The organism is Nocardioides caeni, assembly GCF_004912195.1.
Lineage (GTDB): Bacteria > Actinomycetota > Actinomycetes > Propionibacteriales > Nocardioidaceae > Nocardioides > Nocardioides caeni.
This window is the reverse complement of record NZ_STGW01000010.1, coordinates 1-55,879: the sequence shown is the minus strand read 5'-3', so window position 1 is coordinate 55,879 and position 55,879 is coordinate 1. Positions and strand designations below refer to the sequence as shown.

Here is a 55,879-nt window from a genome sequence, read left to right as displayed (position 1 = left end):
TGGCGCCGCCCTCCGAGCTCCAGTCCGACGAGGCTCCCTCGTCGGTCTGCTCGTCGCCGTCCTCGTCACGCTGGTCGCGTGGGTCGTCGAGGTGCGGGTCGCTCTGCACGTCCTCGTCCGTCCCCGGGCGGCCCTGTGCGGTCTCCTGCGTCTCCGCTGCGTGCTGCTCCTGTGCGTCCATGGTGCTTCTCCTCTCGTGTCGGGCGTCGACCTGGAGGTACCCGTTGGCCACAGGGTCAGTCGAGCCGGCGCAGGGGCCGCACGGCGGGGCCCTCGATCACCCGGCCGTCGTCGGTGAACCGCGAGCCGTGCAGCGGACAGTCCCACGTGGACTCGGCGTCGTTCCAGCGCAGCGTCCCTCCGAGGTGGGTGCACACGGCGCGGACGGCACACTCGCCGGTCACGCCCACCGGGCGCGGGTCGAGGCCGTCGCGGCCGACCTGCCCCTCGACCTCTGCCGTGTCGTCGGGTGACACGGGGCGGATGGCTGCCCGGCCGAGGCGATCGGTCGCGACCACACCCGTGGCGAGATTGCGGCGCAGCAGGGACCAGGCAGCCGACGGACCGGCGACCCTTGTGACACCCCGCTCCAGCGGCCGCGCCCACTCGGGAGGAGCCCCGAGGATCGCGCCGGTGATGCGCAGGGACGCGGCCACCCCGTTGGCGAGCCCCCACTTGTCATAGCCGGTCGCCACGTGGATGCGGCCGAGGCCCCGCGGGAGGGCGCCGACGAAGGGGAGGCCGTCGTGCGACGAGTAGTCCTGAGCCGACCAGGCGTGGGTCTCGCGGGCGTCGGGGTACGTCGACCCGACCCACCCGCGCAGCTCGTCCAGCCCCTCGAGCTCGGAGCCGCCCCGTCCGACCACGTGGCCCGCACCGCCGACGAGCAGCACGCCGCCGGGAGCGTTGCGCAACGAGCGCGGGGTCGAGCCCGCGCTCAACATCATGCCCGGGACGGTCCCCGCGCCCTCGTGGGCCAGCAGGTAGGAGCGCTGCGCCTCGACCCGGGCGAAGTGCAGGCCGCGGTCGAGGATCGGCGTCCCCGTCGCGAGCACGACCTGTCGTCCCCGCAACCGCCGTCCGTCCTCGATCCGCACGGTCGGGCGCCGGGCCCACGACACGTCGACGACCCTGCTGTCCTCGGCGATGCGGCCCCCGCGCCTCTCGACCTCGACGGCGAGGGCCTCGACCAGTGCCATCGGGTCAAGCTGGAGCTGGTCCGCCAGCACCGCCGCCCCATGCACGTCGAACGGGACCTCGAGGCGGTCCTCCCACTCCAGCGGCAGACCGAGCTCGACACCGGCACGCAGCTCGGCCTCGACCCGCTCGACCTCGGCCGGCGTGGCGGCGTAGGTCATCGCGGGCGTGCGCTCGTGACGATCGACGGCGAGGTGCTCCTCGCAGAAGTCGGCGAGCCAGTCGAGCCCCTGCCGCTGCGCCTCCAGGTGCGCGCGGACGACGTCGCGGGGATGGCGCGCGAGCAGGCTCGAGAGCCGGGTGCCCTGCAGCAGCGACACCTTGCCGGTGTTGAGGCCGGAGGCCAGGGCGCCCACGCGACCCGCCTCGAGGACCAGGACCTGCTGCCCGGCCCGGGCCAGCAGCAAGGCGGTGCAGAGGCCCGTGATCCCCGCTCCGACGACGACCGTGTCGACACGGTCGGGCAGGTCGGTGCCGGGTCGCGGCGGTGCGGTCCGCTCCCAGGGCGTGCGGCTCATCGGTCGGCCTCCCACGGGTCGGCGAGGGGTACGTCGGAGGCGACCCGCACGCAGCGGCGCTCCCAGTCGAGCTCGACGCCCGGCCCGAGCTCGACGAAGCGCGAGCCCCGGTGCCACCACCGGATCACCGTGGCCACCAGCCACGGCCCACGCTCGGGGGAACGCTCGTAGCCGAGATAGGTGCCGGGCCGGCCGTGGCCGACGAGCAGCGCCGCGACGCGGGGCCGGTCGTCGGCGCCACGGTGCGACAGCCGGACGTCGAGGACGCGCAGGGTCCGGTCGGGCAGGAGCACGTCCATTTCGAGCAGGTCCCGCAACGTCCGACGGACGGGTTCGTGGGGACCGTCGGCGCGGGCGCGCACCAGTCCGTCGCGGGCGACCCCGAGCCGGATCTCGCTGGCGATCTCGTCGACGACGTCGATGTCGATCGCACTGGGTGTGGTGCGGCGCGCCTCCTGCGGCGCCATCCGCACCCACCGGTGGTGGAGCCAGGGGCTGACCCGCGGCAGCAGCGCCGCGAGACCGATCAGCAGCCCGGTCGGGACCAGCGCGCCGTCGGGATCCTCGGTCAGCTCGACGTCGTCGACCTTGCCAACGAGCAGACCGTCGGCGTCGACGATCTGTCGGTCGAGGAGGTGGAGCGCGGCGTCGTAGCCGCCGCGCGCGGTCATGCCGTGCCCATCTTCGTCACCACCATGAGGGGGATCGCGGCCAGCGACGCCACCACGACGAGCACGAGGTAGCCGCTGCCGAGTGCGTTGGCGAAGCGGCCGTTGGTGTGCTCGCCGAGGTAGTCGGGGTCGTTGGCCACGACCAGGATCGGAAAGTAGGTGAGCGGCAGCGCGACCGCCGAGAAGACCACCGACATCTCCGTCACCATGATCGGATCCACCGTGGTCATCAGCACTCCGGCCGCAAGGAGCACGAAGACCACGAGGCTGGCGTGGAACGAGCCCGCGACGGACGGTTTGACGTACTTGCCCCACTGCCAGCCGGCGTACTGCGCGAGGCTGTAGCCGGCCGACAGTCCCGTCTCGCACGCCGCGCCGAACGTGGCTGCGACGAAACCGACGATGGCGAGCGCGAGACCGACCTTGCCCAGGGCGACCGCGACCGGGAGACCCACCTGGCCCAGCGTCTCGACGGAGATGCCGAGCGGTCCGTAGACGACGGCCGCGGCACCGGCGATCGACAGGGAGAGGAGACCGCCGAGCGGGAAGCCGATCAACACGTTGGCGCGCATCGTGGGGATGTCCTTGACCGTCCAGCGCTCCTCGACGCCGCCGGAGGAGAAGAAGAACACCTCGTAGGGAGTCATCGCGGCACCGAAGAGCGCCACCGCGAAGAACGCGTACGTCGTCCACGCCTCCCCAGCCGGCTTGTCGGCCAGCGCGAGCTGGCGACCGAGGTCGCCCCAGTCGGGCTGGAGCTGCCAGAGCGCGACGCTGAACACGATGAGGGTGAGGCCGAGCAGTCCGAGGACGTTCTCCATCGCCGAGAACTTCGCGCGCCACAGGACCAGCCAGACCAGCACGGCGACGAGCGGCACCCAGGCGAGGTGGTGGATCGAGGTCACCAACTGCAGCGCCAGTGCCACGCCGCCGATCTCGGCGATGAAGGTCAGCAGCGTGACGGCCATGGAGCCGACGAGGTTGAGGAGACCGATCCGCGGGCCGAGTCGCTCCCGGACGAGGTCGAAGGTGGCGCGGTGGCTGACCGCAGCGATGCGTCCAGACATTTCGGCGAACACGCAGATCCCCAGCACGCCGATCACGACGATCCAGCCGAGGGACAGCCCGAAGCGCGCGCCGACCTGGGCGTTGGTGACCAGGTCGCCGATGTCGACGAAGCCGCCGATCGCGGTCAGGATGCCGAGCGCGACGGCCAGGTAGCGCTTCACAGCTGCCCCAGCATCGCGTCGAGCTGCCGCTGGACGTCCGCGAGGTCGGTGCGGACGATCGGGGCCGGCTCGGTGTCGCCGACGGCCGCCACCCGCGCGGCGCGGACGGCGTCGACGGCGCGGCCGAGCAGGGCCGTGACGTCGTCGGAAAGGCGACGGACCGGGGCGGGCGCCTGCACCGCGGCGAGGGACTCCTCGACCTTTCCCGCTGCCTCCTCGGCGTCGGCGAGCATCACCACGCCATAGGCCTGGGGCACCCGGTCGGCGGTGAGCTGCACCAGCACCAGCCGGGCCGCCTGGACCTCGCTCGACGCGTCCTCGACCGACTGGCGGGCCTGGTCGCGCCACGCCGACTCGTCGGGGGTGTCGACCACCGCGCAACCGGTCCAGGTGGTCAGGCCGACGGCGACCGCGAGAAGCGCGAGCAGGCCCCGGCCCGCCGCGCTCACCGGCGTCTCACCACCAGCGGGAGGCCGAGCCACAGGCTGCCGAAGAGCACGACCACGCTCGTGGCGGCGATGATCCCTGCCGTCGTACCGACCACGACGTCGAAGACGAGCAGGACGACCCCGGTGCTGACGATCGCGAGGCCGGCGAGCCCGACGCGGGCGCACTGGTGGGACGCGGCGACCAGCCAGTCGCGCTCACGCTGCCGGAACAGCACCCGGTGGAAGGACGCCGGCGCCACGATGACGCAGGTGGTGACGACCGAGCCGACCATCACGCACAGGTAGATGACACGCTGGGTGTCGTCGAGGTGCTCGAAGCGGTCGCTGAACGGCACGGTGAGCAGGAAGCCGGTCAGGATCTGCGCGCCGGTCTGCATCACCCGGAGCTCCTGGAGCAGCTCGTTCCAGTTGCGGGTCAGCCGCTCGGCCATCGACAGATCGCCCCGCGAGTCCTCCGTGTCGCCGTACTGCATCTCCACGGCGATGGAGGTACCCGCCCTGCCGCTCTCCACCCGCTGCGGGACGAGACCGATCGGGCACCCTCCACGGGGACTTCGCCCGACGGTCGGCGGGTACTGCCGTGGTCACCACGAACCCGATCAGAAGAGGAGCACGACCAGATGACCCAGTCCCGACAGATCGCCTTCCTCATCGCCCCCGAGGGCACCGAGCGGGTCGAGCTGACCGAGCCGTGGGACGCGGTGGCCGACGCCGGCCACCAGCCCGTGCTGCTGAGCACGCAGACCGGCTCGGCGCAGACCTTCGACCACCTCGACCGCGCCGAGGAGGTGGACATCGATGCGGTGGTCGCCGATGTCTCACCCGACGACTACGACGCGCTCGTCCTCCCCGGCGGGGTCGCCAACCCCGACGCGCTGCGGCTGGACGAGGACGCGGTGGCGTTCATCAAGGGCTTCGTCGAGTCCGGCAAGCCCGTCGCCGCGATCTGCCACGCCCCGTGGACGCTGGTCGAGGCCGACGTCGTCCGCGACCGGCGCCTCACCTCCTGGCCGAGCCTGCGCACCGACATCGAGAACGCCGGCGGCACCTGGGTCGACGAGCGCAGCGTCGTCGACGGCAACCTGATCACCAGCCGCAAGCCGGACGACCTGGCCGCCTTCACCGCCGCGTTGCTCGAGGCCGTCAACCACGGGGTCGACTCCGCGGAGGTCGCGACCGAGTGAGCTGACTGTGAGCTGACTCGGGCGCGGCCCGCTCAGCGCGGTGGCCCGATGTGGACGAGGACCCCGTCGGGCAGGTAGTCGCGGGTCTCGCGCACGACCAGTCCGGATCCGGACCCCCGACGGTCGAGTCGGTCGAGCAGGTCACGCACCTGCTCGACCTGCTCGTGGCTCCCGACCTGCGCGATCACATGGCCTCCGGGCAGCAGGTGGTCGAGGGCGACCTCCAGACCGGGGACCAGCTGCGTGGTGCCGTCCGGGCCGCCGTCGATCGCGCTCTCGGGGTCCTCGGGGAAGAGGTCCACGCGATCGGTCGGCACCCACGGCGGGTCCACCACGACCAGGGCCACCCGCTCCTCCGGGGCCAGGGCGTCCTCGACGCGGGCGGTCCGGACGTCGGCGGTGATCCCCGCTGCCTCGGCGTTGCGTCGGGCGTACGACGCCGCCACCTCGTCGCTGTCCACCTGGATCAGCGGCCGCGAGGTCAGGGCGGCAACCAGCAGCCCGATCTGCCCCGCGCCGCAGAACAGCTCGAGGACCGGACCGGCGGGACAGGCGGGCTCGACCGCGGCCGCCCAGTGGCTCTGTGCTGTCGTCCAGGGGCGCGGCTGCAGCACACGGCGGTCCCACGCGATCTCGAGACGCCCGAAGGTGGCGACCTCCTGCTGCGCGGGCTCCCCCGACTGCTTTGACTGCCCTGACTGCTCTGAGTGCTCGTGCTCGTCCGTGACCGTCGTCATGACGTGGGCGATACCCCGGACCGCGGTCACCATGACGGAGCATGGCGGTGGTTACATACGGTCGTGGCTGCCGCCAGGACCCGCAGGACGCGCGAGGGTGACGTCATCCCGCTGCGCGAGGCCACCCGCACGTGGTTCGCGATCTCGCTACAGACCTTCGGTGGTCCGGCCGGCCAGATCGCGGTGATGCAGAACAAGCTGGTCGACGAGAAGCGCTGGATCGGGCAGCAGCGGTTCCTCCACGCGCTCAACTACTGCATGCTCCTGCCGGGCCCCGAGGCCCAGCAGCTGGCCATCTATGTCGGCTGGCTCCTCAACGGCTCTCTCGGCGGGCTCATCGCGGGCATCCTGTTCGTCCTGCCCGGCGTCATCTCCCTGCTGGTGCTGTCGGCGTTGTACGTCGGCGCCGGCTCGACCGCCGTCGTCTCCGGCCTGTTCGCCGGACTCGCGCCGGCGGTGATCGCGATCGTCGTCCAGGCCGTGCAGCGGGTCGGCAAGCGGGCGCTGCACCATCCCGTCCTGGTCGCGATGGCGGTCGTCTCCTTCGTCGCGCTGACCGTCTTCCATGTCCCGTTCCCCGCGGTCGTGCTCGCCGCCGGGGTGCTCGGCTGGGTCGTCGGGACCCGCGTCCCGGCGTTCACCGCCAGCAAGGGTCACGGCGCCGACGACGACGGCCCTGCCCCGCTGATCAGTGACGACGCGCTGCACCATGACGCACCGTCGACCGCGCGGGGCCTGAAGATCCTGCTCCTCGGCCTGGTGCTGTGGTTCACGCCGGTGGCCGTCGCCGCGGCGGTCTTCAGCCGGGACAGCGTCTACGTCGACCAGGGCCTGTTCTTCTCCGGCGCCGCGGTGGTCACCTTCGGTGGCGCCTACGCCGTGCTGTCCTACGTCGCCCACCAGGCCGTCAACGTCTTCGGCTGGCTCAAGGCCGGGGAGATGGTGCGCGGTCTCGCCCTCGCCGAGACCACGCCCGGCCCGCTGATCATGGTGGTGCAGTTCGTCGCGTTCGTCGGCGCCTACCGCAACCCGGGACTGCTCGACCCCTGGGTCGCAGCGGTGGTCGCCTCGCTCCTGGTCACCTGGGTGACCTTCGTGCCCTGCTTCCTCTTCATCTTCCTCGGCGCGCCCTACGTCGAGCGGCTGCGCAGCAACCAGCACCTGACCGCCGCGCTGACCGGCATCACCGCGGCGGTCGTCGGCGTCATCGCCAACCTCGCGGTCTTCTTCGCGCTCCACAACCTCTTCGAGCGCTCCCGCACCCTCACCTGGGGCCCCGCGTCGCTCGACGTACCGGTCCTGTCGTCGTGGGACCCGGTCGCCTTCGCGATCACCGCCGTCGCGGTCGCACTGATCTTCGGACGCAAGTGGTCGACCCTGCGGACGCTGGGGGTGTGTGCGGTCCTCGGCCTCGCCTCGACGCTCGTCACCTGACGCCAGGGATCCCGATTCACGCTCAAACTGAGCGTGAGCGGCGCTCGGCAGCGCGTAGACTCCGACCATGACCGCCGCCGTCAGCCGTCTCGACCGGATCACCGTGGACCCGTCGATCTGCCATGGCGCGCCCACGATCCGAGGGATGCGCCTGCGCGTCCAGGACGTGCTTGGGCTTCTCGCCTCCGGCATGACGTACGACGAGATCCTCGCCGACTACGACGAGCTCGAGCGTGACGACATCCTCGCGGTGCTTGAGTTCGCCGCACTGGACTCCTCGGCCCGGCTGCAGCGCCTCGGGGCGTGACCTCTTTCCTGGTCGATCAGCAACTCCCCAAGGCGCTGGCGACCTTCCTGGCCGAGCATGGCCACGACGCGCGGCACATCAAGGACTATGAGCGCGGCACCACGATGCCGGATCCGGAGATCGCGCTCCTGGCCGACTCCGAGGATCGCTTCGTCGTCACCAAGGACGACGACTTCCGCATCACCCATCTCCTCGGCAAGCCGCCCGCGCAACTCCTCCACGTGACCTGCGGCAACATCTCGACCCGCGATCTTCTCGCCCTGTTCGACCAACAGTGGTCCGCGCTCGACGCCGCCTTCACGGCCTACCAGTACGTGGAGATCAACCGGGCGGGCGTGTTCGTCCACGACCGCCACTGACTGCGGCGACGTCCACGTCCGGTCACCGACTCAGTGGGTCGGGGCCGGGTCGATGTACGCCGGCGACGAGCCGTAGGCGAGGACTCCGACCGATCACGCCTCTTGGTTCGCCACCACTCGCCCCGCCCCATCCCCCGAGGCTTGGCGCACATTTCGACACATGAGCCGTTCGCGAATCCGCCCCAAACACAAAGCCCCAGGTCAGAGACCTGGGGCTGTTGTGCGCGAGGGGGGAGTTGAACCCCCACGTCCTTTCGGACACACGGACCTGAACCGTCTCGGGCTATGGCTGCGGGTGTTTCGCTGTCTGCCGCTCACTTGCTCTCAGTTGCCGTTTCCGCAGGTCAGGCGGCACCCGCGAGAGGTTCGGCGTTGCGGTCGGTCTCGATCGCTTCCCGACCGTTGCTCTCATTTCGTGTCCACGTCGTGTCCACCTCAGACCGCCGATTCGGCCACGACGTAGAGCGCGCTCTCGGTGGCCGCTGCCGCGAGGCTGTCGTCATCCGGGACCGCGTGGCTGTAGGTGCTCCACGTGATCGCCGGGTCCTCATGGCCGAGCACGCGGGCCACGGTCGAGACCGGGACCCCGCGCCGGAGCATCTGAGTTGCCGCGAAGTGGCGGCAGCCGTGGAGCCCCACGCGGGGCAGCCCGGCGCGCTCGCTCGCGGCGCTGAACCGCTTCGTGAGCCGGTCGGGGTGCACGGGCTGGCCGTCCGGCTCGGTGAACACGTGCCCCGTGTCGGTCCACGTGCCGGGCTCTGCCGCCAGCGCCGCCGCCCGCTGCTCGCGGCGGTGGGTGCGGAGCATGGCGACCGTGGACGGCCCTAGCGGCACCGAGCGAGCTGCCGCGTCCGTCTTGCCCGTGGTGCTGATCGCCGCGCCGCGAACGGCCGTCGTGGACCGCCGGACCTTGAGCGATGCGCCGTCAAGGTCCACGTCCCGCCAAAGCAACCCGGCCAGCTCGCCACGCCGGAGCCCCGTAGCCAGCGCGAGCGACCACAGCACCCTGAGCGGGTCCTCGGCGGCCGAGGCGAGGAAGGCACGAGCCTGCGCGTCGGTCCAGTAGTCGCCCTCCGACACGCGCCGTGTGTCCTTGGTCCGCTTGGGCAGTGCCTCGCGCGCCCGAGGGTCATCCGCCGGGTTGACCGTGAGCGCGCCGGAGGCGACGGCCCGGGCCAGCACCGCGCGCAACGCCCCGTGGACGTGCTGCACCGACTTGGGCGCGAGGCCGAGGTGATTCTCCGGGCGGCATCCGTGCTCGGCGCACGTGACCCCGGCCGTCCGGCACTTGCCCGCCCGCTTGCCGTGCCGCCGCAGGTCCAGATACAGGCGCTCGACGTGCTCGGGCCGGAGGTCGGAGACCTTGACCGAGCCGAGGTGCGGGTAGACGTGCGTCTCAAGCGCGGTGGTCCAGTTGTCCAGCGACGTGGCGCGCTTGTCCTGCGCCCGCTTGAGGTCCAGCCATGCGGCGCACGCGTCGCGGAGGCTCTGGCCCGACCGGACCGACACGCGGCCCCGGTCCTGCTCTGCGAGCACGTTGCGGAGGAACGCCGACGCCTCGCGCTTGGTCCGGAAACCCCGCTTGGACCGCTGGCGGCGCTGGCCGCTCGACCCTTCGGGCAGGTCCCACCTCACGCGCCACAGCGCGCCCGAGGCAGTCCGGTACTGCTCTACCGATCCGTTCACTTGCCTTCCTTCCCTCTGTTGGCCCGGCGGCCCTCGCCGCCGGATGCCTTGGTGGAGCGCCGTCGCCCGCTGGTGCGAGGCGGCACGTCGTCCGGGTACTCCTGCCGGGCTCGCCTGATCCACCCGTCTACGGTGCGAAGCGGACGCCCGAATCGTTCGGCGAGCGCGTGCCGGTCCAGCCCCTCGCGCATGAGGCGGGCGACCTCATCGAGCGGTGGAGGCGAGTAGCGACCGCCGTCCCCGCCCACGAGCCCGCCCGGGCGGACAAAGGTCAGCGCGTCGGGACCCCCTGCGGCCCGCGCTCGCCGGTCCTCCGCGACCTGGGCCAGCACCTCGCGACGTATCCGAGCGACCGGAACACGCTTGAGCACGTTGTCGTCAATCCAGCCCCGGACGACCACCTCAAGGTGGTCAAGGTCGCTGGTAGCGGGATCGACCGAAGCTCGGTAGGTCACGTCTCGGTCGTGGTCGTGGATCTGCGCGCCCGGCGAGCCGTGAGCCCCGGCGGTGGCAGCCGCCAATAGGTCGCGCACGACGCCGACGCTGAGCATCACGCGGGAGTCGTCCGGACGGCCCTCAAGGCGAGCAGATATCTCGCGGGCGACTGATCCGGGGAATGACGGAGGTTCGGCCGCTGGTCGAATCCAAGGACCTCGCGACCATCTGCTTTCAATCGGTGACATGTGCGCAGTCTATCGCACTAGATCATGCGCACTCTAGATGTCAGGGTGAACGCACTCGAGAGAAACCGAGCGCGACCGAGGACACGCCATGACTGCGACTGCACCAGTGACCGACCGGCCCGAGCTGCTGACTGCTGACGACGTGGCGGCCTACCTGCGCGTGCCGCTCCACACCGTCTACCGACTCCACCGGGAGAACCGTCTCCCTGGGCTCCGGGTCACGGCGAAGAACCTGCGTTGGCGACGCGCCGACGTAGACGCGTACCTGTCGGCCCTGGCCGACCACTGACCGCCGTCCGGGTCGGGCTTGCTGGTGATGCTCACCGGCCCGGACGGCGCACCACCGAAGGAAGCGGCCCCGCCCGTGAGATGGGCGAGGCCGCGAGAGCCGGAAAGGGGCTCGACGTGACGACAGTACAGACGTGGACCGCCCAGCGTCGCCAGACGTTCGGCGACTGGGGCAACGCCTGCATGACCGCGCTCGGTACACCGCTGTGGCCGCTGCACATCCAGCGCTGCGCCGAGTGCCGGGCGGTTCAGGCGCGCTGGGACCGTGAGACCGAGACTCGGGTCCGAGGTGGGGCATGACCGAGGCCGAGACGCTGGTGCGCGAGGCTCTGGCGGCGCTGCGGGCGGCCGACCTCGCGCACATGCGGGCCGCCGGGCTCGCGCCACACGAACAGGACGCCGCTGGCAATACGGCCGGGCTCTCCACCGAGAGGGCTCGGCCGTTCCCGTCTCCGGAGGTCGCCCGATGACCACCGCAGAGGACCGGCCGACCATGTACAAGCTCGATCCCACGGAGCATCCCGACCCGTTGTTGACGGCTGCCTCGGTGGCGGGCAACGGCTGGCCGGTGCTGGCGATCCGGCCCGGAACCAAGGCACCGCTTCACCACGGGGCAGGCGAGAACCACCGGAGCGCGTGGCTCACCACGGCCGCCGAGGTGGTCGCCTCGGCTGAGGACTACGCCGGTTCGTGCTGGGAGTGCTCGTGCCCGTCGTACGCGGCTCTCACGGGCCAGACCGGGCGCGGGTTGGCCGATGGGCTGGCGCTGGTCTGTCTCGACCTCGACGGCGAGCCGGGCGACCTCGCGGAGCTGCTGGCCGAGGCTGGGCCGGAGGCCGAGAACTGGGCGGCCGAGACTTTGCGGGTCCAGCGGTGCGACGAGCGCGCGCACCTGTGGGGCATCGCGCCCGCCGCCGACGTGCCGCCGACCGGCCGCCTCACCGAGGGACTGGAATGGCGCGGGACTGGCGGCTACGTCCTGCTGCCCGGGTCGCTGCACCCCTCGGGGATGCGTTACGCGATCACCGCCGGGCGGTTGGAGTTCACCGAGGGCCACGCGCCCGCCGGGGCGATCTACCGGGGAGTGACCGACCCCGACGACGACGGTTCGGCGTGCGTCGCCTGGGCATACCCGCTGCCCGTCCCGGAGTCGCTGCTCGCCGCTGTCGTGCGACGGCTCGACCGTCCCGACGAGCGGCCCGTGCTGCGGCTGCTGACTGGCGGCGCTGGCGACCTCGCTCCCGGAGCTGCCCGGATGCGTCTGGCCGGGGTGCTGTCCTGGCTCGGCTCGGCCGAGGTGGGTGAGCGAAACGACCGACTCAACAAGGCCGCCGGGCTGGCGGCCGGACTGCTGGCGCGGGTGCCCGAGCGCGAGCGTGTCGGCGACCTCGCGCCGGAGGTCTGGCGGCAGGCCGTTGCCGATGCCGGGGTGATGCTGGGACTCGACCGTCGGGAGGCCGAGCGGACGACCGCGAGCGGCTGGGACTGGGGAACTGACCACCCGACAGAGGACCGCGAGACCGAGCCGCCTGCCGTCGTGGTGCTCGACGACGCCGCCACAGTGCGCGAGCGCTTCCCGGTGCTCGACCTCGCGGCGCTGGTGGACCCTGACCGGCCGGTGCGGCGCTGGGTGTGGGCCGATGTGGTGCCCGAGGGCGATCACGTGTCGATCGTGGCTCCGGCCGGTGCGGGCAAGTCGCTGCTAGTGCTCGCCCTCGCCGTGGCCGCCGTGCGCGGCGCGGAGACGTTCGCGGGCCGCGCTCTCAGCCTCACGGGCCGCGTGTTCTACGTGGACATGGAGAACAGCGCCGATGACTGGTCCGAGCGGCTGACCGACCTCGGCGTGACGCCGGAGAACGTCGGCGAGCTGTCGCGGCTGCTGGTGTTCCACCTGCCCCGGCTGCGCGGACTCGACACCGAGGCCGGGGCGCGCGACCTGCTCGCCCTGCTCGACTCGTACGACGCCCGCGCCGGTGACGTGCTGGTGCTCGACTCGACCCAGCGCGTGACCGAGGGCGACGAGAACAGCAACGACACGTTGCGGCGGCTCTACGTCCACACCTCGGCGGAGGTGAAGCGGCGGGGGCTGACCGTGATCCGCACCGACAACACCGGATGGGACCGCACGCGCGAGCGCGGCGCGAGCAACAAGCGCGATGACGTGGGCTACTCCTGGCTGCTCACCCCCGACGAGCGCGAGCCCGGAGTGTTCACGCTGACCGAGGGCAAGCGCCGGGGCCGTCCGGGAGCCGTGGGCGGGCCGCTCACGATCCGGCGGCACATGGTGGGCGGGGTCCTGCGATTCGACCCGGCGCGCTCGACCTACGGCGAGACGCTGGCGCACGCCCGCGCGCTGCTCGCCGAACTGGGAGTGCCGGAGTCGGCCGGGATGAACAAGGCATGGACGAGCGTGCGCGAGGCCAAGGCCGAGCACGGGGACGGACCACGGTTCGCGGGCATGACCCGGGCCGTGGTCGAGCGAGCGCAGAGCGAGCGCGGGCGGTCGGTGGAGGTGGTCGCCGATGACTGCTGAGGCCATCCCAAGGGCTCGGGATGGGCTGCCCGGCGGGGCGGCCAGCTCGGCCTATCCGGGTCAGCTCGGGATGGGCCGGGATGGATCGCCCGGCCCGGCTGCGTCTGCGCTGGTCAGCGGCGGGTTTCGTCCATCCCGCCGCCTTCGGGATGGGTCGGGATGCCGACCGCCGGGGCGCACCCGAACAGCCCATCCCGCCATTCCCGCCCCCTTTAGGGGCGGGATGGGCTGGCAGTGCGGGCCGGAGGGGTGTCCCGCGCGGCCCGCGATCCGAGCACAGATCAACCGACCCGACGAACGCCGCGCGTGCGCGGCCGGAGGTGATGACCGATGAACGTTGCTGACTCGCGCGCCGCTCTGGTGCGGCTCTGGGAGGGCGTGCTCGCGCCGCCGGGTCACTGGCCCCAGCTCGACCGGCTGACCGACGCACCGGCCCCGCCGGGCTGGTCCGTCTGGCGGGCCGGAGGCGAGGGCGGCCCGTTGACTGCGCTCCCGGCGCTGCTGCCCTCGGCCCCGCTCGACGTACGCCGCCGCTACCTCGCGCGCGTCGTGAGCAACACGACCGGCCGGTGCCCGCTGTGCTCGGCGGTTCCGAGCATCACCCCGGACTCACCGACGCCGGAGCACCCCGGCCAGTGGCACGTCCTGCCGGTCAAGGTCGGCACCACGCACGCGCCCGACTGTCCGGCGATCTTCACCGACGACGACCGGCGGCACTTCGACCCCCGGGCGTTCGCGCCCGAGGACCCGCCATGACCGGCCCCGCGCACGGTTGCCGACCGTGCGCCCGTACCGCTGCGCGATCCACTGACCTGCGCAGACGCGCGAGCGTCCACCACTCCGGCCCGAAACGGACACGTGAACGGACACGTAGCCGTCCCGATTCAGCCCCCAGAGAGGACCCACGATGAGCCGCGAACCGACCTCACCCGCCCACCGTTACCGGGAGGCGCTGGGGCGCTCCGGTGCCCTGGACCCGCTGCCCCAGCCCGAGGCGCCTCCCGCTCGCGACCCGCTGCGCAAGCCGCAGCCGCCGAACCGCCGGCGCAAGCCGAAGTCGCCAACCCCGACGCGGGGCTACCACACGCAGCGCGAGCAGGCGCTCACCAAGTTGACCACCACGACCGAGGCACTGACCGCCGAGGAACGGCAGATCATCCGGGGCTATCGGCTGTCGATCGGTGGCGAGGCCGCCGAGGCCGCGCGCCGCGAGATTGAGCGGGAGGTGCGCCGCTCATGACGACCTCAGCACCCGCCGACCACCGAGAGGAACCCGCCATGACCGAGACGACGACGGCCGAGCCGCCGCTCACCGAGCACGCGTGCCCCGGCTGCGGGGTGCGGACCGAGCCCGACCGGGGTGAGCCCGTGGTCACTGTCCCGGTCTACGCGGCGCGGCCGGATGGGCGGATCGGGCGTCACATCGCGAGCGCGCCCCTGACCCGCTGCGCCGAGTGCCGCACGCTCCGGGACCGCGCTCGCGCGCTGCTCGACGCGCACCCCGCCGTGCGCGGGCGGCTCGGCAACATCGCCGACGACCGGACCGAGGCGGCGCTCTCCGCGCTCGTGCTGCTCGGCATGCCGCTGCCGGAGAAGGTGACCGAGGCGGATCTCTCGGCGCTGCTGCGCCACCTCGCCCACCCCGGCGGCGCGGCTCGCTGGGAAGTGGGCGCACGGCCGGGCAAGCACGCGCGCGAGGCCTGGTCGCACGTCAGTGAGAGTGCCCGGGCCGACCTCCGAGCCGCCTATGCGGCGCTGCTGCGCGAGCGGCTGACCGAGTGCTCGCCGGACGTGGCTCTTACCTCGCCCACGGTCCACTACTGGGAGCCCGACGTGCCCGCGCCCGGCGGCTGTCTGCTGTGCGGAGTCGGAGAGGTGACAGTGCCCGCCGCTCAGGTTGCCCGGGTCGGTGGTCGCGAGGCTGCTCAGCGGCTCGTGTGGCGGACCCTCTCCGCCTCGCCCGGCAACCTCGGCGGCCAGCGTGGCCCGGCGCGCGTCACGGGCCACGTGTGCCCGCCGTGCTCCGAGGCGCTGGACTCGGTGGGCGCGGTGGGACCGACCGCGCTTGAGCGTGCCCTCGCCGAGCACCTGACCGCGACAGGGCGTGAGGCTGCCGCCCAGCGGTTGCGCGCCGCGCTCGCCCACGCTGTTGGCCGCGTTCCCGGGCTGACCGGCTGGGGCGCTCTGGTCTACGCCGCTCGCGCTCGCCACGCGACGCCCCCGCGCCCGAACGCCCAGCCCTGGGCCCACCTCGACCTCTCGGAGTTGGTGGCATGACGTGGCCGAAGGGCTCCTTCACCCCGGCTGGTGGTCCGGGGCATGGGCCGCCGTCCGGCATCCCGGCGAAGGGCACCCGCCCTCCGTTCGCGCCCGGCAACCTCGCGCGCGCCACGTCGGGCGCTCGCTCGCCTCGGGTCTATGGCGACCTCGCCCAGCGGCTCGCGGCCGGGCTCACCGAGGACCGGCCCGACCTGGGCGCGTACCCCGAGGCGGTGGCCGCGTGGGCCACCGCCGAGGCTCAAGCTGCGCTAATGCGCCGTCACGTTGCCGAGGTGGGGCCGCTCGACCCCGACACCGGCAAGCCGCGCGAGGCCGTGCTCTCCTGGCTCACCCGGCTTGAGAACGCCGCCGCCCGGCACCGGGCCACGCTCGGGCTCGACCCTCGCTCGGAGGCCGCGCTCGCGCGAGAGCGCGCCGCCGCCTCGGTGCTCGCCGTGGACCTCGATGCCCTGGCCGAACGCGGGCGGCAGGCTCTCGCCCAACGCGAGACCGCCGCGCCAGATCTCGCGGCCGAGGTGCTCGGTCAGCACCTCGACGCCTACGCCCGCGAGCGCGAGGCGGCATCGTGACCGCGCCCGACCCGCTGGCACTGCTCTCGGGGCTGGTGTTGGACACGGGGCATACGTGGGGCAGCAGCGCGACCGACTGGCAGCGCGACGACGCCGCCGCGATGCTCGCCGACGACCCTCGACGGCACTACGCGCTCCGGGGCAGGGGCATGAGTAAGACGACCGACGCGGCGGCTGTTGCCCTGGCGCTGCTGCTCACCCGTGCCCCGGACCGCTCGCGCTCCCACGCGTACGCCGTGGACGCCGGGCAGTCGCGAATCCTGCTCGACACGATCGGCGGGCTCGTGGGCCGCTCCGGGCTCGGTGGCGCGGTTGAGGTGTCGGCACGCTCTGTGACGGTGCGGGCGACCGGCGCGAGCCTCGCGGTTGAGGCGAGCGACGGCGCATCGGCCTACGGGCTGCGGCCGTGGCTCACGGTGTGCGACGAGCTGGGCATGTGGCCCGCGACGACTAACCATCGCGCGCTGTGGGCCGCGATCAGCTCGGCCGTTCCCAAGGTGCCCGGCTCACGGTTGGTGGCGATCGGCACGGCGGGCTCGCCCAGCTCGCTCGGCGCGAAGGTCTGGCAGGACGCGACGGCCTCGCCCTACTGGCGGACCTCGCTCCGGCCAGGCCCCGCCCCGTGGTGGACGGCCGAGGACGTGGAGGCGACCCGGGCCGACCTGACTGCGAGCGAGTGGCGGCGGCTCATCCTCTGCGAGTGGGCCGAGGGCGACGACGCGTTGACCACGCCCGAGGACGTGGCCGCGTGCATCCGTGGCGGGTCGCTGACTCTGCCGCCCGTTCCAGGGGTGGAGTACGTCGCGGCGCTCGACGTGGGCACTCGACGCGATCTGACCGGGCTCGCCGTGGGTCACGCCGAGCGGCGGGCATCGGGCCGCGTCGTAGTGATTGACCGCGTGCTCTCATGGCGGCCAGGCGAGGGTACGGGCGGCCGGGTCGATCTGTCCGAGGTGGAGTCGGCAACGCTCCGGCTCTGCCGCGAGTACCGGGTGCGGCGGCTCCGGTTCGACCGGATGCAGGCCGAGCAGATGACCGGCAACCTCGCCCGCGCCGGGGTCCGACCGGTTGAGTACGTGTTCAGCTCGGCCGGGGCTGACAAGCTGGCGCGCTCGCTGTTCGTCGCGCTGCGCGACCGGGCCGTAGAGCTGCCAGACGACGACGAGCTACGCGCCGAGGCCTCGACCGTGCGGCTGGTGGAGACCGGTCCGGGCACGGTGAAGATGAGCAACCCGCCCGGCACGCATGACGACGTGCTGACCGCCGTGGGCATGGTCCTGGCCGACCTCACCGCCCAGCCGGACAGCGGCCCGGGCGCGATCTGGTCGCCGATCGGCCGCCCCGCCGTGGTCCGCACCCTGCACGACGCTCGCCCCACATTGCCCGCACGCCTTGCCGTCCGGCAGGCGGCCCGAGAGCGGACGCGCGCCCAGCGTCTCGCGGGGCTCGGCCTGCTTGTCCCCGGCTCCGCCAACGACCCGAAGCGGGTGAACGCCCGTCGTTGACGCGCAGCGCGTTGCTCGCCTACCGCTGTCCCCGCAGAGCGTTAGGGTTCAGACTGTGACGACGCCTACGCGCTCTGTGATCCGACACTTGAACGCTGCCAAAGGTGCGAAGCAAGACGAGTTCTACACAGAGTTGTCAGACATCGAGAAGGAGTTGCGGCACTACCGCAAACACTTCAAGGGCAAGGTCGTCTACCTCAACTGCGACGACCCTCGGGAGAGCAACTTCTTCCGCTACTTCAGCTATAACTTCGAGAAGCTCGGCCTCAAGAAACTGATCGCGTCCTGCTACAAGAGCCAGGATGCGGACCTGTTCAGTCAGTATGACTCTGAGCGAGCGATCTATCTGGAGTACGAGGGCGACAAGAACAACAACCGTGTTCCAGATCCCGACGAGATTGGGATAGAGCCTCTGCAAGGAGATGGCGACTTCCGCAGCGCCGAGAGCATAGAGCTGCTCAAGCAGGCCGACATCGTCGTCACCAATCCGCCCTTCAGTCTGTTCCGCGAATACGTCGCTCAGTTGATGCAGCACGAGAAGAAGTTCCTCATCGTTGGCAATCAAGGTGCGATCACCTACAAGGAGACGTTTCCGCTGATCGCGGCCAACAAGATGTGGTTGGGCGTCAACAACGGAGACATGAAGTTCCGAGTCCCGAACCACTATGAAGCTCGCGAGACGCGCTACTGGGTCGATGAGCACGGTCAGGCGTGGCGCAGCCTCGGCAACGCATGTTGGTTCACCAACCTCGACATCGCCAAACGTCACGAGGAGCTGCTCCTCTTCCGCAAGTATGACCCCAAGACATATCCGACGTATGACAACTACGACGCGATCGAGGTCAACAAGACAAGCGAGATACCCGAGGACTACGCGGGTGTCATGGGTGTGCCCGTCACGTTCCTCGACAAGCACAATCCCGACCAGTTCGAGATCCTCGGCACGACACAGCGCGGTTGCCATGATGCGGTCCCGGACACCAAGAAGTACGACGATTATCGGGAGATGCGACCCGACGGCACGCCTACAGGTTCCTCCGGCGGAAAGACCAACGAGAACGCCAATCTCGCGGGCAACGATGGCAAGAAGAACTACTTCATCAACGACGACGGTCACATCGTCCAGGCAACCTACAAGCGGATCTTCATCCGCCGGAAGGACGCTTGATGGAAATCGACCTGAAGCGCATCAAGATCCGCGATCTCGTCGAGGCCTACGAGGACAACGATGAGGCGGGCGTTACCGGCTATGACGGGAACCTCGACATCCGCCCGGCTTACCAACGTGAGTTCGTCTACAAAGACAAGCAGCGCGCCGCCGTTATCGAGACCGTACGGAAGAAGTTCCCGCTCAACGTCATGTACTGGGCAGTTAACGTTAAGGACGGCGAGCCGGACGGCACCTTCGAGGTCATCGACGGCCAGCAGCGCACCATCTCGATCTGCCAGTACGTCGAGGGGGACTTCTCCATCGAGATCGATGGTCACCAGATGGCCTTTCACAACCTCCAGGACGACCAGCAGGAACAGATCCTTGACTACGAGTTGATGGTCTACCTCTGTGAGGGCACCGACTCAGAGAAGCTCGACTGGTTCAAGACAATCAACATCGCTGGCGAGAAGCTCACCAACCAGGAGTTGCGAAACGCGGTCTACCACGGGCCGTGGGTCTCGGCGGCGAAGAGGTACTTCAGCAAGACGGGCTGTCCGGCCTACCAGATCGCCAGCGACTACATGTCCGGGTCGCCCATCCGCCAGGATTATCTGGAGACCGCCATCGAGTGGATCAACGACGGCAAGGTCGACGAGTACATGCGTGACCACCAGGACGACAGCAACGCCAACGAGCTGTGGCTGTACTTCAAGGGCGTCATCGACTGGGTCGAGACCACCTTTCCAAAGAAGCGCTCGGAGATGAAGTCGGTCAAGTGGGGTCCGCTGTACAACACCTACAAGGACGTCAAGCTGGACCCCGCCGAACTGGAGAAGCAGGTATCCGCGCTCATGGCTGATCCTGACGTCACCAGCAACCGGGGTGCCTACGAGTACGTCCTGACCGGCGACGAGAACAAACTCTCCATTCGCGCGTTCGATGACCGGATGCGCCGCACCGCCTACGAGCAGCAGAAGGGCATCTGCCCCGGCTGCGGTAAGCACTTCGAGATCGAGCAGATGCAGGCCGACCATAAGACGCCGTGGAGCAAGGGCGGCAAGACCGTCGCCGAGAACTGCGTGATGCTGTGCCAGCCGTGCAACCGCAAGAAGTGGGACGTCTGAGACGGAACAGGGTTCAGGACTTCTTCTGACGGAGCCTGACCGGTGGGACTGGGGTGGCAGACTTGCGGACTGAGGACCCCGACACCCGCACTGGGGTCACCGCCGATGCTGCCTTCCGCGGCGTGGACGTGCCGCTCTTGCCGGAGACCCGTACCCGCATCGCGTTCTGCTGGTCCATCACTCGCCTCCGTGGATCGTCGGGTTCAACTCTGGCGGGTAGTAGTGCTTGCGCTCGACCCACTTGAAGCCTTCGTGCTTAGTCAGGGCGGCGATCTCAACCGGTCCGCCCACTATGGCATCGCCAGGCATGAACCGGGTGAAGTTGATCTGGGTGTCCACCAAGAACTTCGCCATGTCAATCGTCTCACCCAAGGGCATGCCCGGCCACGCCCAGTCCATGCGTAGCCCGTCACGCACGGTCTCCGCGAAGGGTTCGCCTGCGCCAGGCGGGAGGGCACCCATCGCCTCTAGGACGTGCCCTAGACCTTGCCCAGCACCATCTACCAGCCGGGTGATCGCGTCCGTCATCCCTTGATGGACGATGCCCGTTTCGCCGGGCGGAAGAACTTGATTCATGTTCCTGCCTCCGAGGCCGTCGAGTAGAACATCCCAGACCTCGGGGGACTTCTCGGTGGCTCCGATCCCAGCGACTAAGAAGCCAAGCGTTCCGCCATTCGGCTCGGCGTCGCATCTTGGCTGGAAGTAATCCGCCATGGCTTGCGCGACTTGCTCGACCGTGAACGCGGCCGGATCGAGTACCGCCACGTCGGGGTCATCGACTGTGCCGGTCAGCCGACATCGCAGGTCTTTCGCGTGCGAGGCGATCGATAGCCCCTCTATGTCAGCCCTACCGAAGGTCAGAGCCGCGAGGGGCCACGTCTTGCGAAGGTTGAAGATCTTGTTCGCGCTGTTCCAGATGTTGTTTGTGCTGGTGACGCCATTCAGTGTCCGCGTCTGAGTAGTGGCGCTGTCACTCGCGAGCGCGATGCCGTCAGATGACACCACGGCGACGACTACTGTCATCGGTTCTCCCCTCGTTGCCCCGACTGTTGCATACGTGGGTGATAAGACGCCACGAGCGAGCGTTGATCTCGCGGCCGTGTCCACGCCGTGTCCATGAGGACCGGAACCGCAGAGAGCCCCAGCCCTCTCGGGCCGGGGCTCTCCGGTGTTTCAGCTGGTCAGCGGGTTACCGCCGCCACGTGCGCGAGGGGGGAGTTGAACCCCCACGTCCTTTCGGACACACGGACCTGAACCGTGCGCGTCTGCCTATTCCGCCACTCGCGCGTGAAGCGTCGCAAGGCTATCCCAGCCGGTCTCAGGGCCCAAAACCGCGCTGTCGGCCGCGAGGTGCGGGGGTCCGTGCGGCCCCACCGATACGATCGAGCGAATGGCTGGACCCTCATCCGCGAGGGCCGGTCGGTCCGGCGAGCGCGGAAGGAGGGGCCGGCGTGGGTGGACTGCAGCGCTTCGAGCAGCGACTCGAGCAGGCGATCTCCGGTGCGTTCGCGCGCACCTTCCGCAGCGCGGTCCAGCCGGTCGAGATCGCGGCGGCCCTGCAGCGTGAGCTCGACAACCAGTCGCAGGTGCTCTCACGGCAGCGGCGGCTGGTGCCCAACAGCTTCGTCGTCGAGCTCTCGGCGGGCGACCTGGAGCGGCTGGCGCCCTACGACTCGACGCTGGCGGCCGAGCTCGCCGAGCAGCTCACCGACCATGCCGAGCTCCAGTCCTACGTCTTCCCCGGCCCGATCCGGATCGTCTTCGAGTCCGCGGCCGACCTCGGCACGGGCCGCTTCCGGATCCGCAGCCAGGCCGAGGCGGCCGTCACCGGCAGCGCGCGGGAGACCAGCTCGCAGCGCACCCGCGCCGTGCTCGAGGTCAACGGCACGCAGCACCCGCTGCAGGCGCCGGGGCTCGTCGTGGGCCGGGGCAGCGAGGCGGACCTGCGGATCAACGACCCGGGGGTGAGTCGGCGCCACGCCGAGTTCCTCATCACCACGCAGGTCGGCGACGGCTACGCGCCGGGCGCCGGCCCCGTCCACGTCGAGGTGCACGACATGGGATCGACCAACGGCATCCGGGTCGACGGGCAGAAGGTCGCCCGCTCGGCCCTGCGCGACGGCTCGCGCGTCCAGATCGGGCACACCTCGCTCGTGCTGCGCCTCATGGAGGAGACGGACCGGTGACCGACGATGTCTGAGTTGACCCTCTTCCTGGTCCGCATCGCCTACCTGGCGATCCTGTGGATCTTCGTGCTGTCGGCGATCTCCGTGATCCGCTCCGACATGTTCGGCGCCCGCGTGCCCTCGCCCGCGGCGCCTCCCGGCAAGGCACCCAAGCCGGCCAAGACGCCGACCCCGCGCCGCGGCCAGCCGACCCACGTGGCCGTCGTCCAGGGCGTCAACACCGGCATCACCGCCGACCTCGCCCAGGCCCCCATCCTCATCGGCCGCGGCAACGACGCGGCCATCCGGCTCGACGACGACTACGTCTCCACCCGCCACGCGCGGATCGTCTCCTCCTCCGGGCAGTGGTACGTCGAGGACCTCGGCTCCACCAACGGCACCTATCTCGGCAGTCAGCGACTCACCCAGCCCGTCCCCGTGGGCCTCGGCTCGCAGATCCGGATCGGAAAGACCATCGTGGAGCTGAGGAAGTAGATGCCCGACCCCACGCCCGCGAGCGAGCCGGACCCGACCGTCGAGACCACCCTCGACCCGCCGACGAATCCGCCGATGGACCCGCCGATGGACGCCACCGCCGAGCGACCCGTCCTCGACCCGTCCCAGCCCGGTGGCGCGGGCGACACCCAGGTCATCGGTGCGCTGTCGCCCGACACGGTCGACAACCCGGCCGTCGCCCCGAGCCTGCTGCGCCTCGACTTCCACGCCGTCTCCGACGTCGGCCGGGTCCGCAAGGACAACCAGGACTCCGGCTACGCCGGGCCGTGGCTGCTCGCGGTCTGCGACGGCGTCGGTGGCGCCGCCCGCGGCGACATCGCCTCCAGCACCGCCATCAACGAGCTGCGCCAGCTCGACGAGCCCGCCGGGTCGGTCGACCTCGTCGAGCGCGTCAACGACGGCCTGCACGAGGCCCACGTCTCGATCGGCTCGCAGGTCGACCACGACCCCTCCCTCAACGGCACGAGTACGACGGCCACGGTCGCCCTCTTCGACGGTCACCGCCTGGCCCTGGGCCACGTCGGCGACTCACGTGCCTACCTGCTGCGCGACGGCGAGATCTCCCAGCTCACCAACGACCACACCTTCGTCCAGAGCCTCATCGACGAGGGCCGGATCACGCCCGAGGAGGCGCGGGTCCACCCCCATCGCAACCTCATCCTCAAGGCGCTCGACGGGCTGCACGACGTGGAGCCCGACCTGTTCGCGCTCGAGCTCGTCGTCGGCGACCGGCTGTTCCTCTGCAGCGACGGCGCGTGCGGCGTGCTGGAGGACCACGAGATCGCGGCCCTGCTCACCGACACGACGCCGGAGGCCGCGGCCACGGAGCTGGTCCGGGCCAGCCTCGACGCGGGCAGCTCCGACAACGTCACCTGCGTCGTGGCCGACGTACTCGACGGCGCGGCGGCCGACGGCGTCACCGCCGCACCCGTGGTCGTCGGCGCAGCGGCCGAGCTCAAGCAGCGCCGTCGCCCGCTCTTCCGCGGCCGCAACGACACCGGCGAGATCGAGCCGATCGACGCCGACATCCCCGAGGGCCTGGACCACGCGATCCCCGAGGACCCGCTGATCGATCCCGAGGCGATGCGCTATGCGCCGCAGGCGCCGCCGCGTTTCGTGTGGGGTCGACGGGCGATGGTGCTCGTCGTGCTGATCGGGATGGTGTGGATCGCGCTGGGCACGGCCTACTGGTGGAGCCAGCAGCAGTACTACATCGGCGAGGACGACGGCCGCGTCGTCATCTTCCAGGGCGTCAACGTGCCCGGTCTCAACCACGTCCACGAGCGCTCCGACGTCGTCTATGACGACCTGCCGATGCTCCAGCAGGAGCAGGTCGACGACATGCCCGACGCCGACGACGCCGACGCCGCCCGCGAGCGGATCGAGCGGATCGCCCAGGCAGCAGCAGAGTCCGAGGAGTCCGGTGACGACCTCGAGGAGCCCCCGGCCAGTCCTGCCCCCACCGCCCCCAGCGAGTCGGTCAGCGGTGCCGGCAACGGCGCCGGTCTCGGCAGCGGCGGCGGCAGTGGCGTCAACAGCTCCCGCGACGACACGACCCCGACCGAGTGATCGTCACGGGCTGACATGGCGACCAACTCCGCACTGATGGGTTTCGTGCACCGCCGCCGGCGGGGCGCGGAGCTCTTCTTGCTGATCCTCGCGCTCATCGTCGGGATCGGCGCCTACGCCGCCGTCGGTCTCGGCGTCGACGGAGAGGTCCCCACCAACCTCATCGCCTACGGCGGCTGGCTGGCCGCGCTGGTCGTCGCCGCCCACGTCGCGGTCCGCATCGTCGCGCCCTACGCCGACCCGGTGCTGCTGCCCGTGGTCGCGGCCCTCAACGGCCTGGGCCTGGCGATCATCCATCGGCTCGACCTCGCCAAGGACACCGGCCTGGCCAGCCAGCAGCTGACCTGGATGACCCTCGGGGTGGCGCTCTTCATCGGCACCCTGGTCGTGCTGCCCGACCACCGCCTGCTGGCCCGCTTCACCTACACCTCGGGCCTGACCGCGATCGTGCTGCTGTGCCTGCCGATGCTCCCGGGCCTGGGCACCGAGATCAACGGCGCAAAGATCTGGATCGCGGTCGGCCCCTTCAGCTTCCAGCCGGGCGAGGTCGCCAAGGTGCTGCTGGTGATCACCTTCGCCGGCTACCTGGTGGTGCACCGCGACGCGCTGGCGCTGGCCGGTCGCCGCCTGGTCTTCGTCGACCTCCCCCGGGGCCGCGACCTCGGCCCGATCCTGATGATGTGGCTGGTCAGCCTCGGCATCCTCGTGCTGCAGCGCGACCTCGGCTCCAGCCTGCTGTTCTTCGGCCTCTTCCTCGTCATGCTCTACGTCGCCACCGAGCGACCCGGCTGGCTGGTCGTCGGCGGGCTGCTCTTCTTCAGCGGCGCCGCGATCGCGTTCCGGGTCTTCAGCCACGTCCAGAACCGCGTGGACATCTGGCTCGACCCGTTCGCCGACCCCAACGGCAGCGGCTACCAGCTGGTGCAGGCGCTCTATGGCTTCGCCTGGGGCGGCATGGTCGGCCGTGGCCTCGGTCAGGGCATGCCCGAGCGGGTCCCCTACGCCGAGTCCGACTTCATCCTCGCCGCGATCGGCGAGGAGCTCGGACTCACCGCGGTGATGGCGGTGCTGCTGCTCTATGGCCTCGTCGTCGAGCGCGCCCTGCGCGCGGCGCTGATCTCCCGCGACGGCTTCGGCAAGTTGGTCGCCACCGGCCTCGGCGCGATCTTCGCACTCCAGGTGTTCGTGGTCGTCGGTGGCGTGACGCGACTGATCCCGCTGACCGGTCTCACCACCCCGTTCCTGTCCTACGGCGGCTCGTCACTCGTCGCCAACTGGGTGATCATCGCGATCCTGTTGCGCATCTCCGACCAGGCCCGGCGACCGCTGCCGGACCTCAGCCAGGAGGACGAGGACGTGGACGAGCAGGCCACGCAGGTCGTGAAGGTCGTCAAGGAGGGAGTGCGATGAACAAGCCGATCCGCACCGTCTCGATCTTCTGCATGCTGCTCTTCGTCGCGCTGATGGCCAACGTGACCTACCTGCAGTTCTTCAAGGCCAAGGAGCTCAACACCGACCCCAAGAACGCCCGGGTCGCGGCGGCGGCGTTCAGTCGCGAGCGGGGCCTGATCCTGGTCGGCGACAACCCGGTCGCGCGCAGCGAGCCGGTCGACGACCAGTACGAGTTCCTCCGCGTCTATCCGCAGCGCCAGCCCTATGCCCACGTCACCGGCTACCTCCAGCTCGGCAGCCAGACGGGCATCGAGCGCAGCCAGAACGACGTGCTCTCCGGCGAGGACCCGCGGCTGTTCGTCAACCGGCTGGTCGACCTGCTCAAGGGCGACACCAACCAGGGCGGCAACGTGCTGCTGACCCTCAACCCGAAGGCGCAGCGCGCGGCGTTCCAGAGCCTGCGCGACACCGTCGGTCCCGAGGGCGAGGGCGCGGTGGTGGCCATCGAGCCGCGCACGGGTCGCATCCTGGCGATGGTGTCCTTCCCGTCGTACGACCCCAACGAGTTGGCCTCCCACAGCTCCGCCGAGCGGGAGGATGCCTATGACCGGCTCGCCGCCAACGACCACGAGCCGCTGCTCAACCGGGCCATCCAGACCCGGCTCTTCCCCGGCTCGACCTTCAAGGTCGTGACGGCGGCGGCCGCGATCGAGAGCGGTGTCTATGACGCCGACGACGAGGGGGAGTCGGGCGCGACCTGGCAGGCGCCGGGCACGACCGGCGAGGGCAACGTGATCGACGACGAGGGCCGCACGGGCTGCAGTCCGGAGACCATCGAGTTCGCGACGGCGATGGAGGACTCCTGCAACACCGCCTTCGCGAAGATGGCGGTCGAGGTGGGGCCGGAGACGCTGCGCGAGCAGGCCGAGGCCTTCGGCTTCAACAGCGACTACCTCGAGGACCTCAGCCCGCAGGCGCGCTCGGTGTTTCCCGAGGAGGTCGTCGACACGATCGACGGCGAGCAGCAGGACCCGCGCGAGCTCAACGACGCCGAGACCGCCCGCTCGGGCTTCGGCCAGTTCTCGGTGCAGTCGACGCCCCTGCAGATGGCGATGGTGATGGCCGCGATCGCCAACAACGGCTCCCTGATGCGCCCCTACCTGGTGCAGGAGGTGCAGACCGCGACCTTCGACGTGCTGGAGACGACCGAGCCGGAGGAGCTGCGGGAGGCCATCTCGTCGCAGACCGCGTCGCAGCTGACCGAGCTGCTCGTCTCGACCGTCGACAACGGCACGGCCTCCCCCGCCGCCATCGACGGTGTCAGCGTCGCCGGCAAGACCGGCACCGCGCAGCGCGGCGTCGAGGGCAAGGCGCCCTACGGCTGGTTCGTCTCGTTCGGGCCGGCCGAGAACGCCGAGGTCGCGGTGGCCGTGATGATCCAGGAAGCACCGGGCAAGGACATCTCGGGCGGCCAGCTCGGAGGCCCGATCGCGAAGGCAGTGATGGAAGCGGTGTTGCAGCAGTGACCACCAACCAGGGCAACGACTACGCCGACCCGGCGCAGCGCTATCACCTCGACTCGGTCATCGCGACCGGCGGCATGGGCGTCGTCTGGCGTGGCACCGACACCCGGCTCAACCGACCCGTCGCGGTCAAGGTCCTCAAGCCCGAGTACGCCGACGACCAGCTCTTCCGCACCCGCTTCGAGGCGGAGGCGCGCAGCGCCGCCGCCCTGCACCACCCCGGCATCGCCGGGGTCTACGACTACGGCTCCGGCGGCACCAGCACGGACTTCGGCGGCCGCGAGCTGCCGCCGTACCTCGTCATGGAGCTGGTCGAGGGTCAGCCGCTCTCGACCCTGATCGCCAACGCCCGCGCGGCCGGGCGCACGCTCGACCAGTCGGTCGTGGTCGACCTGATGGCGCAGGCCGGCGAGGCGCTGGCCGTGGCCCACGCGGCCGGGATCGTCCACCGCGACGTCAAGCCCGCCAACCTGCTCGTCACCGCCGACCGCACCGTCAAGATCACCGACTTCGGGATCGCCCGGGCCGCCGACGCGGCCGCGCTGACGCGCACCGGCTCGGTGATGGGCACGCCGCAGTACCTCAGCCCCGAGCAGGCGCGCGGCAACCCGTCGACCCCGGCCTCCGACGTCTATTCCCTCGGCGTGGTCGCCTTCGAGTGCCTGGCGGGCCGCCGCCCGTTCGAGGCCGAGACGCCCGTCGCGACGGCGCTCGCGCACCTGCAGCAGCCGGTCCCGGACCTGCCCGACGACGTGCCGCCGGGCCTGGCCGCCGTGGTGACCCGCGCGCTCGCGAAGGAGCCGACCGAGCGGTTCGCCGACGGTGCGGCCTTTGCCGCGGCGCTGCGCAGCGGCAACGCCGGCCGGGCCGCGGCCGCCCCGGCGGGCGGCTCCACCCAGGTCCTCCCGCCCGTGCCCGCGCCGATCCCCGTGCCCTCCCCGGCCGCGTCCGCACCGATGCGGCGCCTGGACCAGCCCTCGGCCTACCAGGGCCGGCCGGATGAGCCGGAGGAGCGCGACCGCAAGCCCGTGTGGCCGATCGTCCTGGCCGTCCTGCTGCTCGTGATCGCGGGGATCGTGGCCGCGGCGCTGCTGCTCGGCGGCGACGACGAGCCCGGCACCGTCGCCGACGACACCAGCTCCTCGGCCTCGACCCCGTCGAGCCAGCCGCCGTCCAGCACCCCGCCGTCGGAGCCCGAGACCACCGAGACGACCAGCGAGGCCGTCACCATCGACGTCGACGACAGCGCCTACATCTGCTCGATCGACTACGAGACCGCGGTCGACGACCTGCGCAACGCCGGCCTCACCCTGGTCGACTGGGCGCCCGTCGACAACGACGGCAGCTGCCCGGAGGGCACCGTCCAGAGCTTCTCGCGCAACGGGGTGGTCGACGAGAACGCCTCGGTCACGGTCTTCTACTACGGACCGCCGCCGGCGACCGAGGAGCCGAGCGACACCGCCTCGGTCGATCCCACCGACAGCGCCTCTGACCCAGGAGAGACCCCATGAGCACCACCGGCGACGGCGCCAACGGCCCCACCGTCGGCGGCCGCTACGAGCTCGCCGAGCTCCTCGGCCGCGGCGGCATGGCCGAGGTCCGCAAGGGCACCGACACCCGGCTCGGCCGGATCGTCGCGGTCAAGCGCCTGCGCAGCGACCTCGCCAGCGACGCCACCTTCCAGGCCCGCTTCCGCCGCGAGGCGCAGTCGTCGGCCTCGCTCAACCACCCCGCCATCGTGTCGGTCTATGACACCGGCGAGGAGCGCACCGTCCAGGCCGACGGCAGCTCGGAGGTCGTGCCCTACATCGTCATGGAGTACGTCGCCGGGCGCACCCTGCGCGACATCCTCCGTGAGGGCCGCAAGATCCTGCCCGAGCGGGCCCTCGAGATCACCAGCGGCGTGCTGTCGGCCCTCGACTACAGCCACCGCGCGGGGATCATCCACCGCGACATCAAGCCCGGCAACGTCATGCTCACCCCGTCGGGTGACGTGAAGGTGATGGACTTCGGCATCGCGCGCGCGATCAGCGACGCCCAGTCGTCGATGACGCAGACCGCGGCCGTGGTCGGCACGGCGCAGTATCTCTCGCCCGAGCAGGCTCGCGGCGAGACCGTCGACTCCCGCTCCGACGTCTACTCCGCCGGGTGCCTGCTCTACGAGCTGCTGACCGGTCGCCCGCCCTTCGTCGGCGACTCCCCCGTGGCGGTCGCCTATCAGCACGTGCGCGAGCCCGCCGTACCTCCGTCGCGGCACGAGGCCGACCTGACCCCGCAGGTCGACGCGATCGTGATGAAGGCGCTCGCCAAGCGGGTCGAGGACCGCTATCAGTCCGCGGCGCAGATGCGCGCCGACATCGAGCGCTATCTCGCGGGCCGCCCGGTGCAGGCCGCGGTCGGTGCCGCCCCGGCGCCGGTGCTCGCCACCCCGCCGACCCACGAGACGGCCGTGCGTCCGCCGCTGCCGCCCACCCAGGACGACCACCGCCGCACCAGGGCGTGGCTGTGGGGCCTGCTCGGCATCGTGGTCCTCGCGCTGCTGGGCACGGCGTTCTGGGTGCTGCCCAAGCTCTTCGACGACACCCCGACCCAGGTCAAGGTGCCCGACGTCGTGCGCGACACGACGGACATCGCGCGCGACAAGCTGGGCGACGCCGGTTTCGAGGTCGACGACACCGCGACCGAGTGCAACGACGACTTCGAGAGCGGTCAGGTGATCCGCCAGGACCCCGACCGCAACGAGTACGCCGACCCCGGCACCACCGTCTATCTCACCTGGTCGACCGGCTCGTGCGACTTCCCGATGCCGTCGGTGATCGACGCCAAGCGCAAGGCGGCCATCGAGACGCTGATGGCGGCAGAGATCCCGCGCCGCAACATCACCATCACCGAGTGCACCGACTCCGACGAGCCGGCCGGCACGGTCGTCGAGCAGACGCCGGCCGCCAACGAGCCGATCGGCACCGACGCGATGGTCACGCTGTGCGTCTCCGACGGGCCCGAGGAGGTCCCCGACGTCGTCGGTGACACCCAGGCCGAGGCGATGCGCCAGCTCCGGGAGGCCGGCTTCAACCCCGTGGTGCGCAAGCTGCCCGCCACCGACGACCGGCAGAAGAAGGGAATCGTCGTCGATCAGTTCCCCGGCGCCGACGAGACCCTCGAGCAGGGCAAGGACGTGGTCATCTACGTCTCCACCTACGTGCCGCCGCCGGAGCCGGTCGACAGCGACAGCGACGGCCTGACCGACGAGGAGGAGACGGCGCTCGGCACCGATCCGGCCAACCCCGACAGCGACGGTGACGGGATCAGCGACGGGCAGGAGGTCACCGACGGCACCAGCCCGACCGACCCGCTCGACCCGGGCATCGTCGATCCCGGCCCTCCGTGACGGGCGGGCTGGGACTCAGCCTGCTCAGCGGCGCAACGGTCGGGCGTACTGCAGGTCGAGCAGGCCGTCGTACGCCGGCGCCGTGACCGCGTCCTCGGTCTCCATCTCCCAGCCGATCCCGATCGCCGGGTCGACGGAGTCGTCGCGATAGCCCGTGACCAGGGGATCGCCGTCGACGGCGTCGAGCAGGTCGACCTGGTCGCCGACGGCCTGGATGACGTAGGGCTGCGGATAGGGGACACCCTGCAGCTGCACGGCGTTGCCGCGGCACTTGATCCCGGTCGTGGAGATCACCCGTTGACCCGCGATCGTGACGGCCGTGGCGCCGCCGGACCACAGCGCGTTGACGACGGCCTGGATGTCCTGCTGGTGCACGACATAGCGGTTGAGGTTGATCGTGTCGTCCTCGATCGCGGCCTCGAAGAGCTCGTCGGGTGAGTCGGACAGCGTGATCGTCAGGCCCTCCCCCGAGCGCGGCGTCATGCCCGCCGGGTCCTGGAGGTCGTCGATCTCGTCGCGCGCCTGCTCGACCCGCTCGTCGTCGACGTCGGCGCCGAGCCGGTCGACCTCCTCGGAGAGCTCGGTGAAGCGCTCCTCGACGCGCTGGTAGTCCTCGGCCTCGGCCTGCACCAGGCCCGCGAGATCGGTGTAGCGGCCCGGGCGCAGGTCGGTGCCGTCGGCGTTGACGGCGGAGACCGCGAGCAGCGCTCCACTGAGCACGCCGACGACCGGTGTGCCGATCCGCCAGGCCCGCGTACGTCCCGGGGGCCGACCGGCGGGTGCCTCCGTCTGCGTACCCGTCATACTGACAGTGTCCATCACGGGTCCACGGCACGTCGTCAGGCCCCGTCACTCGAGTCGAAGTCTGCTGAGGAGCCCTGTCGTGGCGAAGCTGCCCCGCCTGAAGAGCAAGGAGCGCGACGTCCTCGCGCCCGACCGCGGCCCGGTGATGTCGCCCCGCTTCGCCATCGCGCTGGTGCTCATGATCGGCGGCATCGGCTGGATCCTCTACACCTGGTTCGGCATCCGTCCCGAGGGCGGCTGGGAGGCCATCGGCTCCGACGGCAAGCCGCTGCAGCCGGGCGGTCCGTCCTTCTTCGCCGACCTGGAGATGAAGAACTACCTGATCGGCTTCATCGCCTACTTCCTCGGCCTGATGATCTCCGCGCACCCGTCCACCCCGCTCGGCCGCGGCCGCGGCGTGGTCGTGGGCATGCTCGGCTGCTTCGTCATCGGCCTGGTCTGGATCTGCCTGTTCTACATCTTCCTGACCGGCGACGCCGACAACACCAAGGACGTCCCGATCCTGGTCGACCTGGGTCAGAAGAACCTCTTCGTCGGCATCGGCTTCATGGCCGTCGGCTTCGCCTTCGCCACCCGCTGGGAGTGAGGGCCCCCGCGGCCGAGCTTGCGAGGCCGCGGACAGGGCCCGAAGGTCGAGGAGCACGCCGCGGCTGAGGAACGAAGCCGTGTCGGGCGTCACGAGACCCGGTCAGCATCGAATGCTGGCCGGGTCAGTGCGTTTTCCACAGGGTTTTCCACCGCTGGGGACAGAACTACACCCGTGTCATTCCTCCACAGCAGTGGATAAACCTGGGGACAACGACGACCTGCTGATACCCGGTCGTCGCGGAACCAGCCCCGGCCATCCCCGTTCATCGAGGAGCGAGCGCAGGACCCCCGGTCATCGAGGAGCGAGCGCCAGCGAGCGTCACGAGATGCCTGTGCGAACCTTGCGGAGACAACCACAGAGGTCTCGAGACGCCCGCTCGTCCCTCGCGGGGCTCCTCGACCGACGGGGGCCGGGCAGGCTCAGGTGAGGGCGAGGGTGCGCAGCAGCGCGGCGACGAGCAGCAGGACACCGACCGCGCTGAGGCCGGCCACCTGGACCTCCGTGCGTTTCTCGCGCGGGGCATAGGCGAGGATCGCGGCGATCAGGGCACCGCCGGCGAGGCCGCCGAAGTGGCCCTGCCAGGAGACGTTGGAGAGCGTGAACGTCAGGACGACGTTGATGCCGATCCACATCAGCAGCCCCTGCACGTTGCCGCCGACCTTGAGGCCGACGACGACGAGCGCGCCCATCAGGCCGAAGACCGCGCCCGAGGCGCCGACGGTGCTGCTCTGCTCGGCGGAGAGCCAGAGGACGGCGACGGAGCCGGCGAGGCCGGAGAGCAGGTAGAGCGCGAGGTAGCGGGTGCGGCCGAGGATCGTCTCGAGCTGAGGACCGAGCACCCACAGGGCGAGCATGTTGAAGCCGAGGTGCCATGGCTCGACGTGGGCGAACGTCGACGTGACGAGCTGCCAGTAGGCGCCGTCACTGACCCCGTCGGCCCAGTGGGCCGTGGTGCTGGAGGAGCAGACCTGCTCGGTGACGCTCGGGTAGTAGGTGCCGTCGTCCTCGCGGCAGCTGCCGACGGGCACGAGCGCGAAGAGCTCGAAGAGCTTGCTGGTGTAGCGACCCGTCGCGGTGATGAGGATCCACACCAGGGCGTTGACGCCGATGAGGACGAGGGTGACGAACCCGGGGTTCGTGGTGCGGACGCCGCCGTACGCCGTGCGCGCCTGGCGCACCGACGCGCGCCCTTCGGCGACGCAGGAGGGGCACTGGAAGCCGACGGACGCCTGGTTCATGCAGTCCGGGCAGATCGGACGTTCGCAGCGCTGGCAGCGGATGCCCGTCTCGCGGTCGGGGTGCCGGTAGCAGGTCGGCACCCCGACCGGAGGGTTGGTCATGCGATGGCTCCGGGAGGACTCAGCTGATCTCGACGGACTCGATGACGACCGGCTCGACGGGCTTGTCGTTGCGGCCCGTGGCGACACCGGCGATGGCGTCGACGACGTCGCGGCCGGCCTGGTCGGCGACCTCACCGAAGATGGTGTGCTTGAAGTTCAGCCAGGTGGTCGCGCCGACGGTGATGAAGAACTGCGAGCCGTTGGTGCCCGGGCCGGCGTTGGCCATCGCGAGCAGGTAGGGCTTGTCGAAGGTGAGCTCGGGGTGCGGCTCGTCCTTGAACTGGTAGCCGGGGCCGCCGGTGCCGGTGCCCTGCGGGCAGCCGCCCTGGATCATGAAGCCGGGGATGATGCGGTGGAAGGTGAGGCCGTCATAGAACGGCTCGCCCGCGGCGCGCGCGGAGTTGGCCTTCTCGCCGGTCGCGAGGCCCGCGAAGTTCGCGACGGTCTCGGGGGCGTGGTTGGGAAACAGGGTGATGGCGATGTCGCCGTGGTTCGTCTTGAGGACGGCCTTCTCAGCCATGGGGTTCTGCCTCTTCTCCGTGGTGGGTGGCCGCCGGGCATCGGTGCCCGGCGACGTGCACGATCCTATGATGGGCGCATGAAGAAGCTGCTGCTGGTCGCCGTGCTCGGAGCGGCCGTCGCCGCCATCGCCAAGCGCCTCCAGGCCGGTGGGGGCGACGAGGTCTGGATCTCCGCCGACGACCCCGCCTGACCCACTTCGGTGGTCGAGGAGCCCCGCGAGGAACGAGCGGGGCGTCTCGAGACCGCTGTGGTCAACTCCGCCAGGTCCGCACCGGCATCTCGAGACGCTCGCTGGCGCTCGCTCCTCGATGACCTGGGAGCTAGACGAGCTCGGCGGCGTACTCGTCCTTGACCCGCCGGGTCGCGCGGTGCTCGGACCAGAAGCTGAGCACGGGCACGGTGCCCATCAGCAGGGTGACGACGGTGAAGCCGTTGGTCCAGTCCGCCCGTCGCGACAGCAGGAACGCCGCGATGAGGAAGAGCATGTAGAGCCAGCCGTGCGCGACGCCGAGGTAGGCGGAGATGTCGGAGCCGATCTGCCAGCCGTCGCCGGTGCCTTCGGCGAGCCACGCGGCGTCGCTGACCAGGTGGCCGTAGTGCAGCGGCAGACCGATGAGGCACAGCACGACGAGCAGGACGCCGACGATGGTCGCCATCACGCGGTAGGCGAGCAGGTTCGTCTTCACGCGGTCGAGGGTACGGCGTCGTCCTCGCCCGTCCCGCCGTCGGGCTGCCCGGGCTCGGGCTCCCGCGTGGTGTCGCGCACATGGCGGAACCAGATGAACGCGGCGAAGGCCGCGAACACCCACCATTCGACGGCGTAGAGGACGTTGCGCAGGCCGGTGAAACGGCTGGCCGGCGGTAGCTGGTCGAGGGAGGCCGGGACGATGCCGGCCGCGGTGTCGGCGGTCGTCGTCTCCTCGGCGATGACGTAGGCGCCGTAGAGGTCGACGTCGACGCGCTGGACCAGGTCGGCGGTCCGCAGCTGCGGGAGTACGTCGTCGCTCGGGTCGTCGTCGGTCTCGCCGGTGCCCTCGACGGGCTGGACCCAGCCGTGGACCTCGGCCTCCCCGGTGGGGGCCGGGCCGAGGTCGGCGAGGTCGGTGCCGGCGGGCACCCAGCCGCGGACGACGGGCACGGCCGGCTCGTCCGGGCCGCCGACGGTCAGTGGCGTCACCACCCAGCGGCCGTCCTCGCCGGCGTGCTCGTCCTCGCCCGCACGGCCGGCGATCAGCACGGTGCCCTCGGGCAGCCACGTGCCGGCGACGTCGACGGGCCGGCCGACGTCCTTGGCGGGGAATGGGTCGTCGGGGCCGAGGACGTCGGCGAAGGCGACCGGGTCGGCGTGGGTGAGGTCGAGGCGCTCGGCGGCGCGGCGCTGCTGGAAGGCGTCGTACTGCCACACGCCCATGCCGACCGCGATGCCGACGCAGAGGAGTCCGAGCAGGTGGGCGCCCCACAACCGCACGCTCCACCACCGCACCACGTCGTCAGGGTACGTGGACGCTGCGGTCAGTGACCCAGCAGCCACCACATGACCGGGACCGCGGAGACCGGGAGGGCCAGCAGGCCGATGGCCCAGTCGCGGCGGCTGGCGGCGTCCCAGTCGGGCACGGGCGGCCGCTCGTCGAGCAGGACCCCCACCGCTGCCGACGTACGACGACCCGGCGCGCACCTCAGCGGCAACCCGGCGTCGCCCGGCTCGCCCACGACATCAGCGATCGCCAAGGGCTCGTCCTGTCCCTGCGCTGCCGCGGCCCGGGTCCCCCAGGAGGTGTTGCGTTGGGTGAGCATCGCCCAGTAGATCTGCCAGCTGATCACGGCGGAGTAGGCGAACGCGTAGGCGATCCCGCCCCACCAGTGCGGGCTGCGCCGGACGCCGGCGTAGAGGAGGCCGTAGAGCACGGCGACCACCTGCAGTCCGACGAGGTAGAGCCAGGGCGAGCCGTCACCGAAGACCGGTCGGAGCACCAGGGAGTAGAGCGCGACGAGGGGACCGGCCAGCTGGAAGACGACGCTGGCGTAGACGGCGAAGGACGCGAGCACCGGCCATCGCCAGGCGAAGCGCACCAGGTGCAGGGTCTCGCGCAGCCACGACTTCTTCCATCGCAGCTGCTGGCGCAGGAAGCCGTGCCACTGGTCGGGCACGAGCGTCGCGCTGATCGCGGTGGACTGGTAGCGCACCTCGCGGCCGCGGCTGAGGAGTGCGTTGGTGAGTGCGCGATCGTCGCCGAAGGTGGCTTCCTGGCCCAGGAATCGCTGGTTCTCCCAGCCGTCGAGGACCTCCAGCAGCGCGGTCCGCCGGTAGGCCGAGAAGCAGCCGGAGGCGCAGATGACGGCGCCGAAGCGGGACTCCGCCGCCTTGATGACGCGGAAGGCCGCGAAGTAGCGCACCTGCTGCAGGCGGGTCAGGAGGTTGGTGCCCGGGTTCTGGACGTCGGCGTGGCCGGTGACCGCGCCGACGCGTCCCTCCGCGTCGCCGATGAACGGCTTCACCAGCTCGCGCAGGGCCTGCGGCTCGAGGACGGAGTCGGAGTCGACGAAGACCACGAGGTCGGCGCCGGCGGCAGCCCGGATCGCCGCCGCCATCGCTGCACGCTTGCCCCGGTTGCGGGAGAAGCGCAGCCCGTCGAGCTGGGGGTGGCGCGCACTACTGGTCCGGATCCGCTCCCAGGTGTCGTCGCTCGAGCCGTCGTCGACGACGATGACCCGCAGCCGGTCGGCCGGGTAGTCGACGCGGAAGAGCGCGTCGATGGTGTCCTCGACGTGCTCGGCCTCGTTGAAGGCGGGGACCGCGATCACCAGGGACGGCAGGTCGGCGTCGGCGACGAGTGTGCGGTCGGGGCGATAGAGGCCGGCCAGCACGATCCGCGTCAGCACGTAGGCCGCCAGCAGAGCGCCATAGGCCATCAGGACCGCGTTGCCGGCCAGGGCGTCCCCGGCCTTGAGCGACACTGCGAACGCCAGCAGGGCGCCTGCGTAGCCGACCACGCTCCACCGCCAGAGGCGCTGTCGCCAGGGACGGTGATGGCCGACCACTCCCGAGGGACGCACCGCTCGGTCGGCGCGCGACCGGCTGCCGGTGAGGTCGTGCAGCGGCTCGATGACGGCGGTCATGGGGTGCTCCCCGGGTTGGTGCCGACTAGCGCCGGCAACTGCCAGATGTCCTGGTCCTCGCGGCCCAGCCGCCAGAAGCCGATCCGCCAGCCACGGTCCGCGGCGAGCTGCGCACGTCGGTCGATGGTGTGCTGGTCGACGTACCAGAGCAGGCGCTGCGCGCCGGCGTACGACGGATCGGGTGCGCTGAGGACGTTCTCGCCCGAGGCGTCGTCGAAGTGCTGCTCGACGAACTCGGCGGGATCGATGTCGCTGTGCTCCCAAGTGGCGGCATAGCGGGTCAGGCAGATCCACTCGACGACCAGGGTCCCCGCACCGGGCGTGCCCTCGTAGGACGTGTCGGGGCGGGCAGCTCGGCTGGAGTCCGGGCACGCCGGCGCGGCGGGGAACGGGGTCCCCGGCCAGACGATGCGGTCGGTGCGCAGCACGTACTGCGACCAGTCCATGCCGTAGAGGTTGGTGCCGAGGGTGAGCTTGGCGATGAGGTCGGGGCGGTCCTCGAAGAGGTCGTCGTAGTAGTCGGTGACCGCCGCGAGCCAACGGATGTCGGCGACCGGTCCGGCCTCGCTCGTCGACCAGTGCAGGCCCCACGCCATGACCCACAGCTCGTCGGCCGCCGCGGCGAGACGGTGGTAGTCGAAGAGGTGGGCACGTCGACGCTTGGTGCTGGTCGAGGAGGAGTCGGTGCAGAAGACGGTCTCGCGGGTCGAGGGGTCCGTGCGGCTGCACCAGTTGGGCGAGACCGCCACCGACACGAGTCCCCCGTCGGCGTGGACGCGCGCCGCGACCTCGTCGACGAGGTCGGAGTAGCCGTTGCGGATCCGGTCCCACCGCTGGTCGACGGTGAGGCCGTTGAGGCCGGTGAGCGGCATGTTCATCTCGAGGTCGAGGCTGGCGCCGTCGTACCCACCGGCGGAGACGACCCGGGCGATCTGCTCGGCCGCGTGGCTGCGACGCGCCGGATCCGTCACGACGGCCTCGATGGCGGCGGGGTCCTCGGTGTGGAAGCGGGGCAGCACGAGGACCTCGCGGTCCTGGAACCAGGTCGTCATCGACGGCCGGCCGGTGCCGATGATGTCGCCCCCGGCGGTGACGGTGAAGAAGGTCGGGAACACACGGTCCAGCTGCTGGTAGTTCCGCTGCGCGTCGCGGAAGGACTCGTCGTCGGTGGTCAGCACGTAGGCCCGGACATCCCCGGTCGCCGGTAGCGGAGCGGTGGTCGCGGCCCGGACCACGACGGGCGCCGACAGGTTGCCGGCGCGGTCGCGGGCACGGACCGACCACTCGTAGGACGTGCCCGGGCGCAGGTTGCCGGCGACGTAGGAACGGCCCAGGGCACCGCCCAGCACGACGCCGTCGCGATGGACGAGGTAGCCGGTGACGCCGACGGCGTCGGTGGCGGCCGGCCAGGCGAGGGTGACGGTGGTGCTGGTCCGTGCCGTCACCGTGAGCCGGGACGGCGCGGTCGGCGCGGTCCGGTCGAGGCAGGCGCGGGTCCGCAGACGGGCGCCCGGGGAGGCCTGCGAGCGACGACCGCGCCGGTCGACGGCGACGGCCCTGACCTCATAGGTGCGTCCGCACCGCAGCGGGACACGCACCCGCGTCGTACGCCGCGTCGACAGCACCGTCCTGCCGTTGGCGCGGATCTCGTAGGAGGCGGCACGGGGCGAAGCGCCGAAGCTGACGACCGCGGCGGTCTGCGCGACGGTCGACACCGTCATCGGGCCCGGCCGGACCGGTCCGGCGGCCCAGGCCGGCGACGCGACACCGTGGGCGCACGCGACCACCGTGAGTGCGGCGGCCAGACGCGCCACGAGCCGTGCGGACACGGGAACTCCTTCTTCGCTGCGGACCCCTCCGGGACGGTCCGTCCCGGAGGGGTCGTGGTGGGTGGGACCGGTCAGCGTCGGACGACGGCGGTCACGACGACGGGACGTCCGGTGGAGACGCCGTCGCGCCCGGCGATCCGGAACACGACCCGGCCGGTGCGGCGGCGGTCGGCCTGGAACAGGACCTGCGTGCCGCGGACGACGACCTTGCCGAAGCGCGGCCGCTGGGCGACGACGAGGCGGACGGCGTCGCCGTCGGCGTCACGGCACACGACGCGGACCGGCACCACGCGACCCCGGCGGAGGTGGATGGTCCGGGGAGCGGTGCAGGTCGGAGCGACGTTGGAGACGCGCACGGTGTAGGTCTCGGCCGAGGTGGTCGCGATGCCGTCGGTGGCGGTCACCCGGAAGGAGTCGTCGCCGAGGTAGCGGGCCGCGGGCCGGTAGGTGACCTGGTCGCCGTCGATGGTGGCGGTGCCGTGCTGCGGGGCGGCGGCCAGGGAGTGGGTCAGGTCGTCGCCGTCAGCGTCGGTGCAGGTGATCGAGATCGTGCGGCTGGTGTCGTGCGGGACGCGGATCGAGCGGCTCGTGCAGACCGGCGCCTGGTTGGTGACGGTCACTGCGACCGTCACCTCCTCGGAGAACAGCTGGCCGTCGCCGGCACGGAGGCTGAAGGAGTCCGCTCCGACGTACCCGGCCGTCGGCCGGTAGCTGACCTCGTCGCCGTCGACGTCGACCGTCCCGTGGGCGGCACCGGTGACGCCGGTGACGATGGACAGGTCGTCGCCGTCGGCGTCGGTGCACTCGATCGGTACGGCGAGGTCGCGGTCGTGCACGACGCTGAGTGCCGCGACCGGCGCGCACACGGGGCGGTTGTTGTCGAAGGTGAGGGTGGCGGTGGTGACCGGGCTCTCCCCGAGACCCACGACCACACCCTTGAACGTGAAGGAGTCGGTGCCGCTGGCCGCGGGGGTCGACTGGTAGGTCACCTCGCCGGTCTGCTCGTCGACGTCGAAGGAGGCGGCCTTGCTGGGACCGGCGACGACGACGTAGGAGTCCACGGCACCGCCCTCGCTGTCGGAGCAGTCGAGCGAGAACGTCGCCGTGACGCCGCTCATGACGTCGACCTGAGCCGTCGAGCACACGACGGTGAGGGAGGGACTGGCCGTGGCCGGCAGCGCCAGGGCGGGGCCACCGAGGCCGGCGATCGCTGCTGCTCCGAGAGCGACGCGGCGGGTGATGGGGTTCATGTGAAGTGATCTCCTGGGTGTCGACGTTCCAGGGGCTGTGGTCGGCCCGGTGCCGGGGCTCCTGAGCGGAAACCCGCGGGACGGCCCGGGTTCGGGACCTTCGACCCCGCCGGTCACGGACCCAGGTCCCGGTCGCCTCAGGTCCCGGCGGCGGCGCCCGATCACCCCTCGCGTGTCCCAGACCCAGCACCGCCCCGCACCCCCGCCGACCGTCGCGACGATCGACCCGACCCAGGTCGCGACCGCGACCGTCCCGGCTCCCGTCTCCGCGCTGACGCTCGGCGTCGTCGGTCTCGGCTACGTCGGCCTCCCCACGGCGCTCGCGTTCGTGGCCGCCGGCGGTCGCGTGGTCGGCTACGACGTGAGCGACGCCCGGCGCGCGGCCATCGCCCGCGGCGAGGTGGACCTGCTCTCGCGCGACCTGGACCGGCTGGCCACCCTGGACGGCGACGACCGGCTCGTCCTCACCGGCGACCCGACCCAGCTCGCGACGGCGGACGCCGTCGTCGTCTGCGTGCCCACGCCCGTCGACGAGCACCTGACTCCCGACCTGACGGCGCTGCGCGCCGCCAGCGCCGTGGTCGTCGAGCAGGCTCGCCCCGGCCAGCTCCTCGTGCTCACCTCCACCACCTATGTCGGGACCACGCGCGACCTGCTGGAGGCTCCGCTGCGCGCGCGGGGCCTCGAGCCCGGCGTCGACGTCTTCGTCGCCTTCTCCCCCGAGCGCATCGACCCGGCCAACGAGAACTTCCCGGTCGAGGCGACCCCCCGGGTCGTCGGCGGGCTCACGCCTGCCTGCACGCGGCGCGCTGTCGACGTACTCGGACGGATGGCGCCCCGCATGCACGAGGTCAGCTCACCCGAGGCGGCCGAGATGACCAAGCTCCACGAGAACACCTTCCGCGCCGTCAACCTCGCCTACGTCAACGAGATCGCCGACGTGTGCCAGCGGCTGGGTCTCGACGTGGCCGAGGTGGTCGGCGCGGCCGCGACCAAGCCGTTCGGCTTCATGCCGTTCACCCCCGGGCCGGGCGTGGGCGGGCACTGCATCCCCTGCGACCCCCACTACCTGCTCTGGCAGCTGCGGGCCGACCGGACCGACGCTCCGCTGGTGGAGGCCACCATGAAGGCGATCGCGGCGCGGCCGGGCCGTGTCGTGCAGCGGGCCCGGGACGTCCTGGCGGAGGCCGGACGCCCGCTCGCCGGGGCCCGGGTGCTCGTGCTGGGGGTGGCCTACAAGCCGGGGGTGGCCGACGTGCGGGAGTCGCCCGCCCTCGAGATCATCGAGCGCCTCCGACGCGGCGGGGCGGCGGTGTCGTTCACGGACCAGCACGTCGACCGGGTGCGGGTCGCCGGCGCGCAGCTGACGTCGGTCGACGCCCCGTGGCGCACGGCGTGGGACCTCGTCGTCGTGCACACCCTCCACGCGGACGTGGACACGCACTGGCTGGCGCACGCGGGCGCCGTCCTCGACGCGACCTATCGCCTCGCGGGTGTCGACTGCGAGCGGGTCTAGCACTGGTCTGACCACTTGACCAGTGCTGTCGGTGCGCCTAGGGTCCTGCCCATGGCCTTGCGACCCGTGATCCGGCAGACCGTCTCCGACCAGGTCTTCGAGCAGGTCCTCGACGACGTGCTCGACGGCGAGCTGGCCGTCGGCGACCCGCTGCCCAGCGAGCGCCGCCTGGCCGAGGTCCTCGGCATCTCGCGTCCGGCCGTGCGGGAGGCGCTGCAGCGGATGGCGCAGACCGGGCTGGTGGAGGTGCGCCAGGGCGGCACCACGACGGTGCGCGACTTCCGGCGTGCGGCCGGTCTCGACCTGCTCCCCCGCCTGCTCGTGCGCGCCGGCAGCTTCGATCCCGGCGTCGCCCGCAGCCTGATCGAGGCCCGCTCCGAGGTCGGGCCGGGCATCGCCGCCCGGGCCGCGGAGCGCGGTGGACCCGGCCTGGCGGCAGGGCTCGAGGAGGTGATCGGCGAGCTCGCCACCACCACCGACGTGGTCCGCTGGCAGCAGCTGACCCTCGACTACTGGGACCTGCTCGTCGACGGCGCGGACTCCATCGTCTTCCGCCTGATGTACAACAGCCTGCGCATCGCCTACGAGCCCGCGTTGCCCGCGCTGGCGTCGGTCCTGGCCGCGGAGGTCGGGCAGCTCGAGCCCTACCGGCTGCTCGCCGCCGCCGTCCGCGCTGGCGATCCCGACACCGCCCGGGCCGCGGCCGGCCGGGTCCTCGCTCCCGCCGCCGACTCGCTGCTCGCGGCCATCGACGCGCTGGGGGCAGACCTGTGAGCCCCCGCGACGCCCACGCGCTGCAGCGGGTGGCCGAGGACGAGGCGCGGCTGGACGGGAAGCTGGACGGGAAGCTGGACGGGAAGTACGTCGGGGAGCGGGCTGCCGGGCGTCGTACGAACCAGTCGATGGGCGAGGTCTTCGCCGAGTTCTGGCGCCACCCGAGCCCGTGGTTGCTGGGCGCCGCGCTGGCGGCTGCGATCACCGGACGAGTGCTCGCGGGCCCCGGCTCGTGGTGGGAGCTGCTGATCCCGGTCGGCCTGGTCGCGGCGCTGCCCGTCGTGGAGTGGCTGGTCCACGTGTTCATCCTGCACTGGCGCCCGCGCCGGGTCGGGCCGGTGACCCTCGATCCGCTGCTCGCCCGCAAGCACCGCGCCCACCACGCGAGCCCGCGCGAGATCCCGCTGGTGTTCATCCCGTGGCAGGCCCAGTTGTGGCTCGCGCCGGCGTGGGCGGGACTCGCCTGGCTGACGACGACGTCCTGGTCGGGCTCGTGGACGGCGATGTTCACGCTGCTGATCGCGGTCTATGCGATCAAGTCGGGTTACGAGTGGACGCACTACCTGCTGCACAGCGACTACCGGCCGAAGGGCGCCTACTACCGGCGGATCTGGCGCAACCACCGGCTGCACCACTACAAGTCGGAGCACTACTGGTTCACCGTGACCTCGGCGGGCACGGCCGACCGCCTCTTCGGCACCGCCCCCGACCCGGCCACCGTCCCCACCTCCCCCACCGTCCAGCGCCTCCACGACCTCTCCCTCTGACTTCGCTCGTCGGGCCGACTTCGCTCGTCGAGTAGCAGGCGAGCGCCAGCGTGCCGCGTATCGAGACGCCCGCAGCCCGTCCGCCGGACCGGGCCAGTCCCAGCACCACGGCCAGACGTCTCGATACGCCCGCTCGTCCCTCGCGGGCTACTCGACGAGCGACAGAGGGCTCGTTCCTCGCTCGCGGCACCTCAACCAGCGATTCCTACCGCGGGAGGTTCCCCCCGGGGGCCGGAGGCAGCAAGATCAGCCCGTGCGCATCCACCACCTCAACTGCGCGACGATGCGGCCGCCGCTGGCGCCGCCGATGGTCGCCCACGTGCTGCTGATCGAACGCCCCGACGGCCTGACGCTCGTCGACACCGGCTTCGGGACGGACGACCTCGCGAACCCGAGGCGACTCGGCGCGCCGTTCAAGGTCGCCGTACGCCCCGCTCTCGACGAGGCGGAGACCGCGCTCGCCCAGGTCCGGGCCCGCGGCTTCGACGCGGGCGACGTCACCGACATCGTGCTGACCCACCTCGACCTCGACCACGCCGGCGGGCTCGGCGACTTCCCGGGGGCGCGGGTGCACGTGCACGCGAAGGAGTACGACGCCGTCCAGCACCCGCCGTTGCGGGAGAAGGCGCGCTACGTGCAGGCCCAGTGGGCGCACGGGCCGCGCTGGGAGCAGCACACGGAGGGCGGTGACGACTGGTTCGGCTTCGCCGCGGCCAAGGCGATCGGCGACGACGTGGTGATGATCCCGCTGCACGGGCACACCCGCGGCCACGCCGGTGTCGCCGTACGACGCGACGACGGGCACTGGCTGCTGCATGCCGGCGACGCGTTCTTCGCCGGTGGGCAGATGGATCCGTCGCCGAGCTGTCCCCCGGCGCTGGCGGCCTTCCAGCGGATGATGGGCGTCGACAACCGGGCGCGGGTCGCCAATCTCGAGCGGCTGCACGAGCTGGCGACGACGCACGGCGACGAGGTCACCGTCTTCTGCGCCCACGACAAGGGGCAGCTGGACGCGCTGCGGGCCTGACGAACGAAGCTCAGCTTGGATTCACCGGTTTGCCGCGTCGCGAGCGTCACCCGATGGGTGCGGCGGCAAGGCGCCCGGCGCGAAGCCAGACTGGCCGTCTGTCGAGCGTCGGCAACGCAGCCGACGCTCCGTCGGGTGGCACGCAGCAGCGGAAAATCGGTGAATCCAAGCTCAGCCCGGGCAGACCGCGAACGGCAGCGTCTGCGCGGTCGCCAGCTCGGCGGCTGCGGCGGCGTCGCCGATCGTGTAGCCGACGCGGCCGCTGGCGGGGTCGGCGACCGGCTTGCTCAGCGCCTGCGCGAACTCCGGCTCGGTCTCCGGCATGACGTCGGCGAGACGGGCGCGGTCGAAGGCGTCGCCGCGCTCGGGTCCGAGCTGGACGGTGGCGAGCTCGGCGCCGAAGGCGACGGTGAACGCGTCGAGCTCGTCGAGCGCCCGCATCGTCGCGGCGGGGGCGGCGGCGAGCTGGGCCTCCATGCCGTCGCCGAAGACGTCGTCGAATTCCAGGCACCCACGGTGGAGGTACGTCGCCACGGCGGTCCGCCCCGACATCGCGACGAGCGCGGGGTCGGCGCCCCAGGCGTCGGCGGGCTCGGGCAGGGGCGCCGAGGACACGAGACGGCGGTCGGTGTCGACGACCGCGTTGCTCAGCAGGCCGACCCCGGCGCGCACCGCACGCTGGACGGCGGCCATCGAGGTGTCGTCGTGGAAGGCGATGATCCAGGCGACGCTCCCCTCCTCGGCCTCGGGCCAGGTGGCCTCCCAGGCGACGTCGTCGGAGGAGAAGCCGAAGTCGGCGCGCAGTCGCTCGTCGACGGGCCGGAGCAGGCCGGTCGACAGCGCTGCGGTCCGCGGCACCTGGGTCCAGAACCGGTCCCGCTCGCCGGCAGGGCTCTCGCTGTCGAGCGCGCCGAAGCCGAGGACGAGTCGGAGCTGGTCGAAGTCGGTGACGCTGATGGTGGTGACGTCGGCCGGCACGAGCGGGAGTACGGCGGCGGACGGCTCGAGCGAGGCGTCGTACTCCGGGACGGGGGTCTCGACCACGTCGACCTTCTGGTGGACGGGCTCCGGGTCGGCGGCGCACGCCGTCAGCAGTCCGAGCGCCAACGCGCCGGCCACCATCCCCGCTCCCCTCACGCGGGAGATCTTGCCATGTCGGGCCGGTGAGAGCGGTTTGAGACGCGTCTCACAATTTAACCCGTCGGTCATGCCGGGAAGGCCCGCGCGAGGTCTAGCGTGGCAACCGCGGTCGTCGACTGAAATCCTCCCTATCTCCGACCCGGCGATCGCACGTCCCATGGGGGGACGGAATCATGACGAAATCGCCTGCTCATCGAGCATCGACGTCGTCTCGGGTATCACGTCGTACGTTGCTCCGCACCGGTGCGCACGCCCTCTGGGTCGCACCGACCATCGCCCTCGCCTCGACAGTGCCGGGCTCGGCCACGTCGGGCTCTCCCTCGGTGACCGTCACGGCCAACCGGATCTCCAAGACCTCGCTGTTGGGCACGGGAAGCGTCACCTATGACGTCACCGCGACCGTCGGCGGCACGGGTTCGGTGACCGGTCTGCAGGTGGTCATCGCCAACAACGGGCCGGGGGTGGACCAGAAGGTGCTGCGTCCCGGCGCGCTCCTGCTCGCGGCCACCCGCCACACCCTGGTGAACTCGTCCGGCTGGGCGATGCAACCGGCCAACGGTGAGGGCCCCTATGTCGCCACCTACCTCGGCGGTGCCGACGGTGGCGAGGTCCTGTCCGGCGACAGCCGGACCTTCCGGGTCCGCTTCGACAACTGCAACACGAACCCGACCTTCCGGGTCACCCTGTCGCCGGCGGCCTCACCGTCGACCAGCGGCAGCCTGTCCACCAGCTCCATCACGGTCAAGCCGTTCGGCTGAGCCCCTCCACACCCCACGCATGTGAGCCCCGGACCACCGGTCCGGGGCTCACGTGTCTGTCGGCACCGGTGGCCGGTCAGCTCAGGGCAGTGCGGGCTCCGGATTGACCCGCCTGAACTGCTGCGCGGCGTCGTCATCGATGAGCCCCTGCTCGGCCAGCCATCGCACCGCGTGGACCTTGCCCCGGGCGTCACTGTAGACGCGCCACACGGAGATCCGGTCGGCCTGACGCCGATGGAGCTCGTCCTGGAACCGTCGGAAGGCCCCCTTGCCCTGCAGCGTGCCGCCCAGGCGTTCGCCCGCCGCCCGGTCGCTGATGCCCTCGGCGAAGTCGACCATGTCCTGATAGCGGACGTACGACGGCAGCGGCTCGATCTGGATCAGGTGGTCCAGCTCCTCGAGGTCCACGGGGTCTCGCCGTCGATGCCGGTGTCGCTCGTCCAGATCACGATCTCGCCGGACTGCGGGTCGATCAGCCACACATGCTCGTAGTCGGTCTGGTCGGCGAGAGCCATCGCGAGCTCGTCGAGATCGATGGCACCCAGGTCGAGCATCCCGCCAGCGTAGGTGCTCCGCTACCGGGGCCGCCACGAGCCGGCACTGCCTAGGATCGGCTGCGTGACCGCAGGTGACGCCGACGACCTTCGCCGCCAGTTCGATGCCCTGACGTCCGGTGCCGAGCTGAGCGATCTCCGCCAGCTTTTCGGCAACGTGGCTCAGATCGCGGGCGGCTTCGTCAAGCGCACCCACAACCCCCACCTGCGCCGCCCTCGACGTACGGAGCCGGTCGTCCTCCGGGTGCGGGTGGACCTGAACGACGCCGAGCCGCCGATCTGGCGCCGCCTCGACCTCCGGTCGGACCTGACCCTGGCCTCGGTCCACCAGGTGTTGCAGACGGCCTACGACTGGTCCGATTCGCATCTGCACCGATTCTCGATCGGCGGGGACACCTTCGACATGGCCGCGGAGTGGTTCCTGTGCGAGTGGGAGGTGGAGGAGGGCGAGGACGAGGGCACTCCCGACACCGACGTCACCCTCGAGGAGACGTTGGTCGACCCGGGCGACGTCCTGCACTACGTCTATGACTACGGCGACAACTGGGATCTGACGATCCGGCTCGAGGAGGTCATCGACCTCACCGACGGGACGCCGGCAGCGCGGTGCCTGGAAGGCGAACGCGCGGCACCACCCGACGACTGCGGCGGTCTTCGTGATGCCGAGGACCTCGCCGAGATCCTCGCGGACCCGACGGCATTCGATGTCGACGACCTCAACCATCGCCTTGTCTCCCCTGCCACGGGTCTCGCGGACTGGGGAGTACGTCGCGAGCTGGTCGACCTGCTCGACCAGCTCATCAGGACGCCGGTCGGCGGTGACCTGGTCGCGCGAGCGGTGGCGATCAGCACGCCCGAGGTCCCCGACGCCGAGACCGTTCGGTCGCATCTTGCTGCCTATCAGTGGTTCCTCGACCGCGCCGCGGACAACGGGATTCCGCTGACGGCGGCGGGCTACATGAAGCCGGCCGAGGTCGAGGCCGCCGCTGGCGTCGTACCAGCGGCGAGCGACTGGATCGGCAAGAAGAACCGGGAAGACCTCACGGTCCCGATCCTTGAGTTCCGCCAGTCGTTGCAGCAGATGGGCTTGCTGCGGAAGTTCAAGGGGAGCCTGCTGCTGACCCGCGCCGGCAAGGTCGCTCAGCGCGACGCCGGGGTGTTGTGGCAGTACCTCGCCGACCACCTCGTCGACGGCTCCGGCGACACGTTCGGGGCACAGGCCCGACTGCTGGCTCTGCTGTGCCTGGCCTCCGAGCCGAAGGGCGCTCATGAGCGTCGCCTGGCCGATGCCCTGACCCACCTCGGGTGGCGACAACGCGACGGACGACCCGTCAGCCCGGATCAGGGTCAGTGGGCCATCCGCGAGGTCATCAACCTGCTCGGCAACGTCGCGGAGGCGCCACGTGATCGACCGATGCCGCGGTCGAACCGACGCGCACTGTCACCGGTCGCGGTGCTGCTGATCAATGCCGCGCTGACGAGCGACGGCTGAAAACGACCACCGAGGTTGCCGACTACCTGACTCGCAAGAACCGCAGCCGAGCCTGGACGGCCTTCTTGAGGCCGTGGAGCTTGTCGGGCGGGTACGGCAGTACGTCGATCTGCTCGAGCCAGACCTCGGTGGCGTCCGACGTCCGGGCGATGATCTTCTCGATCGCTCTGGGTCGCAGGCCGAGCGTCGTTCCGAGCTCGAGGAACTTCTTGCCCGTGATGTTCGGGCCCTTCTCTCCGCTGACCGACAGCGCGAGCTTGTGGTCGTCGTAGAAGTAGGTGCTGGGGAGGTCGTAGGCAGGGGTTGGCTGCCATCGCCCGGTCTGGTCCTGCATGACGGAGAAGTTCTTCGCGTGGGCATCGCCGTTGATCGAGAGGTAGGCCTGCACGATCTGGGTGAGGAACTCGGCCGCGGCCGGGATCGGTGCCTCGCAGAGCCCGGTCAAGCGGAGCAAGAGCTCTTCCGTTCGGATGCTGTACTTGCTCGCGGGCGGCAGGCCGAGCACTTGGCAGCCGTCCTCGACGGGCAACGACAGCGTCTCGCCGGCCGGGGTCTCGATTCGGTCGAATCGGGTGACCGCCAGACCGAGCTCGTCGTCCTTGTCGGCAACGATCCGAGCGTCAACCGTGCGAATCCCGGCATGCTTGGCAGCGTTGATGAAGAAGTGCTCGTTCTCGACGAGGTGCCTGACCCTGGGTGGGTTGAGCTTGAGGAGCTGCCGGCGACCGCGCGCGTCGACCGGCAGGCTGATCATCTGCGCGGACAGCTTGTCCTGCACGCCGGGCAAGCCCACCCTGTCGGGGTTCAGGCCGGCAGCCCGGAGGACGTCTCTGAAGCTGAGGAGGTCGTAGCCGACGATGCTCAGCGCTGGATTCGCGGCCGCCAGTTCCGCTCCCTCGGGGACGACCTGGACATCGCCGATGGTGTCGCTGCCGACGCCGAGCAGCAGACTGAGCTCGTCGTCTGGAGAGGTCTTCACGCCTTCGCGCAGCTCTGTCAGGCGGCGTCCCTCGGGCAGAAGGCCGGTGAAGAAGGCCGGCAGTGCACCTCCCGGCATGGTGATGACATCCGTCGTGACGGGCAGGGTCGAGGCCACGGGTGGGCCAGCATGGGTGATCCAGTCGCGGGTGTAGGCGAACTCGATGAGCCCCGCAGAGGTTCGGGTCAGGTGAGCGGCGAGCTGTCCTGACTTGTACACGTCGGCGCGGTCGACGTCCTTGAGCGACTCGAGCTCCGGATGCAACATGGCAGCGATCTGCTCGGGCCCCTCGTCCACGGCCGGCCCTTCGCCGTCCCGGTCAGCTGTCATCGTCCGGTCTGTCGACGAGGTCGTAGGTCTGTTCCAGCTGCGCCGAGACGCCGAGTGTGGTGGCGGCGCCGCGGGCGAGCTCGAGATGGAGGCCGAGCACGTCGAGGATGGCGAGCAGCGTGTCGAGGCTGACGTTGCGCCCTGCTTCGAGCGCGGCGACTGAGGTCCGGGCGACGCCAGCAAGATCGGCCACGTCGATCTGAGACATGTTGATCTCTTGGCGCCGCGCAGCCACCGCAGCAGCGAATTTGCCGACCTTCACGGCACGGTCTCGCGGGGAGATGCGCGACTTGCGTTGCAGAGTCATGCCGCCGTTGCCTCCGTTCATGGCCACTGCTCGCGGCCAGCTACAGGTCGCTATCGCATGACTTCACGGTCATTAGTCGCGCCCTGCCGCCCAGCGTACGACTCGCCCCCACTAAAGTCCAGAAAGTCCGCCATCAGTGTCGCGGCCAGCCTCAGTCGTCATCCATTGAGCCTAATGTCCATGATTGACGTCATTAGAGATGCTGCCGGTAGGTCTCGGGAGGACGAGATCCCACGGCACCGGTGGCCGGCCGCGTCGAGCTGACGCGCCGGGCCACCGGGAACCCCTGCCGATGTGGTCGGGCCACTGTTCACGGATCACGGTCGCCACACGGGATCGAAGCCCGCCGTAGCCCGTCCGCCCCAGGGGTGGGGCGAGAGGACCAGCGTACGGCGACGCGCCCTCCTCGTTCGTCGAGGAGCTTGCGCAGCAAGCGTCTCGAGACGCCCGTAGCCGCGCACCCGACGCTCATCGAGGAAGGGTCGGGACCTCGCCCTAGGGTGGCCGCACGATCACCAGCAAGGGCACTCCGATGCACTTCACCGAGCAGCCCGACCTCCGGGTCCGCATGACGACCTTCGTCTCGACGTTCGCGGACGCCGAAGACGAGTGGCCCCACGCCTGGACCCTCGTCGAGGTGGAGCCGGCCGAGTGGAGCTGCACCGTGCCGGTCCACGAGCTCGTGCAGATCCTCCGCACCGGTTCGGCCGACGCTGACCTGCGCCGCCTGCCCCACCACTGGCACGGCGACGACCTCACCCTCGAGCTCGGTCCCGCCGCCATCACCGGGTCCGCCGAGGACTGGTTGGTCCTCTGCCGGCGCCTCATCGACGCGGCAGAGAGCGCGGAAGGTGTCTCCGAGTTACCCGACACTCGACCCTGGCCGGGTGAGCGGTTTCCCTTCTCGATGGAGTCGATCGAGATCGCCGGCAAGACGCCTCCGGCTCCGCCCTCACTGTCCCCGGTCGAGCGGCTGGCCCTGGCCGGTGGTTTCGAGCCGAGGGAGTTCGTCGAGCTGTTCGGTGCTGGCTGGGTCGAGTGGGAGGACACCCACACCGACGCCGTTCGCTTCCATGACGGCCTGTTCCTCTGGGGCACCCCGGCCCAGCTGGCGGCGACGACCGACGCCGGCCCGGGTGGTCTCGCTGTCGGCGTCCCCTGCGGGATGTGGAGCGGCCCCGCGCACCTGGGCTACGAGCTGACCGACCCCACGCCCGTCAGCCGCGACCTCACCGACGAGGAGATCCGCGCCGTCGTGAAGCCACTGCTCGCCCGCCGTCGCCGCTCCTTCACCTGGTGCCGCTACTGCGGCGACCGGCTCGCGCCGGAGCACCGGTTCGAGCCGACCGTCTGCTACGGCTGCGCCACCGAGTGGTTCGGCATCGTCTACTGACGCGATCGAGACGCTGGGCACGTGCACCGCGCGGACCTGGGCCCGGGCGTCACTGAAGGCGTGCCCCACGCAGTTCAGCTCGGGGTGTCGTAGATGGGACTCGTCCCGGAACCATCGGAAGGCCCTCCGCCTGCAGCGTGCCGCTCAGCCGTTCGCCCGCCGCCAGGTCGCTGATTCCCTCGGCGAAGCCGGTCATGTCCTTGTACCAGACGCACGACGGCAACGGCTCGACCTGGATCAGCTGGTCCGCGCCGTCAGGAGCGCGTCCGTTTGCGCCCCGGCCACGGTCACGCTGTGCTCGGCGCCGCCCTCGCGGCTGCACACGTAGACATTGCGTCCGGCACTCACCTCGGTCGAGCCCGATCGCTCGACGGTGTCCATGACATGTGGGTCGTTGCCGTCCACGGTGACGTCGTCCTCGCCGCTTTGGAGGGGATGTGACGGAGGGATCTGCGAGAGTACGTTTTATGAGCGCGAACGGCGAGGCGGCCCCTGTCGGAGACCACCCGAAGGCTCGCCGCCGCTTCCGAAAGCCCGATATGAACCGTGCCGAGGCCCTCAACCACTACCAAAGTTGGAGCGGGTCGACCAGGTCGCAGGTCGCAGACGAGATCGACCGGGTGGGCGGCGTCGAGTTCCGCGACAACTTCTCCCAGGACGGCTATTGGAACTCGATCCAAGTGTTCGACGCGTCGGGTGAGTTCGTCGCGGACCTGATGAAGACGCAGATTCGCTACCCGCTTCCGTATGCTCCTGCTGGCGCGGAGGACCGGGGAAGCAAGGACGGCCTGCTCGTGCTGTCGCTGGACGGGGTGGTGCGGGCGGGCGGGGCTCGGTCCGCGAGCCGTCCCGAGCCTGAGCGGAAGCACTGCCCGAACCACCCTGGAATCGCACTGCCCGCGTCGGGCGTCTGTGACGACTGCTGACGCCCGACGCCCCTGGCCCAGGCCTATGCCGCCCGCCCGAAGGCCACCCCACCCAAACGAGACCAGCCCATCGGGCACTACCGACTGCGCTACGACCACATCGACACCTGGGGCAAGGTCAGTTTCCGTCGGGCCGGAAAGATGCACCACCTCGGCGTCGGCTATCTCCTACGTGACTCATGTCTGGACTCAGGTGAGACCTATGTCCCGACTCATCACAAGTGGAGCCTAGGGGACTCGAACCCCTAACCCCCTGCTTGCAAAGCAGGTGCGCTACCAATTGCGCCAAGGCCCCTCGTGGCCGGGCGTCTCGTGACGGTCGCGGGGCGACCTCCTCGACGACCGGGAGGTGGTGGGAGTCAGCTCTTGGGGAGCGTGTCGGTGGCCTCGGCCCAGAGGGCCTTCTCCGCCTTGCTCTCCTGGAGCTTCTTGCTGGCGACGACCGCGCCGAGTGCGGCCAGCGCTGCGAGCAGCAACTTCTTCACTGTTCCAACCCTTCTCCCAAAGAAGCCCCGGTCCGCGCGAGGCGGCCGGGGCTTGCTCGTGGGCCTAAGAGGACTTGAACCTCTGACCCCCACATTATCAGTGTGGTGCTCTAACCGTCTGAGCTATAGGCCCGGGTGGCTTGCTGTTGTTGGGTGGAAGCCCCGCGGCAGCAAGCCGAGGACGGACATTACCGGAGGGGTGGCGGGAGGGACAAAACGGGGCGAGGGTCGGGGTCGCGAGGGTTGGGAGAGCGGGCTGCGGAGGTCTCGATACGCCCGCTCGCTGGCGCTCGCGGAGCTACTCGACCAACGACAGGACGGCTACTCGACCAACGACAGGACCAGCTCCTCGACCAACGACAGTGGCGGTCAGGCGTCCTCGGCGAGGGTGAGCTCGACGCCGCCGAGGAGGGCGGCGGACATGTTGTAGAGGAAGGCCATCAGGGTCGCTGCCGCGGTGATGAGTACGACGTCGATGGCGGCCACGAGCATCGTGAAGCCGAGCACGCGGCTGGTGCCCAGGTAGTCCTCGACGCGGAAGCCGGCGACGTCCTCGCCGCCGATGCTCTCCTGGATGGTGGAGTTGATCGAGTCCCACACGCCTGCGGCGCCGAGGACCTGCCACACCATCGCGACCGAGACCACGGTGACGACCGCGAACGCGATGGAGAGCAGGAACGACGTCTTCATGACCGACCAGGGGTCGATCCGGGTCAGGCGCAGCCGGGCGCGCCGCGGCGGGCGCGGACCGCTCGGGGCGGCGGCCACGGCACCGCCGGGGCCGGTCAGGGCGCTCTTCGGGCCGGTGACCGTGGACGTCGAGGCGTCACCTCGCGACGCGCCCACGACGGGACGGGTCGCGGTGTCCTCGACGCTCTCGGTCATCAGCTCTCACTCTCACCGGGCTCGGGCGCCTCGGCAGCCGAACCGTTGTCAGTTGCCTCGATTGTGGCATCCGGAGCCTGATCGGGCGATTCCGTCGCCCCAGCACCCTCAGCACCCTCGGCAGGCTCCTCGGCCAGCTCCTCGTCCTTCGACTCCCCCGACCGGGCCACGACGGCGACCGCGTCACCCTTCTTCGGGCTGACGAACTTCACGCCCTGGGTCGTGCGGCCCTTGGCCGAGAAGTTGTCGTCGATGGGGGAGCGCACGACCTGACCGGTCTGGGTGATCGAGAGGATCTCGTCGCCGTCGACGACGATGAACGCGCCGACGAGACGGCCCTTCGCCTCGTTGATCAGCTGCATCGCCTTCGTGCCCGAGCCGCCACGGCCCTGCAGGCGGTAGTCCTTGATCGGGGTGCGCTTGGCATAGCCGGTGTCGGTGATCGTGAAGACGTATTGCACGTTCTCCTCGCTCTCCTCCCGCGCCGCGTCCTCCGCGCGGATCACCGACATCGACAGCACCGCGTCGTCGGCGAACTTGAACTTCATGCCCGTCACGCCGGCGGTCGCGCGGCCCATCGGGCGCAGCGCGTCGTCGTCGGCCCGGAAGCGGATCGACTGCGCCTTCTCCGACACCAGCAGGATGTCGTCGTCGCCGCTCACCAGCTCCGCGCCGATCAGCGCGTCGTCGTCGTGCTTGAAGTTGATCGCGATGACACCGGCCTGGCGCGGGCTGTTGTAGTCGCCCAGACGGGTCTTCTTGACCAGGCCCTTGCGCGTCGCGAGGACGAGATACGGCGCCTGCTCGTAGTCACGGATCGCCAGCACCTGGGCGATCGACTCGTCCGGCTGGAAGGACAGCAGCCCGGCCACGTGACCGCCCTTGGCGTCACGCGAGGCCTCGGGCAGGTTGTAGACCTTCGTCCGATAGACCCGCCCGGCCGTCGTGAAGAACAGCAGCCAGTGGTGCGAGGTCGTGGAGATGAAGTGGTCGACCACGTCATCGCCACGCAGCGACGCGCCACGCACGCCCTTCCCGCCACGCTTCTGCGTGCGGTACTGGTCGGCGCGGGTCCGCTTGGCATAACCGCCGCGGGTGATCGAGACGACCTGGTCCTCGTCGGGGATCAGGTCCTCCATCGACATGTCGCCGGCGGCCGCGATGATCTGCGTACGACGGTCGTCGCCGTACTTCTCGACGATGCCGTTGAGCTCCTCGATCACGATCGACCGCTGGCGGCTGACGTTGGCGAGGATGTCCTTGAGATCGGCGATCTCGGCCTCGATCTTGGCGAGCTCGTCGATGATCTTCTGGCGCTCGAGAGCGGCCAGACGACGCAGCTGCATGTCGAGGATCGCGTTGGCCTGCAGCTCGTCGATGTCGAGCAGCTCGATCAGGCCACGGCGGGCGTCGTCGACCTCGGGCGAGCGCCGGATGAGCGCGATGACCTCGTCGAGCATGTCGAGCGCCTTGGCCAGGCCGCGCAGGATGTGGGCCCGCTCCTCGGCCTTGCGGAGCCGGAACTCCGTGCGCCGACGGATGACCTCGATCTGGTGCTCGACCCAGTTGCTGATGAACTGGTCGAGCGTCAACGTCCGCGGGACCCCGTCGACCAGGGCGAGCATGTTGGCGGAGAAGTTCGTCTGCAGCTCGGTGTGCTTGAGCAGGTTGTTGAGGACGACGCGCGCGACCGCATCGCGCTTGAGCACCACGACAATGCGCTGGCCCACCCGCGAGGACGTCTCGTTGCGCACGTCGCTGATGCCCTGCACCTTGCCGGCGTCGGCGAGCTCGGCGATCTTCACGAGCAGGTTGTCGGGGTTGACCATGTAGGGCAGGTCGGTGATGACCAGGACGGTGCGACCCGACTTGTCCTCGTCGACCTCGATGATCGCGCGCTGGGTGATCGAGCCGCGGCCGGTGCGGTAGGCCTGCTCGATGCCCTCCTTGCCGACGATGAGCGCGCCGTTGGGGAAGTCGGGGCCCTTGATCCGCTCGATCAGCGCGTCCTGCAGCTCCTCGCGCGATGCGTCCGGGTGCTCGAGCGCCCACACGGCGCCGTCGGCGACCTCGCGCAGGTTGTGCGGCGGGATGTTGGTGGCCATGCCGACCGCGATGCCGGCGGAGCCGTTGACCAGCAGGTTGGGAAAGCGGGCCGGCAGGATCGTCGGCTCCTCGGTCTTGCCGTCGTAGTTCGGGGTCATGTCGACGGTCTCTTCGTCGATGTCCCGGACCATCTCCATGGCCAGCGGCGCCATCCGGCACTCGGTGTAACGCATGGCTGCGGCGGGGTCGTTGCCCGGCGAGCCGAAGTTGCCCTGGCCGGCGACCAGCGGGTTGCGCATCACCCACGGCTGCGCGAGCCGGACGAGGGTGTCGTAGATCGCCGAGTCACCGTGGGGGTGGTAGTTACCCATCACGTCGCCGACGACGCGGGCGCACTTGTTGAAGCCGCGGTCGGGGCGGTAGCCACCGTCGTACATCGCGTAGAGGACGCGCCGGTGCACCGGCTTGAGGCCATCACGTACGTCGGGCAGGGCTCGGCCGACGATGACGGCCATCGCGTAGTCGATGTAGGAGCGCTTCATCGACTCCTGCAGGTCGACGGGCTGGATCCGCCCGCCGCCGTCGCCGCC

Annotated in this window: 58 protein-coding genes and 3 tRNA genes (1 of these 61 cut by a window edge); 31 read left to right on the top strand and 30 right to left on the bottom strand. The window is 70.7% G+C overall.

Features of this window, described 5'->3' with window-relative positions; all coding sequences use genetic code 11:
• The 6 genes in view from E9934_RS14225 to E9934_RS14200 are tightly spaced (at most 55 nt apart) and all read right to left on the bottom strand, a layout consistent with a single transcriptional unit that may run on beyond the window.
• Window positions 1–181 carry the 5' portion of a hypothetical protein gene (locus tag E9934_RS14225; RefSeq protein ID WP_136563558.1) on the bottom strand. Its footprint begins 53 nt before the window's first position, so 181 of the gene's 234 nt are visible here — the first part of the coding sequence; it begins with the start codon at window positions 179–181; its stop codon lies beyond the left edge, outside the window.
• Between the two features lie 55 nt (window positions 182–236).
• Complete coding sequence (locus tag E9934_RS14220; RefSeq protein WP_136563557.1) at window positions 237–1,715, bottom strand: FAD-dependent oxidoreductase; 1,479 nt, start codon at window positions 1,713–1,715, stop codon at window positions 237–239.
• On the bottom strand, window positions 1,712–2,386 hold the full coding sequence (locus E9934_RS14215; protein WP_136563556.1) for a hypothetical protein: 675 nt from the start codon (window positions 2,384–2,386) through the stop codon (window positions 1,712–1,714). Before E9934_RS14215 ends, E9934_RS14220 begins: the two co-directional genes overlap by 4 nt.
• Window positions 2,383–3,615, bottom strand: a complete 1,233-nt coding sequence (locus E9934_RS14210; protein ID WP_136563555.1) for an NRAMP family divalent metal transporter — start codon at window positions 3,613–3,615, stop codon at window positions 2,383–2,385. Before E9934_RS14210 ends, E9934_RS14215 begins: the two co-directional genes overlap by 4 nt.
• Window positions 3,612–4,064: a hypothetical protein gene (locus E9934_RS14205; protein ID WP_136563554.1), complete on the bottom strand. Its 453-nt coding sequence runs from the start codon at window positions 4,062–4,064 to the stop codon at window positions 3,612–3,614. Before E9934_RS14205 ends, E9934_RS14210 begins: the two co-directional genes overlap by 4 nt.
• Window positions 4,061–4,537: a DUF6328 family protein gene (locus tag E9934_RS14200; protein ID WP_136563622.1), complete on the bottom strand. Its 477-nt coding sequence runs from the start codon at window positions 4,535–4,537 to the stop codon at window positions 4,061–4,063. Before E9934_RS14200 ends, E9934_RS14205 begins: the two co-directional genes overlap by 4 nt.
• 147 nt (window positions 4,538–4,684) lie before the next feature.
• Between E9934_RS14200 and E9934_RS14195 the strand changes: the two genes are divergently transcribed.
• Window positions 4,685–5,248 (top strand): type 1 glutamine amidotransferase domain-containing protein, encoded by a 564-nt coding sequence (locus E9934_RS14195; RefSeq protein WP_193556911.1) that lies wholly within the window; start codon window positions 4,685–4,687, stop codon window positions 5,246–5,248.
• Between the two features lie 32 nt (window positions 5,249–5,280).
• Here E9934_RS14195 and E9934_RS14190 read toward each other — a convergent pair whose 3' ends face one another.
• Window positions 5,281–5,985 carry a methyltransferase gene (locus E9934_RS14190; protein WP_136563553.1) on the bottom strand — a complete coding sequence of 235 codons (705 nt, stop codon included), beginning with the start codon at window positions 5,983–5,985 and terminating at the stop codon, window positions 5,281–5,283.
• A 63-nt stretch (window positions 5,986–6,048) separates the two neighbouring features.
• Between E9934_RS14190 and chrA the strand changes: the two genes are divergently transcribed.
• From chrA to E9934_RS14175, 3 genes are all read left to right on the top strand, one after another.
• Window positions 6,049–7,419, top strand: a complete 1,371-nt coding sequence (chrA, locus tag E9934_RS14185; RefSeq protein ID WP_136563552.1) for a chromate efflux transporter — start codon at window positions 6,049–6,051, stop codon at window positions 7,417–7,419.
• 67 nt (window positions 7,420–7,486) lie between these two features.
• On the top strand, window positions 7,487–7,726 hold the full coding sequence (locus E9934_RS14180; RefSeq protein WP_136563551.1) for a DUF433 domain-containing protein: 240 nt from the start codon (window positions 7,487–7,489) through the stop codon (window positions 7,724–7,726).
• Window positions 7,723–8,085, top strand: coding sequence for a DUF5615 family PIN-like protein (locus E9934_RS14175; protein ID WP_136563550.1), 363 nt, complete (start codon window positions 7,723–7,725; stop codon window positions 8,083–8,085). The genes E9934_RS14180 and E9934_RS14175 overlap by 4 nt, the downstream gene beginning before the upstream one ends.
• Before the next feature lie 435 nt (window positions 8,086–8,520).
• Here E9934_RS14175 and E9934_RS14170 read toward each other — a convergent pair whose 3' ends face one another.
• Complete coding sequence (locus E9934_RS14170; RefSeq protein WP_136563549.1) at window positions 8,521–9,771, bottom strand: site-specific integrase; 1,251 nt, start codon at window positions 9,769–9,771, stop codon at window positions 8,521–8,523.
• A complete protein-coding gene (locus E9934_RS14165) occupies window positions 9,768–10,325 on the bottom strand; it encodes a hypothetical protein (protein ID WP_136563548.1) in 558 nt (185 codons plus the stop codon). The genes E9934_RS14170 and E9934_RS14165 overlap by 4 nt, the downstream gene beginning before the upstream one ends.
• 217 nt (window positions 10,326–10,542) lie before the next feature.
• On the opposite strand from E9934_RS14165, the gene E9934_RS14160 reads away from it, so the two are divergent.
• The 11 genes from E9934_RS14160 (at window position 10,543) to E9934_RS14115 (ending at window position 19,906) form a co-directional block, all read left to right on the top strand.
• Window positions 10,543–10,743, top strand: coding sequence for a helix-turn-helix transcriptional regulator (locus E9934_RS14160; protein WP_136563547.1), 201 nt, complete (start codon window positions 10,543–10,545; stop codon window positions 10,741–10,743).
• 116 nt (window positions 10,744–10,859) lie between these two features.
• Window positions 10,860–11,042 carry a hypothetical protein gene (locus E9934_RS14155; RefSeq protein ID WP_136563546.1) on the top strand — a complete coding sequence of 61 codons (183 nt, stop codon included), beginning with the start codon at window positions 10,860–10,862 and terminating at the stop codon, window positions 11,040–11,042.
• Entirely contained in the window at window positions 11,039–11,212 is a 174-nt protein-coding gene (locus E9934_RS19670) for a hypothetical protein (RefSeq protein WP_158295009.1), read from the top strand. The genes E9934_RS14155 and E9934_RS19670 overlap by 4 nt, the downstream gene beginning before the upstream one ends.
• Complete coding sequence (locus E9934_RS14150) at window positions 11,209–13,275, top strand: AAA family ATPase (RefSeq protein ID WP_136563545.1); 2,067 nt, start codon at window positions 11,209–11,211, stop codon at window positions 13,273–13,275. The genes E9934_RS19670 and E9934_RS14150 overlap by 4 nt, the downstream gene beginning before the upstream one ends.
• A gap of 330 nt (window positions 13,276–13,605) precedes the next feature.
• Complete coding sequence (locus E9934_RS14145) at window positions 13,606–14,031, top strand: hypothetical protein (protein WP_136563544.1); 426 nt, start codon at window positions 13,606–13,608, stop codon at window positions 14,029–14,031.
• A gap of 151 nt (window positions 14,032–14,182) precedes the next feature.
• Window positions 14,183–14,515 carry a hypothetical protein gene (locus tag E9934_RS14140; RefSeq protein ID WP_136563543.1) on the top strand — a complete coding sequence of 111 codons (333 nt, stop codon included), beginning with the start codon at window positions 14,183–14,185 and terminating at the stop codon, window positions 14,513–14,515.
• 38 nt (window positions 14,516–14,553) lie between these two features.
• Window positions 14,554–15,552 carry a hypothetical protein gene (locus tag E9934_RS14135; RefSeq protein WP_136563542.1) on the top strand — a complete coding sequence of 333 codons (999 nt, stop codon included), beginning with the start codon at window positions 14,554–14,556 and terminating at the stop codon, window positions 15,550–15,552.
• Entirely contained in the window at window positions 15,549–16,124 is a 576-nt protein-coding gene (locus E9934_RS14130) for a hypothetical protein (RefSeq protein ID WP_136563541.1), read from the top strand. Before E9934_RS14135 ends, E9934_RS14130 begins: the two co-directional genes overlap by 4 nt.
• Entirely contained in the window at window positions 16,121–17,629 is a 1,509-nt protein-coding gene (locus E9934_RS14125) for a hypothetical protein (protein ID WP_136563540.1), read from the top strand. Before E9934_RS14130 ends, E9934_RS14125 begins: the two co-directional genes overlap by 4 nt.
• Window positions 17,630–17,684: 55 nt before the next feature.
• Window positions 17,685–18,797, top strand: a complete 1,113-nt coding sequence (locus tag E9934_RS14120; RefSeq protein ID WP_136563539.1) for an adenine-specific methyltransferase EcoRI family protein — start codon at window positions 17,685–17,687, stop codon at window positions 18,795–18,797.
• Window positions 18,797–19,906, top strand: a complete 1,110-nt coding sequence (locus tag E9934_RS14115; protein ID WP_136563538.1) for an HNH endonuclease family protein — start codon at window positions 18,797–18,799, stop codon at window positions 19,904–19,906. Before E9934_RS14120 ends, E9934_RS14115 begins: the two co-directional genes overlap by 1 nt.
• A gap of 177 nt (window positions 19,907–20,083) precedes the next feature.
• Here E9934_RS14115 and E9934_RS14110 read toward each other — a convergent pair whose 3' ends face one another.
• On the bottom strand, window positions 20,084–20,929 hold the full coding sequence (locus tag E9934_RS14110) for a hypothetical protein (protein ID WP_136563537.1): 846 nt from the start codon (window positions 20,927–20,929) through the stop codon (window positions 20,084–20,086).
• A gap of 180 nt (window positions 20,930–21,109) precedes the next feature.
• Window positions 21,110–21,193: transfer RNA gene (locus E9934_RS14105), tRNA-Leu, on the bottom strand.
• 164 nt (window positions 21,194–21,357) lie between these two features.
• Between E9934_RS14105 and E9934_RS19665 the strand changes: the two genes are divergently transcribed.
• From E9934_RS19665 to pknB, 7 genes are read left to right on the top strand one after another with little or no spacing between them, the layout of a single operon-like run.
• Entirely contained in the window at window positions 21,358–22,092 is a 735-nt protein-coding gene (locus E9934_RS19665; protein ID WP_158295008.1) for an FhaA domain-containing protein, read from the top strand.
• Between the two features lie 6 nt (window positions 22,093–22,098).
• Window positions 22,099–22,566 carry an FHA domain-containing protein FhaB/FipA gene (locus E9934_RS14095; protein ID WP_136563536.1) on the top strand — a complete coding sequence of 156 codons (468 nt, stop codon included), beginning with the start codon at window positions 22,099–22,101 and terminating at the stop codon, window positions 22,564–22,566.
• Window positions 22,567–24,156, top strand: a complete 1,590-nt coding sequence (locus E9934_RS14090) for a PP2C family protein-serine/threonine phosphatase (RefSeq protein ID WP_238694962.1) — start codon at window positions 22,567–22,569, stop codon at window positions 24,154–24,156.
• 15 nt (window positions 24,157–24,171) lie between these two features.
• Window positions 24,172–25,566: an FtsW/RodA/SpoVE family cell cycle protein gene (locus tag E9934_RS14085; protein ID WP_136563535.1), complete on the top strand. Its 1,395-nt coding sequence runs from the start codon at window positions 24,172–24,174 to the stop codon at window positions 25,564–25,566.
• Entirely contained in the window at window positions 25,563–27,074 is a 1,512-nt protein-coding gene (locus E9934_RS14080; RefSeq protein WP_136563534.1) for a peptidoglycan D,D-transpeptidase FtsI family protein, read from the top strand. Before E9934_RS14085 ends, E9934_RS14080 begins: the two co-directional genes overlap by 4 nt.
• Complete coding sequence (locus E9934_RS14075; protein WP_136563533.1) at window positions 27,071–28,582, top strand: serine/threonine-protein kinase; 1,512 nt, start codon at window positions 27,071–27,073, stop codon at window positions 28,580–28,582. The genes E9934_RS14080 and E9934_RS14075 overlap by 4 nt, the downstream gene beginning before the upstream one ends.
• Window positions 28,579–30,459: a Stk1 family PASTA domain-containing Ser/Thr kinase gene (gene pknB, locus E9934_RS14070; protein ID WP_136563532.1), complete on the top strand. Its 1,881-nt coding sequence runs from the start codon at window positions 28,579–28,581 to the stop codon at window positions 30,457–30,459. Before E9934_RS14075 ends, pknB begins: the two co-directional genes overlap by 4 nt.
• Before the next feature lie 24 nt (window positions 30,460–30,483).
• On the opposite strand, the gene E9934_RS14065 is transcribed toward pknB, so the two are convergent.
• Entirely contained in the window at window positions 30,484–31,263 is a 780-nt protein-coding gene (locus E9934_RS14065) for a DUF881 domain-containing protein (protein WP_238694961.1), read from the bottom strand.
• 79 nt (window positions 31,264–31,342) lie between these two features.
• Here E9934_RS14065 and E9934_RS14060 point away from each other — a divergent pair, with 79 nt between their 5' ends.
• Window positions 31,343–31,849 carry a cell division protein CrgA gene (locus E9934_RS14060; RefSeq protein WP_238694960.1) on the top strand — a complete coding sequence of 169 codons (507 nt, stop codon included), beginning with the start codon at window positions 31,343–31,345 and terminating at the stop codon, window positions 31,847–31,849.
• 422 nt (window positions 31,850–32,271) lie between these two features.
• Here the strand turns inward: E9934_RS14060 and E9934_RS14055 are convergent, their stop codons facing one another.
• The 7 genes from E9934_RS14055 to E9934_RS14025 form a co-directional block, all read right to left on the bottom strand.
• Window positions 32,272–33,192, bottom strand: coding sequence for a rhomboid family intramembrane serine protease (locus tag E9934_RS14055; protein WP_136563530.1), 921 nt, complete (start codon window positions 33,190–33,192; stop codon window positions 32,272–32,274).
• 19 nt (window positions 33,193–33,211) lie between these two features.
• Window positions 33,212–33,712, bottom strand: coding sequence for a peptidylprolyl isomerase (locus E9934_RS14050; RefSeq protein WP_136563529.1), 501 nt, complete (start codon window positions 33,710–33,712; stop codon window positions 33,212–33,214).
• A gap of 322 nt (window positions 33,713–34,034) precedes the next feature.
• On the bottom strand, window positions 34,035–34,400 hold the full coding sequence (locus tag E9934_RS14045; RefSeq protein WP_202977313.1) for a DUF3817 domain-containing protein: 366 nt from the start codon (window positions 34,398–34,400) through the stop codon (window positions 34,035–34,037).
• A complete protein-coding gene (locus E9934_RS14040; protein WP_136563528.1) occupies window positions 34,397–35,200 on the bottom strand; it encodes an SURF1 family protein in 804 nt (267 codons plus the stop codon). The genes E9934_RS14045 and E9934_RS14040 overlap by 4 nt, the downstream gene beginning before the upstream one ends.
• A 26-nt stretch (window positions 35,201–35,226) precedes the next feature.
• Window positions 35,227–36,831: a glycosyltransferase family 2 protein gene (locus tag E9934_RS14035; RefSeq protein ID WP_136563527.1), complete on the bottom strand. Its 1,605-nt coding sequence runs from the start codon at window positions 36,829–36,831 to the stop codon at window positions 35,227–35,229.
• Window positions 36,828–38,660 (bottom strand): fibronectin type III domain-containing protein, encoded by a 1,833-nt coding sequence (locus E9934_RS14030; RefSeq protein WP_136563526.1) that lies wholly within the window; start codon window positions 38,658–38,660, stop codon window positions 36,828–36,830. Before E9934_RS14030 ends, E9934_RS14035 begins: the two co-directional genes overlap by 4 nt.
• 71 nt (window positions 38,661–38,731) lie before the next feature.
• Window positions 38,732–39,910 (bottom strand): Ig-like domain-containing protein, encoded by a 1,179-nt coding sequence (locus E9934_RS14025; RefSeq protein ID WP_136563525.1) that lies wholly within the window; start codon window positions 39,908–39,910, stop codon window positions 38,732–38,734.
• A 172-nt stretch (window positions 39,911–40,082) separates the two neighbouring features.
• On the opposite strand from E9934_RS14025, the gene E9934_RS14020 reads away from it, so the two are divergent.
• From E9934_RS14020 to E9934_RS14005, 4 genes are all read left to right on the top strand, one after another.
• Complete coding sequence (locus tag E9934_RS14020; protein ID WP_202977312.1) at window positions 40,083–41,426, top strand: nucleotide sugar dehydrogenase; 1,344 nt, start codon at window positions 40,083–40,085, stop codon at window positions 41,424–41,426.
• 51 nt (window positions 41,427–41,477) lie between these two features.
• The gene (locus E9934_RS14015) at window positions 41,478–42,200 is read left to right on the top strand and encodes a FadR/GntR family transcriptional regulator (RefSeq protein WP_136563524.1); all 723 of its coding nucleotides are present in this window, start codon (window positions 41,478–41,480) and stop codon (window positions 42,198–42,200) included.
• Window positions 42,197–42,967 carry a sterol desaturase family protein gene (locus E9934_RS14010; RefSeq protein WP_136563523.1) on the top strand — a complete coding sequence of 257 codons (771 nt, stop codon included), beginning with the start codon at window positions 42,197–42,199 and terminating at the stop codon, window positions 42,965–42,967. Before E9934_RS14015 ends, E9934_RS14010 begins: the two co-directional genes overlap by 4 nt.
• Before the next feature lie 253 nt (window positions 42,968–43,220).
• Window positions 43,221–43,994 (top strand): MBL fold metallo-hydrolase, encoded by a 774-nt coding sequence (locus tag E9934_RS14005; RefSeq protein ID WP_136563522.1) that lies wholly within the window; start codon window positions 43,221–43,223, stop codon window positions 43,992–43,994.
• 171 nt (window positions 43,995–44,165) lie between these two features.
• Here the strand turns inward: E9934_RS14005 and E9934_RS14000 are convergent, their stop codons facing one another.
• Entirely contained in the window at window positions 44,166–45,131 is a 966-nt protein-coding gene (locus tag E9934_RS14000; RefSeq protein WP_136563521.1) for a hypothetical protein, read from the bottom strand.
• 233 nt (window positions 45,132–45,364) lie between these two features.
• On the opposite strand from E9934_RS14000, the gene E9934_RS13995 reads away from it, so the two are divergent.
• Window positions 45,365–45,892 (top strand): hypothetical protein, encoded by a 528-nt coding sequence (locus tag E9934_RS13995; RefSeq protein WP_136563520.1) that lies wholly within the window; start codon window positions 45,365–45,367, stop codon window positions 45,890–45,892.
• Between the two features lie 81 nt (window positions 45,893–45,973).
• Here the strand turns inward: E9934_RS13995 and E9934_RS13990 are convergent, their stop codons facing one another.
• Both E9934_RS13990 and E9934_RS20055 read right to left on the bottom strand, forming a co-directional pair.
• Window positions 45,974–46,300 carry a UPF0158 family protein gene (locus tag E9934_RS13990; protein WP_202977311.1) on the bottom strand — a complete coding sequence of 109 codons (327 nt, stop codon included), beginning with the start codon at window positions 46,298–46,300 and terminating at the stop codon, window positions 45,974–45,976.
• A complete protein-coding gene (locus tag E9934_RS20055) occupies window positions 46,273–46,446 on the bottom strand; it encodes a hypothetical protein (RefSeq protein WP_202977310.1) in 174 nt (57 codons plus the stop codon). Before E9934_RS20055 ends, E9934_RS13990 begins: the two co-directional genes overlap by 28 nt.
• Before the next feature lie 64 nt (window positions 46,447–46,510).
• Between E9934_RS20055 and E9934_RS13985 the strand changes: the two genes are divergently transcribed.
• Complete coding sequence (locus E9934_RS13985) at window positions 46,511–47,938, top strand: plasmid pRiA4b ORF-3 family protein (RefSeq protein ID WP_158295007.1); 1,428 nt, start codon at window positions 46,511–46,513, stop codon at window positions 47,936–47,938.
• Between the two features lie 22 nt (window positions 47,939–47,960).
• On the opposite strand, the gene E9934_RS13980 is transcribed toward E9934_RS13985, so the two are convergent.
• Both E9934_RS13980 and E9934_RS13975 read right to left on the bottom strand, forming a co-directional pair.
• Window positions 47,961–49,214 carry a type II toxin-antitoxin system HipA family toxin gene (locus E9934_RS13980; RefSeq protein WP_158295006.1) on the bottom strand — a complete coding sequence of 418 codons (1,254 nt, stop codon included), beginning with the start codon at window positions 49,212–49,214 and terminating at the stop codon, window positions 47,961–47,963.
• Window positions 49,215–49,236: 22 nt separating this feature from the next.
• Window positions 49,237–49,575, bottom strand: a complete 339-nt coding sequence (locus tag E9934_RS13975) for a helix-turn-helix transcriptional regulator (RefSeq protein ID WP_136563517.1) — start codon at window positions 49,573–49,575, stop codon at window positions 49,237–49,239.
• A 511-nt stretch (window positions 49,576–50,086) separates the two neighbouring features.
• Between E9934_RS13975 and E9934_RS13970 the strand changes: the two genes are divergently transcribed.
• Window positions 50,087–50,947 carry a hypothetical protein gene (locus E9934_RS13970; RefSeq protein ID WP_136563516.1) on the top strand — a complete coding sequence of 287 codons (861 nt, stop codon included), beginning with the start codon at window positions 50,087–50,089 and terminating at the stop codon, window positions 50,945–50,947.
• Between the two features lie 237 nt (window positions 50,948–51,184).
• Here E9934_RS13970 and E9934_RS19660 read toward each other — a convergent pair whose 3' ends face one another.
• Entirely contained in the window at window positions 51,185–51,352 is a 168-nt protein-coding gene (locus tag E9934_RS19660; RefSeq protein WP_158295005.1) for a hypothetical protein, read from the bottom strand.
• A 62-nt stretch (window positions 51,353–51,414) separates the two neighbouring features.
• On the opposite strand from E9934_RS19660, the gene E9934_RS13965 reads away from it, so the two are divergent.
• Window positions 51,415–51,873, top strand: a complete 459-nt coding sequence (locus tag E9934_RS13965) for a hypothetical protein (RefSeq protein WP_136563515.1) — start codon at window positions 51,415–51,417, stop codon at window positions 51,871–51,873.
• A 222-nt stretch (window positions 51,874–52,095) separates the two neighbouring features.
• On the opposite strand, the gene E9934_RS13960 is transcribed toward E9934_RS13965, so the two are convergent.
• The 5 genes from E9934_RS13960 to gyrA all read right to left on the bottom strand — a co-directional run.
• Window positions 52,096–52,168: transfer RNA gene (locus E9934_RS13960), tRNA-Ala, on the bottom strand.
• Window positions 52,169–52,232: 64 nt separating this feature from the next.
• Window positions 52,233–52,358: a DLW-39 family protein gene (locus E9934_RS20295; protein ID WP_238694959.1), complete on the bottom strand. Its 126-nt coding sequence runs from the start codon at window positions 52,356–52,358 to the stop codon at window positions 52,233–52,235.
• A gap of 59 nt (window positions 52,359–52,417) precedes the next feature.
• Window positions 52,418–52,491: transfer RNA gene (locus E9934_RS13955), tRNA-Ile, on the bottom strand.
• 236 nt (window positions 52,492–52,727) lie between these two features.
• Complete coding sequence (locus E9934_RS13950; protein WP_136563514.1) at window positions 52,728–53,243, bottom strand: DUF3566 domain-containing protein; 516 nt, start codon at window positions 53,241–53,243, stop codon at window positions 52,728–52,730.
• Window positions 53,243–55,879: DNA gyrase subunit A (gyrA, locus tag E9934_RS13945; protein WP_136563513.1), on the bottom strand; the 2,637-nt coding region annotated here is incomplete at its 5' end. The genes E9934_RS13950 and gyrA, both read right to left, overlap by 1 nt.

Excerpts from the sequence above, each read along its gene's own strand:
- E9934_RS14220 (WP_136563557.1), bottom strand. The coding sequence starts at position 1,715 with ATGAGCCGCACGCCCTGGGAGCGGACCGCACCGCCGCGACCCGGCACC.
- E9934_RS14215 (WP_136563556.1), bottom strand. The coding sequence starts at position 2,386 with ATGACCGCGCGCGGCGGCTACGACGCCGCGCTCCACCTCCTCGACCGA.
- E9934_RS14200 (WP_136563622.1), bottom strand. The coding sequence starts at position 4,537 with ATGCAGTACGGCGACACGGAGGACTCGCGGGGCGATCTGTCGATGGCC.
- E9934_RS14195 (WP_193556911.1), top strand. The coding sequence starts at position 4,685 with ATGACCCAGTCCCGACAGATCGCCTTCCTCATCGCCCCCGAGGGCACC.
- E9934_RS14190 (WP_136563553.1), bottom strand. The coding sequence starts at position 5,985 with ATGACGACGGTCACGGACGAGCACGAGCACTCAGAGCAGTCAGGGCAG.
- E9934_RS14180 (WP_136563551.1), top strand. The coding sequence starts at position 7,487 with ATGACCGCCGCCGTCAGCCGTCTCGACCGGATCACCGTGGACCCGTCG.
- E9934_RS14160 (WP_136563547.1), top strand. The coding sequence starts at position 10,543 with ATGACTGCGACTGCACCAGTGACCGACCGGCCCGAGCTGCTGACTGCT.
- E9934_RS19670 (WP_158295009.1), top strand. The coding sequence starts at position 11,039 with ATGACCGAGGCCGAGACGCTGGTGCGCGAGGCTCTGGCGGCGCTGCGG.
- E9934_RS14150 (WP_136563545.1), top strand. The coding sequence starts at position 11,209 with ATGACCACCGCAGAGGACCGGCCGACCATGTACAAGCTCGATCCCACG.
- E9934_RS14145 (WP_136563544.1), top strand. The coding sequence starts at position 13,606 with ATGAACGTTGCTGACTCGCGCGCCGCTCTGGTGCGGCTCTGGGAGGGC.
- E9934_RS14140 (WP_136563543.1), top strand. The coding sequence starts at position 14,183 with ATGAGCCGCGAACCGACCTCACCCGCCCACCGTTACCGGGAGGCGCTG.
- E9934_RS14135 (WP_136563542.1), top strand. The coding sequence starts at position 14,554 with ATGACCGAGACGACGACGGCCGAGCCGCCGCTCACCGAGCACGCGTGC.
- E9934_RS14130 (WP_136563541.1), top strand. The coding sequence starts at position 15,549 with ATGACGTGGCCGAAGGGCTCCTTCACCCCGGCTGGTGGTCCGGGGCAT.
- E9934_RS14115 (WP_136563538.1), top strand. The coding sequence starts at position 18,797 with ATGGAAATCGACCTGAAGCGCATCAAGATCCGCGATCTCGTCGAGGCC.
- E9934_RS14110 (WP_136563537.1), bottom strand. The coding sequence starts at position 20,929 with ATGACAGTAGTCGTCGCCGTGGTGTCATCTGACGGCATCGCGCTCGCG.
- E9934_RS14095 (WP_136563536.1), top strand. The coding sequence starts at position 22,099 with ATGTCTGAGTTGACCCTCTTCCTGGTCCGCATCGCCTACCTGGCGATC.
- E9934_RS14090 (WP_238694962.1), top strand. The coding sequence starts at position 22,567 with ATGCCCGACCCCACGCCCGCGAGCGAGCCGGACCCGACCGTCGAGACC.
- E9934_RS14085 (WP_136563535.1), top strand. The coding sequence starts at position 24,172 with ATGGCGACCAACTCCGCACTGATGGGTTTCGTGCACCGCCGCCGGCGG.
- E9934_RS14080 (WP_136563534.1), top strand. The coding sequence starts at position 25,563 with ATGAACAAGCCGATCCGCACCGTCTCGATCTTCTGCATGCTGCTCTTC.
- pknB (WP_136563532.1), top strand. The coding sequence starts at position 28,579 with ATGAGCACCACCGGCGACGGCGCCAACGGCCCCACCGTCGGCGGCCGC.
- E9934_RS14065 (WP_238694961.1), bottom strand. The coding sequence starts at position 31,263 with ATGACGGGTACGCAGACGGAGGCACCCGCCGGTCGGCCCCCGGGACGT.
- E9934_RS14055 (WP_136563530.1), bottom strand. The coding sequence starts at position 33,192 with ATGACCAACCCTCCGGTCGGGGTGCCGACCTGCTACCGGCACCCCGAC.
- E9934_RS14050 (WP_136563529.1), bottom strand. The coding sequence starts at position 33,712 with ATGGCTGAGAAGGCCGTCCTCAAGACGAACCACGGCGACATCGCCATC.
- E9934_RS14035 (WP_136563527.1), bottom strand. The coding sequence starts at position 36,831 with ATGACCGCCGTCATCGAGCCGCTGCACGACCTCACCGGCAGCCGGTCG.
- E9934_RS14025 (WP_136563525.1), bottom strand. The coding sequence starts at position 39,910 with ATGAACCCCATCACCCGCCGCGTCGCTCTCGGAGCAGCAGCGATCGCC.
- E9934_RS14015 (WP_136563524.1), top strand. The coding sequence starts at position 41,478 with ATGGCCTTGCGACCCGTGATCCGGCAGACCGTCTCCGACCAGGTCTTC.
- E9934_RS20055 (WP_202977310.1), bottom strand. The coding sequence starts at position 46,446 with ATGCTCGACCTGGGTGCCATCGATCTCGACGAGCTCGCGATGGCTCTC.
- E9934_RS13975 (WP_136563517.1), bottom strand. The coding sequence starts at position 49,575 with ATGAACGGAGGCAACGGCGGCATGACTCTGCAACGCAAGTCGCGCATC.
- E9934_RS13970 (WP_136563516.1), top strand. The coding sequence starts at position 50,087 with ATGCACTTCACCGAGCAGCCCGACCTCCGGGTCCGCATGACGACCTTC.
- E9934_RS13965 (WP_136563515.1), top strand. The coding sequence starts at position 51,415 with ATGAGCGCGAACGGCGAGGCGGCCCCTGTCGGAGACCACCCGAAGGCT.
- E9934_RS13950 (WP_136563514.1), bottom strand. The coding sequence starts at position 53,243 with ATGACCGAGAGCGTCGAGGACACCGCGACCCGTCCCGTCGTGGGCGCG.